This is a genomic window from Candidatus Clostridium helianthi (genome assembly GCF_045310795.1).
Classification (GTDB): Bacteria; Bacillota; Clostridia; order Clostridiales; family Clostridiaceae; genus Clostridium; species Clostridium helianthi.
On record NZ_JBJIAB010000045.1, the window covers coordinates 1 to 42,548 of the forward strand.

30 protein-coding genes and 1 pseudogene are annotated in these 42,548 nt (G+C 30.1%); 6 read left to right on the forward strand and 25 right to left on the reverse strand.

What is annotated here, in order from left to right; all coding sequences use genetic code 11:
• The 17 genes and pseudogenes from ACJDTP_RS23480 to ACJDTP_RS23560 all read right to left on the reverse strand — a co-directional run.
• A pseudogene (locus tag ACJDTP_RS23480) lies at positions 1–212 on the reverse strand (transketolase); the annotation flags it as partial.
• 718 nt (positions 213–930) lie between these two features.
• Positions 931–1,578 carry a fructose-6-phosphate aldolase gene (gene fsa / locus ACJDTP_RS23485; protein ID WP_023975892.1) on the reverse strand — a complete coding sequence of 216 codons (648 nt, stop codon included), beginning with the start codon at positions 1,576–1,578 and terminating at the stop codon, positions 931–933.
• Positions 1,579–1,617: 39 nt separating this feature from the next.
• A complete protein-coding gene (hxlB, locus tag ACJDTP_RS23490) occupies positions 1,618–2,160 on the reverse strand; it encodes a 6-phospho-3-hexuloisomerase (RefSeq protein WP_077855201.1) in 543 nt (180 codons plus the stop codon).
• Complete coding sequence (locus ACJDTP_RS23495; RefSeq protein ID WP_077855202.1) at positions 2,157–2,780, reverse strand: orotidine 5'-phosphate decarboxylase / HUMPS family protein; 624 nt, start codon at positions 2,778–2,780, stop codon at positions 2,157–2,159. Before ACJDTP_RS23495 ends, hxlB begins: the two co-directional genes overlap by 4 nt.
• An 18-nt stretch (positions 2,781–2,798) precedes the next feature.
• Positions 2,799–3,764, reverse strand: coding sequence for a sugar kinase (locus ACJDTP_RS23500; protein WP_077855203.1), 966 nt, complete (start codon positions 3,762–3,764; stop codon positions 2,799–2,801).
• A gap of 25 nt (positions 3,765–3,789) precedes the next feature.
• A complete protein-coding gene (locus ACJDTP_RS23505; RefSeq protein ID WP_023975896.1) occupies positions 3,790–4,530 on the reverse strand; it encodes a sugar phosphate isomerase/epimerase family protein in 741 nt (246 codons plus the stop codon).
• Between the two features lie 12 nt (positions 4,531–4,542).
• Positions 4,543–5,592, reverse strand: coding sequence for a LacI family DNA-binding transcriptional regulator (locus ACJDTP_RS23510; RefSeq protein ID WP_023975897.1), 1,050 nt, complete (start codon positions 5,590–5,592; stop codon positions 4,543–4,545).
• 381 nt (positions 5,593–5,973) lie between these two features.
• Positions 5,974–7,260: an MFS transporter gene (locus ACJDTP_RS23515; RefSeq protein WP_039772928.1), complete on the reverse strand. Its 1,287-nt coding sequence runs from the start codon at positions 7,258–7,260 to the stop codon at positions 5,974–5,976.
• Between the two features lie 426 nt (positions 7,261–7,686).
• Positions 7,687–8,562, reverse strand: coding sequence for a Cof-type HAD-IIB family hydrolase (locus ACJDTP_RS23520; RefSeq protein WP_023975899.1), 876 nt, complete (start codon positions 8,560–8,562; stop codon positions 7,687–7,689).
• Between the two features lie 324 nt (positions 8,563–8,886).
• The gene (locus ACJDTP_RS23525) at positions 8,887–11,376 is read right to left on the reverse strand and encodes a glycoside hydrolase family 31 protein (protein WP_406762616.1); all 2,490 of its coding nucleotides are present in this window, start codon (positions 11,374–11,376) and stop codon (positions 8,887–8,889) included.
• 97 nt (positions 11,377–11,473) lie between these two features.
• Positions 11,474–12,415 carry an alpha/beta fold hydrolase gene (locus tag ACJDTP_RS23530; RefSeq protein WP_406762617.1) on the reverse strand — a complete coding sequence of 314 codons (942 nt, stop codon included), beginning with the start codon at positions 12,413–12,415 and terminating at the stop codon, positions 11,474–11,476.
• Positions 12,416–12,744: 329 nt separating this feature from the next.
• On the reverse strand, positions 12,745–15,255 hold the full coding sequence (locus tag ACJDTP_RS23535) for a glycoside hydrolase family 31 protein (protein WP_023975902.1): 2,511 nt from the start codon (positions 15,253–15,255) through the stop codon (positions 12,745–12,747).
• Positions 15,256–15,437: 182 nt separating this feature from the next.
• Complete coding sequence (locus tag ACJDTP_RS23540; protein WP_012060810.1) at positions 15,438–16,967, reverse strand: MFS transporter; 1,530 nt, start codon at positions 16,965–16,967, stop codon at positions 15,438–15,440.
• A gap of 49 nt (positions 16,968–17,016) precedes the next feature.
• Positions 17,017–18,420: a glucuronate isomerase gene (uxaC, locus tag ACJDTP_RS23545; RefSeq protein WP_039770745.1), complete on the reverse strand. Its 1,404-nt coding sequence runs from the start codon at positions 18,418–18,420 to the stop codon at positions 17,017–17,019.
• Between the two features lie 369 nt (positions 18,421–18,789).
• Complete coding sequence (locus ACJDTP_RS23550) at positions 18,790–20,403, reverse strand: mannitol dehydrogenase family protein (protein WP_039770747.1); 1,614 nt, start codon at positions 20,401–20,403, stop codon at positions 18,790–18,792.
• Between the two features lie 122 nt (positions 20,404–20,525).
• Positions 20,526–21,587, reverse strand: a complete 1,062-nt coding sequence (gene uxuA / locus ACJDTP_RS23555) for a mannonate dehydratase (protein ID WP_023975905.1) — start codon at positions 21,585–21,587, stop codon at positions 20,526–20,528.
• Between the two features lie 177 nt (positions 21,588–21,764).
• A complete protein-coding gene (locus ACJDTP_RS23560) occupies positions 21,765–22,439 on the reverse strand; it encodes a GntR family transcriptional regulator (RefSeq protein ID WP_023975906.1) in 675 nt (224 codons plus the stop codon).
• Between the two features lie 338 nt (positions 22,440–22,777).
• On the opposite strand from ACJDTP_RS23560, the gene ACJDTP_RS23565 reads away from it, so the two are divergent.
• The 3 genes from ACJDTP_RS23565 to ACJDTP_RS23575 all read left to right on the forward strand — a co-directional run bounded on the left by ACJDTP_RS23565 (position 22,778) and on the right by ACJDTP_RS23575 (position 26,491).
• Entirely contained in the window at positions 22,778–23,653 is an 876-nt protein-coding gene (locus ACJDTP_RS23565) for an AraC family transcriptional regulator (protein WP_039770749.1), read from the forward strand.
• A gap of 367 nt (positions 23,654–24,020) precedes the next feature.
• Positions 24,021–25,625, forward strand: a complete 1,605-nt coding sequence (locus ACJDTP_RS23570) for a permease (protein WP_039770752.1) — start codon at positions 24,021–24,023, stop codon at positions 25,623–25,625.
• Between the two features lie 77 nt (positions 25,626–25,702).
• Positions 25,703–26,491, forward strand: a complete 789-nt coding sequence (locus ACJDTP_RS23575; protein WP_023975909.1) for a TIGR03943 family putative permease subunit — start codon at positions 25,703–25,705, stop codon at positions 26,489–26,491.
• Between the two features lie 201 nt (positions 26,492–26,692).
• Here the strand turns inward: ACJDTP_RS23575 and ACJDTP_RS23580 are convergent, their stop codons facing one another.
• The 8 genes from ACJDTP_RS23580 to ACJDTP_RS23615 all read right to left on the reverse strand — a co-directional run bounded on the left by ACJDTP_RS23580 (position 26,693) and on the right by ACJDTP_RS23615 (position 39,260).
• Positions 26,693–27,634 carry a polysaccharide deacetylase family protein gene (locus tag ACJDTP_RS23580; protein WP_023975910.1) on the reverse strand — a complete coding sequence of 314 codons (942 nt, stop codon included), beginning with the start codon at positions 27,632–27,634 and terminating at the stop codon, positions 26,693–26,695.
• Positions 27,635–27,808: 174 nt separating this feature from the next.
• Entirely contained in the window at positions 27,809–29,335 is a 1,527-nt protein-coding gene (locus ACJDTP_RS23585; protein ID WP_023975911.1) for a GH25 family lysozyme, read from the reverse strand.
• A gap of 66 nt (positions 29,336–29,401) precedes the next feature.
• Positions 29,402–30,724 carry a transglycosylase SLT domain-containing protein gene (locus tag ACJDTP_RS23590; RefSeq protein ID WP_039770755.1) on the reverse strand — a complete coding sequence of 441 codons (1,323 nt, stop codon included), beginning with the start codon at positions 30,722–30,724 and terminating at the stop codon, positions 29,402–29,404.
• 140 nt (positions 30,725–30,864) lie between these two features.
• On the reverse strand, positions 30,865–32,691 hold the full coding sequence (locus ACJDTP_RS23595; RefSeq protein WP_023975913.1) for an LTA synthase family protein: 1,827 nt from the start codon (positions 32,689–32,691) through the stop codon (positions 30,865–30,867).
• A gap of 488 nt (positions 32,692–33,179) precedes the next feature.
• Positions 33,180–34,226 carry a GTP-binding protein gene (locus tag ACJDTP_RS23600; protein WP_039770758.1) on the reverse strand — a complete coding sequence of 349 codons (1,047 nt, stop codon included), beginning with the start codon at positions 34,224–34,226 and terminating at the stop codon, positions 33,180–33,182.
• A 322-nt stretch (positions 34,227–34,548) separates the two neighbouring features.
• The gene (locus ACJDTP_RS23605) at positions 34,549–35,454 is read right to left on the reverse strand and encodes a metal ABC transporter solute-binding protein, Zn/Mn family (protein ID WP_023975915.1); all 906 of its coding nucleotides are present in this window, start codon (positions 35,452–35,454) and stop codon (positions 34,549–34,551) included.
• Between the two features lie 893 nt (positions 35,455–36,347).
• Positions 36,348–37,808, reverse strand: a complete 1,461-nt coding sequence (locus tag ACJDTP_RS23610) for a glycoside hydrolase family 1 protein (protein ID WP_039770761.1) — start codon at positions 37,806–37,808, stop codon at positions 36,348–36,350.
• Between the two features lie 90 nt (positions 37,809–37,898).
• Complete coding sequence (locus ACJDTP_RS23615) at positions 37,899–39,260, reverse strand: 6-phospho-beta-glucosidase (RefSeq protein WP_023975918.1); 1,362 nt, start codon at positions 39,258–39,260, stop codon at positions 37,899–37,901.
• Positions 39,261–39,736: 476 nt separating this feature from the next.
• On the opposite strand from ACJDTP_RS23615, the gene ACJDTP_RS23620 reads away from it, so the two are divergent.
• The 3 genes from ACJDTP_RS23620 to ACJDTP_RS23630 are packed head-to-tail and all read left to right on the forward strand — an operon-like array spanning position 39,737 to position 42,470.
• A complete protein-coding gene (locus ACJDTP_RS23620) occupies positions 39,737–40,651 on the forward strand; it encodes an ABC transporter ATP-binding protein (RefSeq protein ID WP_023975919.1) in 915 nt (304 codons plus the stop codon).
• Between the two features lie 13 nt (positions 40,652–40,664).
• Positions 40,665–41,669, forward strand: a complete 1,005-nt coding sequence (locus ACJDTP_RS23625; RefSeq protein WP_039770763.1) for an ABC transporter permease — start codon at positions 40,665–40,667, stop codon at positions 41,667–41,669.
• Between the two features lie 15 nt (positions 41,670–41,684).
• Positions 41,685–42,470 carry an SGNH/GDSL hydrolase family protein gene (locus tag ACJDTP_RS23630; RefSeq protein WP_023975921.1) on the forward strand — a complete coding sequence of 262 codons (786 nt, stop codon included), beginning with the start codon at positions 41,685–41,687 and terminating at the stop codon, positions 42,468–42,470.
• Positions 42,471–42,548 lie beyond the last annotated feature (78 nt).

Here is a 42,548-nt window from a genome sequence, read left to right on the forward strand (position 1 = left end):
AGCATTGAACCATGTCCTGCTGATAATACAAATCTATCTCTATTATCCCATTCAGGGTTCTTTCCATTATGATTCATCTTTGTCCATAATGTATAAGCCATTGTAGCTGATCCAAGTGGTAAACCTGGATGTCCTGATTTTGATTTTTCAATAGCATCTGCTGATAATACTCTTATTGCGTTAATAGATAATTTATCTAATTCTCTACTCATCTTTATCCTCATTTCATAGACATATTTTTTTATAAGTTCTTAGTCGTGCTAATTAAGTCCCATGCTGCGCTTCGAATTCATTTCAAACCTGAAATAATCTTAGCTATCCTTCATTATCTTTTCAAAAGGTTCCTATTTTACCACACCTTTTGAAGTTGTTTTATGTTTTCATTTATAAATTCTTAAATTCCTATATTCTTAAATTCTTTCATTCTTAACTTCTTATATTCTTATATTCTTATATTCTTAAGAATATATATTTTTATCTCTGTCATTTGGAACATGAATAAATCATAAATGATAGTCATACTTTTGCGAAAGCATTATATCAAAATATTTATCCATAAACATTTACACTTTCCTAATTTCAGAATCTAGCCATTATATCTATAAATTACTCTTGTATTTTTAAAATGTATCCCATAGATATTACTCTTTATATTATTACTATACTTTGAAAAATATCTATGCTAGAAGTAAGGAACATGTTTTGTGAAGTGTTTCATTAGAAATTTTGACGGTTGTGCTTCTTGGTTATAAGTTGTTCCAAAATGCTTGTTCAAAAAGTGAGAGTCCAAATTTTATATTTGGGTTCTCGAACTTTCTCTGTGAGCACTTGTTTTTGAGACTAGCATTTTGGGTACAACTTGTAATCTTAGAAGCACCCGTTAAAATTTCTTAGAAACCGGAACAAAAGCTTGTTCCTTATTTCGGCAATCTATTTTCCAAAGGCTGCTGCCCAGTCTGCTTTGAATCTTTCTAATCCTTGATCTGTTAATGGGTGTTTTAACATTTGCATTACTAAACTATAAGGCACTGTTGATATATCTGCGCCTGCTTTTGCTGCTTCTATTACATGAATTGGATTTCTTACGCTTGCTGCTATTATTTCTGTTTCTATTCCATGAACTGCAAATATTTCTGCTATATCTCTAACTAAATCCATACCTATCATTGAGATGTCATCTACTCTTCCAAGGAATGGGCTTACATATGTTGCTCCTGCATTTGCTGCAAGTAAGCTCTGAGTTGCTGAGAATATTAATGTTACATTTGTTTTAATTCCTTCACTTGCTAATACTTTAGTTGCCTTTAATCCTTCAGCTGTCATTGGAATCTTTACTATCATATTCTTATGAATTGCTGCAATTTCTCTTCCTTCTTTTATCATTCCTTCAGCATCTTCACTTACAACTTCTCCACTTATTGGTCCATCAACTATTTCTGTAATTTCTTTTATTACTTCATTGAAGTCTCTTCCTTCTTTTGCTATTAATGATGGATTTGTTGTTACACCACATATTACTCCCATTTCATTTGCTTCTTTAATGTGTTCTACATTTGCTGTGTCTAAAAAAAATCTCATTTTAATCTACCCCTTTATTAATTATAATTCTTAAAACTATTATTCTACATTGATATGATTTTTTGCTGCTTCACTATCTGATAAATTATCTCTTCTACTCATTAATAAGCATAAATCATCTAATACTATATGGACAGATTGATCAAATAATGAACTTAGTAGTTGAATTGACGAAACACCGGTATCATTCTTTGTTTTTCCTGGAACCTCAAGTACAAGATCTGATACTTCTGCAAGTGGAGAGTCCTTTTTACTTGTAACTCCAACTATAGTTAAGCCTAAATCCTTTGCTGCTTTTGCATTACTTAGTGTATTTTTTGTTTTTCCAGAACCTGATATTGCAACATATATATCTCCCTTTTTGAGAGCTGGTGTAATTGTCTCTCCCATAACATAAGAATTATAACCAATATGCATCAAACGCATTGCAAATCCTTTTGCTTGAAATCCGCTACGACCTTCGCCATCTACAAAAATCTTTTTTTCTTTTTGGAGTACATCCATTATTTTTTTAATCGCTTCTTCATCAACTTTGCTTATTACATCTTTAATTTCTTCTAATATTTGATCTATTACTCTCATTTATCTATTACTCCCTTAAACTCTTTTACTTTTTCCACCTTATCATCAGCACTAGTTATTGCTGATCCTACTATAACTAGCTCTATATTATATTTATTCAATTCTGGTATGGAATCTAATGTTATTCCTCCTGCAACTGCAATTCTTTTAATTGAAGGAAACTGTTCTTTAAATCGCTTCACTGTTTCACCTGGATTAGCTAGTTTTTCTTTATCAATAGAGGAATGTATGCAATAAATAGCACTGCTGAAGTGTGATATTTCCTTAATTTTCTCATCTGAACATTCTAATAAATCTATCATCATTGTCCCATTATATTGCTCAGAAACTTCGTGACATTTTTCTATAGTTCCAAGTGATGCACTCCCCATCACAGTTAGAATATCAAATCCTTGTTTGAAACCTTGTTTAAATTCATAAGCACCTTCATCACTTGTTTTTATATCTCCTAACATTTGAGATTTACTTTTTTGGCTTGTTATATCTTTTAATTTAAGAAGTCCATAGTCTTTTATTAAAGATGTTCCAATCTCAATAATATCTGCTAATCCATCAAAAGTTTTAACTAAGTTTTCTGCTTTCTCTAAAGACACCCTATCTATTGCAACTTGTAACTTCATTTTATCCTCCTTAAATTCTTATGAAACTTTTCTTTTATAATTTTTCAAAAAATTATCTAATTCATCTACTGTTGGTAATCCCTCATTATCACTTAGATGCATTACTTGAATTCCACCAATAGCGTTTCCTCTTTCTAAAATTTTATTATCTTCAAGATTTTCTAAAATTCCGCTAATAACTCCTGCTGCAAATCCATCTCCTGCTCCTACTGTATCTAAAACTGGAACTTCAAAGCTTGGACATTCAGCTTCTTTTATTTGTCCATTTTCTAATTTCTCCCTAGAATACGAACCGGTAGTTCCCATTTTTATAACTACCTTTTTTACACCTTTGTCTAAATAAAAATCAGCAATCTCTTCCTTGTAATCTTTTCCTGTAAATAATTTTCCTTCGCTGAAACCAGGTAATACAATATCTGATTTAAATGCTAACTCATTAGTCACTTGAATCATCTTTTCCTTGCTCTCCCATAATACTGGCCTTGGATTAGGGTCAAAAGTAACAAGCATACCATTTTCGTGAGCTTTTTCTATAGCTTTAAATGTTGTTTCTAAAGTTGTTTTGCTTAATGCTGGAAAAATTCCTGTGATATGAAGCACCTTTCCATCTGAAAAACTTATTTCATTTAAAATATCTTTAGTTATTCTTGATGCTGCCGCTCCTTTTCTAAAATATAGTACCTCTGGATCCCCCTCATCAGTTCTATTTTTAAATTGAAATCCTGTTGGTGCTTCTTTATATGTCTTTACAAAAGTTGTATCTATATTTTCATTTTCTAGATATTTCTTTACATATTGCCCAAATGGATCTTCTCCAACTTGGCTTATATATGTAACTGTATGTCCAAGTCTTCTTAGTCCCATAGCTACATTAAGTTCTGCTCCAGCAATTAACCTTGTAAAATGTTCTACGTTGCTAAGATGTTCTTTAGTATCTGCTAAAAACATTACCATTGGTTCACCAATTGTAATAATCTCACTCATTTTTTTCACCCTTTCCGTTGCCAATCTATAGCAAAATTTTTCTTACTTCCTCTAATTCTCCTCGTATATCTTCATTTCTAATTGGATATTCGATCATTACTGGCACATTATTAGATAACTTCTTTAACATTGCCTTCCAATTAATTTGTCCTTCTGACAGTAAAGTTGTAGTAGGCTTATTATTTAGAAACTCTACATTTTTTAAATGAAATACTGTAATAGCTGAACGTAAAATATCAAATGCATTTTCAGGATCTTCATTCTGCCAATACCAATTGCCTAAGTCGAAAGTATATCCGATTGGTAATGAATTTTTGTTTATAATATCAATAGCATCTATTACACATTTTAAATTTCCATTTTCAGGAGTTTGATCATTTTCTATTGTTACTTTAATCTCAAATTTATAAATAATATCTCTTAATTTTTTTATTTCATCTAAGCTTAACTCTACTAAGTCACCTATATTGAATTTTATGTGACTTGCCCCCATCAGTTTTGCTTCCTCAAAATAAACATTAATATCTGGATTTAATTTCTTTTCGCAAGCTACTTTCTCCGGAACTGAATAATATAATTCTATTCCAAATTCTTTAGCTAATTTATTTATAATCGGAATTTCTTCCGCTAAGTTCTTTAGACATTCTCTTCTTATTTCAGCTATATGAACACCTAATGCCTCTATTTGCTCTAATATTTGTTCTTGTTTTATCCCTTTATCTAATTCATTTTTAAATACTAATAAATTTATACCTAGTTGATTCATAACTATCCCCACTTATTTTTTTATATTTCTTGTTGAGTAATTTAGATGTATTTTAACCGGTATTTCTTCTAAGATAAAATCATCTTTTCTACTTCCATCTATTCTTTCAAATAGTAGCTTAGCTGCTCTTTCTCCCATTTCATATGGGTTCTCATCTATTGATGTAATTCCTGGGCCAATTAATCGGGCCCATTTCTCCTCAGCAAAACCAAATATACCAATATCTGCTCCAATTCTTATATTTAAATCATATAAGCATTCTATAAGAACCTTTAAAATTTCATCATTATTTGCAAAGAAACATATATTTTTATCTTTATTTTTATTTAGAATATTTTCTATTATTTCTTTTATATCATTTATATCATTTTTTTTGATAATATTAGTTTCTCCTGACGTATTTGCATTTCTAGATAGAAATTCTTCCATTGCTTTCTTTCTCTCTATTCTTGAACTTATCCCATTTATGTCTTCTGAAAAATATACATAATGATCATAATCATTCTTTAGTAACTCATCTAATATGTTTCTTGTTACCTCTGCATTATTCATTGTCACCGAATCATAAATTAATGGATTTATAAATCTATCCAATAATACTATTGGTTTAAAATTATCACTATCCTTAAACTCTTGTAAATATTTATAGTTATTACCCGTAGTATTAACTAGTAAACCATCAACTTGGCTATCTAACAGGGATTCTATGTTCTCTCTTTCTCTCTCTGCTAGATTGTCAGCATTTGTTACAAGTAGCTGATAATTATTTGCTCTACATACGTCATTTATTCCTTTAATTAGTAATGAAGAAAATGGGTTTCCTATATCTGCAATTGTTACCCCAATTATATTGGAATTTTTAGCTTTTAGTGTTTGAGCTATACGATTTGGCCTATATTTTAATACTTTAATTGCTTCATCTATTTTTTCTTGAGTTTCCTGTGACATAAATTCAAAATTTTTGTTTAGATATCTAGATATTGTTGTCTTAGAGACTCCTACATAAGCAGCAACATCTGCAATTGTTACGTTCTTTTGTTTATCTGTAGAATTTTTCAGCATAACTTATTCCTCCATTCAATACTTTTATTATCAATCTTAACTGTCAAAGATTCAATAATTTATGCTACTATTCTCTATTTTTCTTTAACATATTTATTAATCAACTCAATCAGATTAAATCGCTTTAACAATCGTATTCACTATTAGTTTATCGTTTTAGTTTACCGGTTTCTAAAGTGATAATATAATGTTAAGACTTTCACCAAAAAATGTCAAGCCATTACACGATCATTTATATATTAATCTGATTAAGTTTATTATTCTAGATATCCTTTACAAAAACTTTAAATAAAAGACTTACCTCTATCTCTTAAATATTAGGTCTAGTTTGTATAAGATTCTTTTTATAGTATAAATTCAATAACCTAATGAATTACTAATTTATGAAGCCTCTACTGCATTTTCTATTTTATTCGATGCCTTAGAAGTTTTAACCGCAATCATTAGAAATACTGATAATAAAAGTGACCCTGACATAAATATATATGATGCATCTACTGAGCCTGTTATACCATTCAAATATCCTACGACATATGAGCCTGCAAATGATCCTAGTGCACCCATACTATTGATTAAGGCACTTGCTCCTCCAGATACATTCTTAGGTAATATTTCTGTAATTATTGCAAAAAACGGACCATAAGGTGCATACATAACCCCTCCTGCAATTACAAGTAAAATATATGATAGCCAAAAGTTTGAAGCCCCAATTAAATATGAACCAAAAAATGCAAATGTACCTATTAATAAGTATGCCCAAACAAATGTCTTTCTATTTCCGGTACGATCTGAATAATAAGACGATACTAACATCAATACTACTGCTAAAGCATATGGCAATGATGATAGCCAACCGGCTGAAACAATGCTAATTTGAGGACTTGCCTTTAGAATAGATGGTAACCACATTACAAAACCGTAAACACCTATACTCCAGAAAAAATATTGAAATGATAAAATTATTACCTTAGGTGATTTAAATGCTTCTCTATAATTTTTTACTGGTTTTATGCCTTTTTGTTCTTCTTCCATCACCATATCAATATCTTTCTTTTCCTGTTCAGTTAACCATTTTGCTTCCTTTGGTTTATTATCTGAAAGTTTCAACCAGAAGAACGCCCATAAAATTGGTGGTATTCCTTCAAGTATAAACATCCATCTCCATCCTACAGAATTTACTAAATATCCTGATACAATAGACATCCATAAAACAGTAGCTGGATTACCTAAAATTAGAAATGTATTTGCTCTTGAACGTTCTTTTTTTGTAAACCAATTACTTAAAAAAATCAACATAGCTGGCATAACAGCACTTTCAATTATTCCAAGTATGAATCTAGTAACCATTAAAACTTTTACATTCGTTATCAAGCCATTTGAAGCAGCTAATATCCCCCAGAATATTAAACTCCAAAAAACTAATTTTTTAGCACTTTTCTTTTCTGCAAACCATGCTGCTGGTACTTGAAAAAAGAAATATCCTAAGAAAAATAAGGCGGATAGAAGAGATGCTATCGATGCTGTAATATGCAAAGATTCACCCATACCTCCTGCAACACCAAAACTATAATTTGCACGATCCAAGTAAGCTAGGCTATAAGTAATAAATGCTACTGGTATTAATCTTTTCCACCTTTTAGAAGTTAATTGAATACTTGATTTATCCATTTCATATCCTCCCATAATAATCATTTTAATTTCCATATAATTTAATAATTAAAAACAATTTTAGCTTTATTGTGCAATCATTTGTTCAATTTATAAAATTTATTATTCCTTCAGCGAGTTCATAATAATATCGATTATCTTCTTACATTCCCCCTATGCTTATCACGCTACTTCAAATATTTTTGATTTTTTAAACTTGAGTTTAAATTTCAATATTTTTTATACTTTAGCTTTAGTTTATCGTTTTAGTTAACCGGTTTCTAAACTTAATATAATGTTAACGCTTTCACCAAAAGATGTCAAGTAGTATTTATAAAAAGTTAAAATCAATTATCTGTATAATAAAAAAGCCACTATAGTTCTAGAAGGCTTTATTCCAGAACATAGCGGTTTAATATTCTCCATACAAATTATATAAATTTACTTTTAATATTTTTTGTTCTCTAAATTCAAAGCCTTATAAATAGCTTTAGCAACTCCAGCATTGTCATTGGTATCAGTTATATACTTGGCTATTTCTTTTATTTCTGGTACTGCATTTTCCATAGCAACAGATTGAGTAAATTCAGTAAACATTGAGTAATCATTAAAACTATCCCCAATCACCATTACTTCATCTCTTTTTATCCCCATTTTTTCCGCAACTCTTGCTAATATTAATCCCTTTTGTGCATTTTTATTATTTATTTCTATATTTTTAGTAAAAGTTGATGCTATAGCAAGTTCCCCTATTGATTCCAATTTGTTCTTTACCTTTTTAGTTGTCTCTTCATCGTTATAAAATGCAACAAATTTTCCTATCTTAACATTACTATTCAAAAAATCGTTTATATCTTTAACATATTTTAAATTAATAAAATGAGGATGATTTTTAGCCATTTCCATAGCATCTTCAAAAGTTGTTTCTGGGTCGAATACCATAATTCTGTATGCAACTTCAGTTAATGCTTCCTCTATTGTATTCACACTATATAATCCATCATTAGTATAAATTTCAGCTATAATTTTTTCCTTTAATATCATATCTATAATTTCTCTTGCTTGCTTACTATCAATGTAAATTCCTTCTAATACCTTTCCATTCTCATCTATGTATTCTCCGCCATTTAGAACGACACATTGACATTTTAAATTAGATTCATCAAGTAGGGGTTTAACATCTTCATACATTCTTCCAGTAGAAATTGCAAATTTCACTCCCATTTTCTCAGCCACTTTTATAGCTTCTATATTTTCCTTTGATATCTTATGATTGCTATTAAGCAGTGTTCCATCCATATCAGCTGCAATAAGTTTTATCATCCCTTAATCCCTCCATACTCGTTTATATATTCTACAACATGTATTTACTCAAAATTTTCTTGTAAAATATTTACCTATAATTTCTATTATATACTATAATACAAAAAAAATAAGGCTAAAGATACTTCTTCTCTAGCCTCAAATTCTAAATAGAATTAATTATTAATTTTATTCTCTTCTATTTATTTATATTATTTTTTCATTTATTTTATTATAACTAGTGCCATAATTTCTTACAACCATAAACTATCTTAAGTAAGATGAATGCATCTATATCATACTTTTTTCTCATGTATATTTACATATAACTATGCATATTGCAATTTATATAGAAATTAAATCTTTAACGCTAAAATTAACATTAAGATCATAATTTTCATTTATGTTCTTATATTTTATTTTAGTTGTTTTTTGTTCTATATCAAAATACCAACCTTCTTCGCTTAATTCCCATTCTTTTATATCTAGGAACATGGCAAGCTTTTTATCTCTTAAGTTAACTTGAACTGGAGCTATATCCTTACATATTAAATCTATATTAATTTCTTTAGGCTGCTTGTCATATCCGCCTTCTTTTTCAAATGCAATTTTAACACTATTTTCTCTCTTCACTGATATTAACGTCTTTAAGTATTCACCATTTTTGTAGTTATTAGTTACACCATCGTCTTCATATAATACAAAGCTTGATTCCTCTGATGGCTCTATTAGAAGCTTAAGTGTTTCTATTGAATCATTATGAATATTAGCTAAGCCTTCAGCAATTGGAATTATTGCTCCACTTCTAAAGAACATAGGAATTGAGTTTAATGAAACTTCAACTTCAATCGTCTGTCCACCTTCATATGTCTGTTTTGTATCCCAATCAAACCAAACAGCTCCTTCAGGTAAATATACTTTTCTTGTTTTTGCACCTTTTTCTAGGACGTTTGCAATCAAAATAGAACTTCCAAGCATAAAATCAAAGCTTTCCTCAAGTAACTTTTTATCATCTTGGAATTCATATATTAAAGGCCTCATAATTGGTGATCCTTCTTTAGATGCTTCAAATAACAATGAATATAAGTATGGTACTAATTTATATCTAAGTTTTATAGCTTCTTTTATATATTTTGTATAAGATGGATACATCCATGGTTCTGTAACAGTATTATCAGTATTGCAAGAATGAATTGAGAATCTTGGCTGGAATATTCCATTTTGAACCCATCTTACAAATAGTTCTGGTTCAGGTGCTGGTCCAAAAAATCCTCCTATGTCACATCCTTGATTTGCAACTCCTGAAAGGCCCATTCCAAGCATTACTGGAATATTGAATTTTAAACTCTTCCAGCTTGTATTATTATCTCCAGCCCATGTTTGAGCATAACGTTGAATCCCTGCAAATCCAGCCCTATTCACTATATATGGTCTTATATTTGGATAAACTTCTGCGACTGTTTCCTTTGCCATAAATGCCATTAAATTTGGCATTATTGGTCTTAAACCACTTATTTCTTTCTTCATGCCCTCGAAATGACCAATTGCTTCTGTATTATTTATTTCATACTCATTATTATCATTCCATATAGATGTAATTCCTAGCGAAACTAAAGATTCTTTTAAATGCTTTTTCCACAATTCTCTTCCCTTAGGATTTGTAAAATCTACGAAAGAAGCTTGTCCTCCCCAATATCTATCTGTTTGAGATTTTTCTCCTTCATCATCCTTTATATAAGCGCCAGCTTCATCAAATTCTTTGTATAGCGGATTAGAAATTAACATACCTGGTTTTATGTTAGGTGCCACGCAAGCCCCTTTTTCCTTCACTTGGCTTACAAAATCTTCAGGGTTTTTGAATCTATCGTAATTCCAATTGAATACATATCTTTTTCCATCTTCCCCTGTAGTATATCCTGATGACATAAAGAAACCATCACAAGGGATTCCTTCTTCTTTACATCTATCTAAAAATCGTAAGATAGCTTTATCTGAATCTTTATCTAATTCTGTGTAATACATAGTTGATCCCATATATCCTAAGGAATACTTTGTAGACATTGCAGTTTTTCCTGTTAAATCAGTATAATTTCTTACCACATCTTTGATTTTAGGTCCATAAATGAAAAATGCATCTAATTCTCCACCATCAGCACAGAAATAACTGTATTTATTCCAATATCCACTTCTTTCACATCCCATATCAAAAGTAGAATCATAAGAATTGTTATAGAATATTCCGCTAGCTATGTTATTTTTATTATTAAATTTTATATAAAAAGGTATATGCTTATATAATGGATCTGTATTTTCTGAATCATAACCTATAGTATCTACATTATGCATTCTCATTCTTCTCTTTTTCTTATTTAAATACCCAGCTTTTTCCCCAAATCCATAAAAATAATCTTCATCATCCATACATGAATAATGATAAAGTCTTCCTAAGCTATCTTTTACATATGATTTTTCTTTTAAATCTGAATGTAGTATATTACCTTGCTTATCTGTAATCTCTACTCCAAAAGGTTCTTTATAAATATTTATATTTAAACTTTTTGTAGCTAATATAATATAATTACCTAAGTCTTCATAACTACTGCTAATTGCTTCTACTTGTTTTCTTTCATCTTTTAATAACTCGTCCATTTTATCTTTCCAAGCTGTCATAACTAAAGCATATGATGCTTCTTCTTGAAACTCCTCATCAAAAGTACAGCGAACTCTTACTATATTATCATTTAAAAGTATAATTCTATATTTAGCTGCATTAGTAGTGATTTCTAAATAATTATCAATATTTTTTAGACTTATAATTTTATTACTTATCTTCATAATGCTATCTCCTAGTATATTTATTTTATAATTTTTACCCTATTTACAATATAAGCCTCGTCTTATCAACTATTTTAGCGAATTGAGAAATGCTTATCTACTTCTCAATAATACAGTTCACAAAATCTATGACTCCATCTTCAACTTGATCCCTAATATCTAAATAATATTGTATTTCATGACGATATCCTGAATAAACTTTTGTCTTTACCATGTGCCCTGTTTCTGCAAGCCAATTCGACACAGCATAAACACCTTCTCCGTACAGACCAACTGGATCTTTATCTCCTGCAATATTGTAAACTTTAATTGATGTCGGCACTTTCTCTGCCCACTTAACACCAACAATATCATTCATTAAATTTGCAAAATAATATAGTGAACGTATATTAGGCTGCATTAGAAGATCACTATATATATCTCTTGCATGGTCTGCATTTACATCAGGATCACCACATGCCCATGTATTTGAAGTAACAGGATTTTCTTCATAACGTTCTGTTTTCCACATCCATCCCATGAGCATCTCTAAGCAAGAAGGATCAACTTCTTCTCCTCTACCTTCATCTATTAAGTTTTTAAAAACAGGTATTACTGAACTTGCTGTTGGAATTACTCCTGAAGTTCCACATAAAATCAAACCATCAATTCCTTTTCCATAAATGGTAGCATAACATCTTGCAACCATCGATCCCATGCTATGCCCAAACATAAAATAAGGTAAATCTGGATATTCTTCTTGAACAATTTTACGAAGTGAATGTTCATCTTCTACCATTGTCATATAACCTTTATCTCTCCAATCACTCCAATTGTCCGAAACATAAGCGGTTTTTCCATGTCCTACATGATCATCCGCAGCAACTATAAACCCTGCGTCATTCAATTTTAATATCATGTGCATATATCTACGTGAATGTTCATGATACCCATGCACAAGCTGAATGATTCCCCTTGGTTTACGAAAAGGAGTATAAATCCAAGCTTGTACCATGTCCCTTTTATTAAATGATTCAAAACTTTTTTCTTGAAAAGCCATAACAATTCTCCTTTGCTTAGATAAATTTTAATACTATTTTTTCTATTATTAGATAAATACCTTATAACTTGGACTTATGCCTTTAAGAATATGCTTTACCAGAAAGGGCAGGTACTCTTTTGTGCAGTGTTACATTAGAGAATAAGTTTCAGGCATTTCTTCATCAGAAGTTGTTCCATATTTGCTTGTCACCAGCTTGTCTGGGGAACATGCAGAAATGGTGCAACTTCTGATGGTAGAAATCCTAAACTTATTCTCAGTAACCGAAACAACAGAGTACCTGTCCTTTCGGTGAGTCATGGTATAAGTCTAGGTTTAAGCATTCAGTACTATTCGTCTCCCATACCAATTAAATCAAATCTTTCACAAGAAATTATAATTTCAAATTCTTTCTTTGCTGGTTTCTTGCATTTTACTAACACTGTTCTATCTGATAATTCATAGTACCATCCTTGTTCTGCTTTTTCCCAAGATGATTTGTTTAAGAAACGAGGTATTTGTTCATTGTCTACAGAAACCCAATATGCACCTTTCTCTTTACTTACTAATTTAATCGTAAGATCAGATATTCCAGCTTCATAACTTCCTATTGTCTTAAAAGAAATTTTCTTACGTGCTCCTCCGCTTACATTGATTTCTGTATTTTCATATATACCTTTTTCAAAATCATTAGTTACACCATCATCATTGTAGAAATTGAAGCTTCTTTCTGCTTCTCCACCGATTAAAATGTCTAATGTCTTCATTTTATCCGTAGTAATATGCTTTACTTCTTCGTTTGTTATGAAAATTCCGTCGCCTCTTAGAAACATAGGAATACTGTTAAGGGTAACTGGAATTTCTATTACTTGTCCGCCTTTATATTCAGCCATATTATTATTCATATCATACCAAGTACAGCCTTCTGGCAAGTAAAGTTTTCTTGACTTCGCTCCCTTTTCCAATACATTTGCAACTAAAACAGATGGTCCAAACATAAATGTCATATATTGATCATCATAACAATTAACATCATCTTGGAATTCCATGAGTAATGGACGCATTATTGATTTACCAGTAGTATGAGCTTCATACATTAAAGAATATAGATATGGTAACATTCTATAACGCTGACTATATGCATTACGTACAAATTCATTATTTTCTTCATACATCCATGGCTGAGTAACAGTATTATCATTATTGGCTGAATTAATGCAGAATCTTGGCTGGAATATACCATTTTGAATCCATCTTAGTAATAGTTCTCCTTCTGGAGCACCTCCTGCAAAGCCCCCGATATCACAACCTGTATTTGCTACTCCTGATAACCCCATTCCAACAATAGTTGCTATATTAAATTTTAATGTACGCCAGTCTGTCAAATTATCTCCTGCCCATGTTTGTGCATACCTTTGAATACCTGCAAATCCAGCACGGTTTATAATATATGGACGGCGGTTTGGATAAAGTTCAGCTACAGCTTGCTTTCCAACATAAGCCATTAAATTAGAATGCATTATTTTAAGTTCCGCCATAGTGCCTGGTTTTCCATCAAAATCACATACAGCATTACGATCCTCTATTCCATCATATTCACAGTTGTCATTCCAAACGGTTATAGTTCCTTTGCTTAAAATATTTTCTTTAAGTAGCTTCTTCCACGTTTCTCTACCTGATGGCTTAGTAAAATCTACAAATCTTCCAACACCACCCCACCAACGGCCATTATAATCTCCTTTTCCATCTGGATTTTTAATAAATACATCATTTTCTTCAAATTCTTTTTTATAAGGATGCTTAGCTAAAATCCCTGGTTTTAAATTTGGTATAACATTAAGACCCATTTCATTCATTTTTTCCATAAATTCATCTGAATTCGGAAATCTATTTTTGTTCCAATTGAAAATATATCTTAAATTATCTTCTTCTCCAGAAGAATACCCAGATGCTAATTTAAAGTTGTCTATATACATTTTTTCATCAAAATGCTTTTTAATTACTTCATATATTTCCTTATCGCAATCTTTTTCAAGTTCAGCATAATACATTGTAGAAGCTGTATAACCTAAGCTTTGTTTAGGAGGCATTGCCTGCTTTCCTGTAAGTTTTGTGTAATTATCTAAGACTTGTTCAACTTTTGGTCCATTGATAAAGAATAGATCAATGTCTCCTCCATCAGCTTGATAATAACTATAACGAGGCCAATATCCACTAATTTCATTACCCATATCAAATACTGAATCATAGGAATTATGATAGAAAAGTCCAATGGCATGATGATTATTGTTATTTAACTTAATATAAAATGGGATATGTTTATATAAAGGATCTCCAAATTCAGGATCATGCCCAATTGCATCTTTAGGCGACATACGCATTCTTCTACCCATTTTATCTAACTTTCCAGTCTTTTCACCAAATCCGTAGAAATGATCATTTTGTAAATCAACCTCATTATAATGAGAAATTCTTCCTAGTTGATCACATTCAAAAGCTCTATCTACAAGATCACTGTATAACTTTTCTCCATTTAATTTATATATAGAAAAATGTAATGGTGATTTAGCTAGTACTAATTTTAATGTTTTTGTATAAAATATAATTTCTTTTTCATTTTCTTCAAAAGGAATATCTAATGCTTCTATTCTTTCACGTTCTTCTGCAAGTAAAGAATCAAAACGATCCTCCCATGCAGTCGTAACCAATGTATAAGATGCTTCCTCAAACTTTCTATCAAAAGAAGCTCTAACACGTATAATATCATCTGACATAAAAATTATTTTTATATCTGCGGTATCCCCCTTCACTAAATAACCATTCTGTATTCTATTTATAGACATAAATTCCTTTAATAACATGTAACTTCCTCCTAAACTACTAATTTATACTTATTAATCTATCAACAACCTATTAAGGCGTAGATTGTCAGTTTATAAACTTGTTATATAGGTTGTTCAATTATGATTTTTTTCAACAACTGTCAAAACTCAATTATTTAACAACCTATATCTATATAACATTATAAGAGTAGCAAAATAACTTAACTGATACTATTCATTAAATTATCTTGTGTAAAATTCTGTTTCCAAACATCCTCATATTTATATCCAGTAAGACTTTCAACAACTTCTTTTGTGTTTGAGTCAACATCATCTTTTAAACCACCATTTTTCAAACGTTCAACTTCATCTATTAATATCTGATGAGTTTCTTTATTAAGCTTAAAAGTAAATGCAAGTATTAATGATAATGCAAACAAACCAACACATCCAATAAGTAAAACATATCCAATAATCTGTACTGTTTGAGGAGATTGAACCTCTTGACCTTTAACAAATCCTCCTTCTTGCAACACAACGCCGATTAAAAATGTAGCAATGGCTACAGTGCTCTTTCTAGTAAAAGTCATAACTGCTGCAAAAAGTCCCTCTCTTCTTTTCATCGAAACAATTTCATCAACATCAGGAATAAATGGGAACACTGTCCAAGGAGTTAGAACCGCCAAGGATCTAAATGCAAAGTAAACTATAGATATTCCAAGTAAAATAGCAGTCTTAGCTTCAGGATCAGCTAAATAAACTCCATAATATGCTAGTACACTTAATATCATAAATGTATACGTAATCTTATATAATTTAGTAGGTCCAAGTTTTAAAAATAAAATTCCACCTATAATTGTTCCTGGTATACCAATAATGCTAAATGAAAGCAAATATGCACCAAAAGATGATGAAACCTTTAAATTATAAACACAGAAAAATAAAAATACAGCATTAAATATATCCCCAGCAGTAAACGATAATAAATACAGTCCCAAATGTTTCCTGAAACTTTTTAGCTTAAATGTAGATGCATATTCCCCAAGCACTTTTAAGTAATCACTAAAATTCCTATTCCCTTTAGATTGAGATGCAGCCAATAATTCTTGCTCCATCGCTGGTGTAATTTCTCTTTCCCAAGTCGCTTTATATGTTATAAATATACAAATCGCATACAATATTGCAAAAAATAATCCATTATAGAAATATGCATAAGGATTCTTTTGGCCAAAATGTCCAATCAATTGTGCAGGAACAAAAGTCCCTAAGAACTGACCTAAAGAAGAAATAACTAATCTGCAAGTAGAAATTTTAGTTCTATCAGAGTAGTTAGTTGTCATTTCAGTCGGTAGTGTTTCCCATGGAATTAATACCATGGCTGCAACTATTTCAAATAATAAATAGCAACTTAAATAAAACCAGTAATTCATTCCTATTGTCCATATTAATACATAGATTGCCATTAATGGCGCTCCAATTAATAAAAAGAAACGACGTCTTCCAAATATCTTTCCAAGCTTAGTTTTATAAAAATTATCAGATATACTCCCTATAAAAAGACTGGCAATTGCATCTACAAAACGAGCAACTGCAACAATAGATGCCCCTTGTATAGGTGTAAGTCCACAATAAGTTGTATAGAAAAACAATAAGAAAGCTCCAATTATTGTAAAGGCTCCGCCGCCCATTATATCAACTAATCCATATCCAATACATCTAGGTAAAGTAATCTTTTTATCTTTTATAGACATATAATCTACCTCTTTCTTTAATTAATATTTTTAATTAGCAATCTTATATCTAAATATTGAAGTATTCCTTTGCATTGTTGTAGCATATACCTTCAACAACTGTTTTTAGCAATTTAATATTTCCTGGTACTTCACCATTTTCTACCCATTCTCCGATTAAATTGCAGGCAATTCTTCTAAAATACTCATGTCTTGTATATGATAAGAAGCTTCTAGAATCCGTTAACATTCCAACAAAACGACCTAATAATCCAAGATTTGCTAACACTTTCATTTGTTCAATCATTCCATCTTTATTATCGTTAAACCACCAAGCTGCACCAAATTGCATTTTTCCTGGAATCCCCTCTCCCTGAAAATTTCCTATCATAGCTCCAAGAACATAATTATCCTTTGGATTCAACGTATATAAAATTGTTTTAGGAAGTGAATTTTCCTTATCTACAGAATCTAAAATTCTAGATAATGGGTACGCTATACTCTCATCATTAATTGAATCAAATCCTGTATTAGGGCCTATTTTTTCGAACATTCTGTTATTATTATTCCTTAGCGCAGCTATATGAAGCTGCATAGCCCATCCAAGTTCATGATAAAGTTTAAATACATGTGTTAATGTATAAGTTTTATACTTCTTTTCTTCATCAATGCTTACTACTTCTCCATTTAAGGCTTTAGCAAATATAGCTGCTGCATCTTCTTTTGATGCATCTGCATAAACTACTGTCCCATCTATACCATGGTCTGCTATCCTACATCCAACCGAATGGAAATACCTTACTCTTGAGTCAAATGCATTTAGAAATTCATCATAATTACTTATAGTGATCTCCGATATTCCTTCTAATTTTTTTACCCATAAAACAAAACCATCTAAGTTTATTTCTATTCCTTTATCTGGCCTGAAAGTTGGTAAAACATTTACATTAAAACTCTCGTCTTCTTTAAGCTTAATGTGATATTCTAAAGTATCAGTAGGATCATCAGTTGTACATATAGTTTCAACCTTTGATTTTGTAATTAAATCTCTTGCTCTAAATCCTTCTCCACTCAATAATTCGTTTGCTTTTTTCCAAATTGCTGGAGCAGTGTCTTCATCAAGCGGTTCATATATTTTAAAGAACCTTTGAAGCTCTAAGTGAGTCCAATGATAAAGAGGATTTCCTATAGACATAGGTATGGTTTTTGCCCAAGCTAAAAATTTATCATAATCACTGCCATCACCTGTAATATATTTTTCATCTATACCATTACATCTCATTACTCTCCATTTGTAGTGATCCCCGTACAACCATGCTTCAGTTATGTTATTAAATTTTTTATTTTCATATATCTCCTTAGGATCAATATGACAATGATAATCGATAATAGGCATATTCTTTGCATAATTATGATATAACTCTATAGCTGTTTTATTAGATAATAAGAAATTTTCATCCATAAATTTCTTCAAATTCATCATCCTACTTTCAAATAAAAGTTTAATATTTGTAAAGTATTGAATGGATTTTATTTAACGGTACACACTCTGCTAATTAGAGTACATTATCGTAATCTTTATATATCCAACACCCTACTATAACGTTTTCTTTTACACTAATCTTTGTAAATTTTCATTACTTAGATTATGTTCCCAACTCTAATATTTCTTTAAATCTTCATAATCTAAGCAAGATTGTTAGTTAGTACAATTTGTGTTATAATGTATTTCTTAATAATTTTCTTAGCATTTTTATCATTCTTTGTTTATATTATTTGCCAGAATATAATAAACTGGAATGATAAAAATGTTATTTTTTACAGATCTTAATTTCACCATAAACTATCTGCATTCTAAGTACTTTTCTAAAGTAGACCTAACAGCACCAGTTCCAGAAATCATTTCGGTGAAATAACCTTCAATTTTTTCTCCTAATCCTATAACATAAAGATCTACGCCAAAAATTTCTTCATTCATTAGTATCGGTTTTAGAGTATCTCCTAATTGTTCTATAGTTCCTAATTTTATATTAGCTACATATTTCTTTAGTTCATCTAATAATGGATCTGGACTTAATTCCATTGCATTACCATCATCAGCTATTCCCATTAAATATCTGCACCAACCTGCAATAACAAGCGGAATGTATTTAAGGTTTTTAGTATCTAAATCTACTCTATCTCTGTAAGCCTTGATTGTCTCCCCAAATCTTATACCAACCTTTTGAGATGTATCTGATGCAATCCTTTGAGGAGTATCTGGTATATATGGGTTCGGAAGTCTAACTTCAAGTACTTCTTTAATAAAATCTTCAGGTTTTAATATTCCAGGATCAACAACAACTGGCATTCCTTCGTCGTACCCAATCTTTTCTACTAGTTTCTTTAGAGTTTGGTCTTTCATTTCGTCTGCAATTAAATTATATCCAAGTAAACATCCAAAGACTGCTAAAGAAGTGTGTAGCGGATTTAAACAAGTACAAACCTTCATTTTTTCAACTCTCTCGACTGTTTCTCTGTTTGTTAAAAATACTCCAGCCTCTTCTAATGCCATTCGTCCATTTGGGAAATCATCTTCTATAACAAGATACTGAGGTCCTTCTGCATTTACAAAAGGTGCAATATAAGTATTCTTGCTAGTACATATAATCTCAGTACTGTAAAAACCGTTTTCTCCTAGAGTATCTTTAACACTTTGAGATGGTCTAGGCGTAATTTTATCTATCATACTCCAAGGGAACGATACCTTTTTATCATCATTGATATATTGTAGAAATCCTTTATCAACTAATCCATTTTCAGTCCATTTCTTTGCTATTGTTTCCATTGCATCATGAAGCTTTTCACCATTTTTCGAACAATTGTCCATACTCACAAAAGCTATTGGAAGTTGTCCATTCTTATATCTCACATATACTAAAGAAGTAACTTTAGCAATAATACTTACAGGATGTTCTAATCCATCTGTTATATCTTCTTTAAATAGATTTTTTACACTATAACCTTTTTCAGTTATCGTAAAACTTGCTATTTGTAATGCTGGATTTGAAAATATATCTTTCAATCTATTCCAATCTTGTCCCCTTGAATAGTCACAAGCTAGGCTTTCTCCTATGCTTCCTACAACTTTTTTCTCCAAGCTTCCATCTGGTTTCATAATTACTAACAAACTTAAATCATCATGAGGCGCATAAATTTTATCTATTATTTCATAGTCATATCCTTCTACAGCAACAATACCTCCAGTTACTCTTTTATTGTTTAAAAGTTCTTGTTGCAACATCGCTATAAAGCCTCTAAATATATTTCCTGCTCCAAAGTGCACCCAAGTAGGATTTTCCTTAGTTAAAGTTGACATCTTATCATGATCAAACTTTGGAAGTTCTATTCCAGCATTTTCCCATAACTCGCTGTTTTTAATACTTTCTTTGCTTAGTATTAATTTGGCATTACTCATTCCTATTTTCACCTCTTTAAAACTACTATTAATAGCATTACCAATTTTAATTATCTTTTATATCTTAGGATTAATAAATCCAAGATTTTATTGCAATCTCTAATTTTATTTATTCTTAAGCCTTATTTAGTTCTTTGTAGTGTATCCCATATCCCCCAGATATACATAATTCCAAGAGCTCTATCATAAAGTCCATAACCTGGTCTACACTGCTCATTCCATATATGTCTTCCATGATCTGGTCTCGCATATCCAGTAAATCCAAATTCATGGTAAGCTTTTACTATGTCACATATATCTAATGAGCCATCACAAGTTCTATGAGATGTTTCAATAAAATCACCATTTTCATAAATCTTTACATTTCTAATATGAGCAAAGGCAATTCTGTTTCCAAATTCTCTTATCATTGCTGGCACATCGTTATTAGGATTTGAGCCTATAGCACCGCTACAAAGAGTAAGGCAGTTATATGGACTATCAACAAGCTTTAATAATCTTGCTAAGTCGTTTCTACTTTTAACTATCCTTGGTAAACCAAATATTGACCAAGGTGGATCATCCGGATGAACTGCCATCTTAATATCATTGATTTCAGCTACAGGAATAATTTGCTCCAAGAAATATTTCAAGTTATTCCATAAATCTTCTTCTGTAACATTTTTATATGCTTCAAAAAGTTGTGTCAGATTCTTTAATCTTTCTGGCTCCCAACCTGGCATTGTGAGATCTGGATTTGATGCTATCTTGTTAACCAACTCCATTGGATCTATATCTGTAATCCTTGCTTTTTCATAGAAAAGAGCTGTTGAACCATCTTCTGTTTTTTTGTACAAGTCAGTTCTCAACCAATCGAATACCGGCATAAAGTTATAGCAAATTACTTTTACGCCAACCTTGGCTAGTTTCTCTATTGTCTTTTTGTAATTTTCAATATATTTATCTCTAGTTGGAAGTCCTAATTTAATGTCCTCATGAACATTAACACTTTCAACAACATCTAAATTAAATCCATATTTATCAGCTGATTTCTTTACTTCAAGAATTTTTTCCATAGGCCATTCATCACCAGCTGCCATATCATGAAGAGCCCAAACAATCGTTTCTACACCGGGAATCTGTTTAATTTGCTCAAGTGTTACGGTATCGTTACCTTCACCATACCATCTGAAACCCATTTTCATAATAATATACCTCCTGTCATTTTATCTAATTTGGTTTTACCGTATAGTTTTTTGCCAGCATATAAAGAGTTTAAATTGAATGCTCTATATAGGCCTCACCTCCCTAAATTGAAAATTTTTTTAATATCAGATGATTTAAATATCATGGCATCTAATATTTAAATATGTTATATACCCCTAATCTTTGAAATAATTAGGATAACTTTCTCTTACTTGTGTTTTATCAAAGATGACCATATTTAAATGCTTCTTCATGAATTCTTCTGCCATCTCTGGATTTTTATTTTTTATAGCATTAAATATTTCTTTGTGCTGCAGATAGATATTATCCCAACTAGAATTAACTGTTAATCTTAATACACGAATTCTTTGAAATTCGGTACTTCCATCATTAATACTATTCCATATCCTCTTCTTGCTGCATCCTTCAAAAATTATCTTGTGAAATTCTTCATCTGTATTAAATAATTTTTTATAATCTTTATTTTCTATATACATTTTTTGAAACTTTAAATTCATTTCCAAAGCCAATATATTTTCCTTTGGAAATTCCATGCAGGCTTCTTTTACTACAGCTCTTTCTAAATGCTCACGTAAAAATCTTTCTTCTTCAACAGCAGATAAGTCAATTAATGAAACAACTGTGCCTTTCTGAGGATAAATTTGTACTAAGCCTTCTTGAGCTAATCGAACAAGAGCCTCTCTAACTGGAGTTCTGCTTACATTATATTTTTCAGAAAGTTCTTTTTCAGAAATGCTTGTACCAGGCTCAAGATATAGATTAATAATTTCTTCTCTGAGATTATGATATATAACCTTACTCGTAGAATTCTTACTTATTTTAAAAGTCATACTTATATTCTCCCCCATTGGCGTGTTTTACCATACTTGTATGGTAACTATGAGTATAGTCTTGCTGTCTAAGAATCGTTTACAAAGACTTGTATAGTAAATCTTTTCACTTGCTTTTCCCTAATTGCTATGATTAAATTATAGCTATACAACTATATAAAAAATATGTTTTAATTGCTTCAAAACTTGCAAAAATTGCTATAGTAAAATATAATGTATCTCAGTTTTATTAAAAATCACTTATACAAATAATCTCTTTCACAATTTAAAACGTTTAATTGTTTAATAATTCAGTAATTTTATCGCAATTTATACAATTCGTCGAAGAGGTGATATCAATGAAGAGAAAAATACATGAGTTTTTTACACGAAAACATATGCTTTCCAGTGACTACGAAATCTTTCACTTCTTAAATACTGATGTACCATTTCAATACCTACACAATCATGACTTTTATGAGTTTTATCTATACCTTTCTGGAGATGTTACATATTTGATAGAAGGTAAGTCATATAATCTAAAATCAGGTGACATAGTATTAATTAATACAAGAGAACTACACCGCGCTGTTATTAATAGCATGAAAATGCCTTATGAGCGTATTGTACTCTGGATCAACAAATCTTTTCTAAATGAATTGTCAACGCCAGAAACGGATCTTACCCAGTGCTTTGAAAACGTAGAGAAAGCAAATGTTATAAGAGCTGATTTTCAAATTCAGCAGAATGTAAGAGCACAACTTAGCAAGCTACTTGAACTTGAAAACTACAAAGGCTTAGGTAAAGATTTGCTATATAAAGCCTATATTATAGAACTTATAATACAGTTAAATAATCTTGTTTTAAGTCATAAATCTGATTTTGACATTGATGTGACGAAGAGCAGCTTAATTGATGGAATAGTTGAATATATTAATAATCATATTAATGAAGAACTTACAATTGATGAGCTTTCTAAAGAATTTTATCTTAGTAAATTCCATTTATCTAGAGAATTCAAAAAGTATACTGGTACTACAATCCATAGGTATATCGTACAAAAAAAATTAATACAATCTAAAGAATTAATTCTTAAAAATTATCCGATAAATAGCGTTTACAAACAATCTGGATTTGGTGATTACTCAAATTTTTTTAGAGCCTTTAAGAATGAATACAGCATTTCCCCTAAACAATTCTATGAACTTATGGTTGAATCTAATTTGAAGAAATAATAAACATTAGAAATTTTATGATATATAGTTTTATAATAAATATTTCAATATCTTTTTCAATAACAAAACCGTGCTAAAATCTATATGATTAGAGAATAACTGGACAAGGCATATAATGTAGAGAACTAATTGCAACATATGTACATCAACGGAATACTTTAAGGATTTTACTTAATTTTTTAATTAATAAATTTTAAATGAACAAGATACAAACTCATTATTAATAATTTATTACAAGAATAGCATATGTAAGTACTATTCTTGTAATTTTTTGTGTAGATATATATAATTTATTTAAATGTACACCAAAACTTGTTGAAATAAAAAATTCGTAAATAATTTGAATAGGCTTTTTTGAGGTGAAAATATGAAAGCAAATGTAGAAATAGTTCTTGGATTTCTTGGCTCTGGAAAAACGAGGTTTATAAATTCTATGCTAAAAAGAAAAGAATTACAAGATGAAGTTATCGTTGTTATACAAGATGAATTTGGAGACTGTCAAATACAGGATGACTTTAATAATAAAAATCCAATAGTAGTAATTAATGTTGATAAGAATAAAGAAATTGATGAAAGTTATATAACCGAAATCGTAAGTAAACATGCTCCTAATAGGATTTTTATCGAAATAAATGGTATGAAAGATTCTACTAAAGTAATTAATATATTTAATACAAAAAAGATAAAGAGTATATGTAGAATTGATAACATAATAAATACTATTGATACAACAAGCTTTAATATGTATTTCAGAAATATGAAAAGTATTATTAACACTCATATTTTTAATAGTGAGACTATAATTTTGAACAATGTAGTCGAGTTAGATAAAAAAGAACTTTTAAACATACAAAAAGAAATTGAAAATATTAATGAGACTGCTGATATACTAATGCATTTATACATAACAGATAATAAAATATCAACTAAAAAAGAATATGTAAAAACTACAAGGCACGGTTTTTCATTCTTTAATACTTTTTTATATTCAGGTTTTGTACTATTTTTATTCATTTTTTTGATTACGATGTCAACATTAAATATTAAGATATCCAGTGCGTATTTAGATAGATTCAAAAAATTTTATGATGTATTTATAAGCATATTAATTCAAGGTTTTCCCTTCATTCTTATCGGTAGCTTTGTATCTTCAATAATTCAAATTTGTATATCAAGAGATACATTTATTAAACTATTTTCAAAAAATAGTTTTTTATCTTGTGTAATTGCAGCTTTTGCAGGCTTATTATTTCCAATATGTGATTGTGGGACAATCCCTGTGGTTAAAGGGCTTATGAAAAAGAATGTTCCTATAGCAGCAGGAATTACATTTATGCTTGCAGCGCCAATTGTAAATCCAATAGCAATTATTGCAACTCTCTATGCTTTTCCAGGTATGGTATCTGTCTTAATTTACAGGTTAGCTACTGGAATATTAATCTCTGTTTTAGTAGGTTTAATTATGCAGTTTACTACTAAGAAGGATGAAGAAATTTTAAAAAATAATTCTGATATAGATACATGTGATTGCGGTTTTTGTGATGGTAAACAGGATTATTCAGAAAGTAAGCTACAAAAAGTCAAGGCAATATTCGTTCATGCAGGAGATGAATTTTTTAATATAGGTAAATATATGATTATTGGAACTTTTCTATCTAGTATTTTTCAAAGTATGACATTTATAAGTAGCAATACTTACATTTCTAATGATAGTAGAGTTTCTCTTCTTGTAATGATTTTATTATCTTTCTTACTTTCAGTTTGTTCAACTTCAGATGCATTTGTTGCCAAAGGTTTTTTAAGAGCCTTTCCAATAAGCTCTATACTTGGATTTTTAGTAGTTGGACCCATGTTAGATGTAAAAAATACAATGATGCTTTTTGGAAGCTTTAAAAAGAAATTTGTATTAAAATTAATATTTACTATTATTTTAGTATCATTTAGCATTTTGATTAACTGCAAATTAACTTGATAATATTGAAAAATAGCTCAATATATTATCATATATTCCATGGCTATTATAGATAAATTAATTGAAAGGGGTAGCATATGAAAAGAATTAGTTCAGATATAGTTATTAAAATACTGATATTGCTATGTTTCGGGATATTTTACTTTAAGATAATTAAGAATAATGAAATAATAATGTATGTCCATCCAAGAATTATTCCATTTGCTATTTTAGGAATGCTAGCAATGTTTGCAATTGCGTTATTTCTAATTACAGACAGTCGTCGAACCAAAAAGAAGAATACCAAGTTAAGGAATTATGTAGTCTTCATCATTCCCTTAGTTATGGTATTTTTCATGCAAAGTACCAGTGCAAATTCTTCAATAAAAACTGATGATATAGGCGCAAATTTTAGCGGATCATTAAGCTCCAATTTAACTTATGACAATTCTAAGCCTAATCCCTCAGACCAAAAGATCAACAATGTTGAGCAGGGTAAATATGATGATGATTTATATATTAAAGATAATGTTATAGAAGTAGATGTCAACAATTTTCTGCACTCCTTTGATGAACTTACAGAGAATGCAAATAACTATGATGGACAAGAAATAGAAATAACAGGATTTGTTTATAAAGACACAACCCTTAACGATAATGAATTCATAATAGGTAGATTTGTAATGGCGTGTTGTGCAGCTGATTTACAAGTTGTAGGAATTAAATGTGATAGTAATAATCAAGAAATCTACAGTAAGGATACATGGGTAAAAATAAGGGGCAAACTTAAAACTGAAACAGTCAAGTATGCAGTGAACCCAGTTATAGTAGTCGAACATATAGAAAAAGATCCTAATCCCAAAACTGAATACTTATATCCATTTTAAAAATCCTTAACTATCTAGATTGAATATGTCATAAACTGTGCCAAATATAACTATTAAAAAATTATCTTTATATAAAAAAATAAACTATGCCACTTTCATTTAGTGTTTTATTAGCATAAAGAGCTATATAAACATTAAATGAAAATTAGCATAGTCATATAAGGCATAATCCCCAAAACAACAAGTCCAGTTGCCTAATAATTATTTTATAATTTTAAATTCATATCCTTGTCCCTTTAAATATTCTATAACTTCTGGCAATGCTTTTGCTGTTTCTTCTTTTCCGTACGTATCATGCATTAATATTATTGCTTTTTCCCTGTTTGCCACAGTTTTTATAACTTCTTGTTTTAACTGTTCTGCTTTTTTAGGAGCACCTTCTGCATCTCCAGATAACGAATTCCAATCAATTTGATGATAGTCCTTGTCATGCAACGCTTTGTCCATAGCTTCTGCTCCTGACGGATCTTTCTTGTCCCAAGTCATTTGCCCTCCTGGAAATCTAACAGCTCTTGTTGAAAAATCTTGTCCTAAAATATTTTTCAAAGATTGATTTGTTTTCTCAAAATCGGACATACAATTCTCCAAATTTATTTTTCCATTTGGATATAAGTAGTTATAATCATGCGAATAAGTATGATTACCTATTGCATTACCTTCATCAAACTCCCTTTTTACTAAATCTTTGCTTGCCTGATCTTTATCTATATATTTTCCTATAAGGAAGAAAGTTGCATGTACATCTTCTTTCTTAAGAATATCTAATATCTGAGGGGTAACTGTTTCTGATGGCCCATCATCAAAAGTCAAATAAACAACTTTCTTACCATCAGCTCCATCAGGCCTTTGTCCTTTCATTTGCTGATTTAAATATTTTTCTACAAATGCTGAGTTTTCTACTTCTGAATTACTTTCTGATTTAAGTTCGTCACTATCCGTTTCACTTTTACTCTGATTATCACTTGATTCAGATTTTGCATTCTGGTTACCATCAAGTGCTTGTACAGTTTTTGTATTATTTGAAAATCTTTGCATTACTATGTTACCTACTGTTATAACCAATATGGAAATAATAATAAATAGAATTGTGATCTTTGCTACTTTAATGTTTTTATTTGGGTTATTCCTATTGTTATACTTCATTTTTCATCCCTCTTATGTCTTATCTATGTGTGTCTTAATAGTTTTTTATTAGATAGCAGCATAGTATATGTTGCTATTGAATTCTATAATTTACCTTAATTAAATATTCGTCTTATTAGAACTTTTAAGGTTAAGTATACTATTGCAACATATATACTGAGTATTTATAGCTAATTATTTAAAAACTCCTTGTGTAAATTCATCTAAATCAACATCATGGTTTATTCCATTAACAAATCCTGTCTCACTGTATTGATGTCCAACTCTTGAAAACCATATTTTATTTGTTGGCAGGTTTTGAAATGGAGTATTATTATAATTTGCTTCCCATAAAGGATAGTTAGATAATCTGCCGTCTAGATTGCTAATAAAGCTACTATATGTGTATATACCTATATCCATATTACTTACTTTCTTGAATTCGGCTATAAATCTTAAAGCATAATCCATAATATCAAATCCTGTAGCTTCTATATCTAACATTGGCTTCAAATCGTTTCTTTTATCCTTTATGCTATTATAAAAATTATCGGCTTGAGTTTCTGGAGCACTTGTCCCAACTAAGAAGTGATAGAAGCCAACCTTTAATCCAGCTGATGAAGCCCCATTATAATTAGCCTGTAAATACGGATCTATAAAAGTTGTTCCTTCAGTTGCTTTTATATACACTAATTGAACTCCACTTGATTTTACTGAATTAAAATCTATGTACCCATCATAATTACTAATATCTATACCATAATATTTGCTTAAAGTGTTCCCACTACTACTTGAACCAGAAGAACTTTGACCTGGAGTGCTTCCGCTACTACTTGATCCAGAAGGACTCTGACCTGAAGTGCTTCCACTACTACTACTTGATCCAGTAGAACTTTGATTTGACGCACTTCCGCTGCCACTTGGTCCAGAAGTATTCTGACTTGAATCTTCATACCTCTTACCATCAGATCCAATCTTATATCCATCTTTAGTAGTGTTAGTAAGCATTTTTCCTGTATCTTTATCTAAGTAATACCACGCTCCATTAAGATAAGCCCATCCTGTTGCCATACTTCCATCATTATTAAAGTAATACCAATTATTGTTTATAGTAATCCATCCAGTTTCCATATCTCCGCTATCAGTAAATTTGTATGTTGTACCGTCTATCTTATTAATACCAGTTACCATACTTCCATCAGTCTTTAAATAGTACCATTTATTATTATTCTTGATCCATCCAATATGGATTTTTCCACCTTTATCGAAGTAATACCATTTATCATTTATTTTATTCCATCCACTATTGGTTGCCATTACTCCTGAATCTTTGAAATAGTACAAATTTGAACCATCATTCTGAATTCCAGTTGCCATAGCTCCTGAATCAGTTAAGAAATACCAATCACCATCTAACTGTTTCCATCCTTTTACCATAGCTCCACTTTCATCCATGTAATACCAGTTACCTTTGTCTTTTACCCATCCGGTTTTCATTTTACCGTCATCTTCATTTAAATAGTACCAATTATTATCTGGTCTAATCCATCCAATCGCTTTTGTATTATCTGACTTATAATAATACCAAACTCCACTCTCATTCTTCCAACCAATATTTGATGTCATATTAGTATCACTAGTTGCAGCTTGTACATTTAATCCTGGAATTAAAATTAGTACCATTAATACAGATAATACTGTGAGTCTCTTTTTAATATTCAAAACAACCTGTCACTCCCTTTTTTATTTTTTAGCTAAAATATAATTAAATTGAATACGAAGTTAATTTTATGCTTCTATAAGATTCTTTCCATCTATAGCAATGCTTCCATCCTTGTAATATTGCATTACTCTCTTAACATAATCCTGAACCCCTTGTGACATCTTACATAAATCATCATCTGATAAGACCCCATCTTTTTTTACATTTTGTGGTCCAGCATTATAAGCTGCTATTGCTATTTTTACATCACCATTAAATTGGTTTAGATATTCTTTTAGTAATTTTGACCCTCCATCGATATTTTGCTCTATATCATATCCGTCTGTCATTCCAAGATATGTATAATTCTGAGGCATAATCTGCATCAATCCAGTGGCGCCTGAGCTTGACGTTGCTTTTGGATCAAAATCTGACTCTGCTTTAATTATAGCTAGTATCAATTTTGAATCTAGTTCATATTTATTTGCCGAATCATTTACTGAGTTATATATTTTTTTCATAGTATCACCTGACCCCTTCGAGCTAGTGCTTAAAGGAATTGTATTAAGTGGCTTATATCTTTTTCCATCCGATCCAATCTTATATCCATCTATGGTAGTATCCGTTAGCATTTTTCCTGAAGTAGGATCTAAATAGTAATAGTCGCTTCCATTTGATGTAACCCATCCTGTTGCCATTGATCCATTATCATTTAGGTAATACCATACTCCATCAAGATTTATCCACCCTGTCGCAACACTTCTATCAGTATTGAAATAATACCAGTTATTGTTCACATTAACCCATCCAGTTTCCATCTCACCAGTATCACTAAACACATATGTTGTATTTCCTATTTTATCAGTACCAGTTACCATACTTCCATCATCGTTTGAGTAATACCACTTATCATTATTCTCAACCCATCCAGTATGTATCTTTCCATCTTTATCAAAATAGTACCATTTATCATTTATCTTAGTCCATCCAGTATTTGTAGCCATAACCCCTGAATCTTTGAAATAATATAAATTAGAATTATCCTGCTGAATTCCAGTTGCTCTAGCACCCGAATCAGTTAAAAGATACCAGTCACCATCTAACTGTTTCCATCCTTTTACCATAACCCCATTATCATCCATATAGTACCAGTTTCCTTTATCCTCTAACCATCCAGTTGTCATTTTACCACTATCTTCATCTAAATGATACCAATTATTATCCGGTTTAATCCATCCAATTGCTTTTGTGTTGTCAGACTTATAATAATACCAAGATCCATTTTCGTTTTTCCAACCAATGCTTGATGTTATATTTGTATCAGTAACATCTGCTTGTACATTTAATGTTGGAATGAAGCTTAGTGCAATTAATGCTGACAAAACTGTAAGTATCTTTTTAATATTCAAAGTAATCCATCACTTCCTTTTAACTGATTCTTAATAAAAAATGTTATTAGACTAAATAACTAATACTGATTTTAAAAAGTTAAATCTCATATTAAAATTTATCATTAAAAATCAGTATTAATTATGTATTTTATAATTTATTAATGTTCCTTATTATTTTTAAAATAATTTTTTTCAATGATGGCTTCCGAAACTTTGAATTCATCTTTTAGATGCTTTACTTCTTTTTCATCTTTTGGGTTTCCTACAATTTGACCTTCATTTAAGATTGTAGCATCTCTATTCGTATTCACTAATACTCTTCCTATTGAATTATTCTCAAATTCACTTCTATCCTCGCCAAGCAAGTATAATATTGTCGGTTTAAAATCTGTTTGACCACCAGCTGTTGATATAACTTCTGATTTTAAGTTCTTTGAATAAATCATATAAGGAATCTTTCTTTGATTATCCTTCCACCAATCTCCTTCTAAAGGCGCATTTTCTATATCTTGTTCGTAAAATTTATGAACACCACAATGATCACCGTAAATCATAACTACCGTATTATCCAATAAACCTTCCTTATCTAATTCTGCTATAAACTTTCCGATAGCTTCATCGGTATATCTTACAGATTGAAAATACTTTCCTAGCATATTATCATCAAGTTCTTTAGGTAGGTTTAAATATTTTTTATTTTCTGGCATCTCAAAAGGACCGTGACTTGTCAACGTAGTCATAAATGCATAATAAGGTTGTTTTTCATCTTTTAACTTTTGAGCTACTTGCTTTAAATATGATTCATCTGAAAGTCCCAAACCTATAATTTCATCCTGATTAAACTTTCCTACATCTAATATTTTATCAGCCCCATAGCTTTTATGCATTTCTGTCCAATTCCAATTTCCAGGTGGTTCTGCATGAGTAGAAACTGTAGAATATCCTTTACCTTCTAAAATATTTTGAAGTGTATTATATTGACTCCAAGGATAAGAATATACTGTAGTACCTTCTCTTATAGGAAGTACTGATGCATTAACCATCAAATCACAATCTGAACTTGTTCCAGAATTATTTTGTTCACGTATATTATTAAAATACAAGCTATTTGACAATAACTTATTTAAATTTGGTGTTATTTCTTGTCCATACACTTTTTGATTAATGACAAAGTTCTCCAAAGACTCTACTTGTAGTGCAATTACATTTTTTCCTTTAAACATTCCCTTGTAACTATTGTCAGGTAAATCTTCTTTATTATCGTTAAACCAACTTTCTATTTCTTTTTTCTCTTCATCTGTTAAAGTTTTATTTTTATTTTTATAGAACTCAATATCAAAACCATGATATCCAAGTGGGCTCATATCTCCAAAAGTCTGAAATGGCGCCCAAGACAATCTAAATACATTTTTCCCTTGATCCATTTGCTTGACATCTACTGTATAATAACCAAGCCATATAACAAGTGCACTTGCGATAAATACATACAAGGTCTTTGCTATCCTAAAATATGCTTGACTTTCATTCGCTTCTTTAACTTTAATAAACTTATGTATTAAGAAGAGCATTACAAAGTCAATGATAAATACTAAATCCACTATTCTAAAATTAAATAAACTTTTGCCTTCCGGATTAAATATCTCAGTATGCATTAAATGTCTTATAGATAAAAAGGTTTCATTTGAACGATAATACCAGATATCTGCAACAAAAAGAATTGTCACTAAAATATCTATTATTAAGGCAGCACCAAGCCTCCCCCTTTCTTTAAAAAGAAATATTGGACTGCATACTAATACTATTATTGCTATATGCACCCAAAGTACTGGACTATCAAAATAAGCACTTCCTAAACTTATGCTTGATGAATCTTGTGTCCTTAGCATAGATAATAGCAATGTTGATTTAGCTTGTAACATTGCTACCATAAATATAAATAACCAATTTCTTCGAACTAAATTTTTCATTCTTTCTTTTGTTTCCATTTTCATTCTCCATTAATATCCATTTTTCTTCCTACATTATAACTCAAACTTTATCTTTTACCAATATAATTTTATTAAAAGATAATTACAATATTTTAATGTCAATATGAATCTTACTTAAATTATAAATCATTACTACTAATTATCATAAGTTTAAAATTACTTATTATTATCAAATATTTTATAATTTCCTTAATTTATCGACGCTTAAGAGCTTAATTAATCAAAGTTTATCTTAAGATATCAAGTAATGCGATTAAATAGCTTTATAATTAATAAATTACACTAGAACCTATATAATATCAACCCGGAATCATTTACATGTTAAGATAAAAAAAGGATAAAAGCTACTTGTGCAAATTCCTGATCTACATCAAAATTGCATACTTTTATCCAAAATAAAACTTATAATTTAAATAAACTATATTAGTATATCTAACGTCTTCATTCTTTTCTTAAATACTTAATACCCAATTATTAAAATATCTTTAGCAAAATAGTCTTTCTAATTTATTATTATTTAAGTTGACTCCTATAACACATATTCTACCTGTGTAATCAACATTTCCATAACGAATTTCATATTCCTCTGGAACCAAGTCAAAATCAATCCATTTTCCATCAACATCTTGAACAATGCCTTTAGCACGTAAAATCTCCCCATACTCTTTTGATTGTATCAATTTTCTTAATTTATTATCTAATTCACTGTACTTATATTTTTTAGGAGTCTCTATTCCCCAGGTTGCAAATACCTCATCTGCATGATGATGTTCATGATGATGACAATGACATCCATGAGTCTCATTATTATCTTTTTCATGATTATGACAATGGCATTTATGAACTTTATCACTGTGCTCTTGCTTCTCCATATGATTACAATTGCAACTATGTTTCTCTACATTTTCATTATTCATTACCTCTTTTTCAAGAGAATTGCTGCCTTCAATTGCGCTTAATATTTGTTTTCCACTTAATTCATCCCACGGAGTAGTGATAATACTAGCTTTATTATTATACTTTTTTATCTCTTTAACACATATATCTAATTTTTCATCTGATAATTTTTGTGAACGGCTCAAAATAATGGCACTTGCATTTTCAATTTGATTCTTGAAAAATTCTCCAAAATTATCCATATAAGTTTTATACTTAATCGAATCCACTACTGTTGCAAAACTATTTAATGAGATATTGTCATATTCCTTTATATTTGCAACTGCTTCTATTACATCAGATAACTTGCCTACCCCAGATGGTTCAATTATGATACGATCTGGTTTATATTTTTCTAAAGCATCTTTCAACACACTTTTAAAATCTCCAACTAAAGAGCAACATATGCATCCTGAATTCATTTCCTTAATTTCAATCCCTGCATTTTTAAGAAAACCACCGTCTATTCCTATTTCTCCAAACTCATTTTCAATTAATAGAACTTTCTCCTTTTTTAATTCTTCTTTTATAAGCTTCTTGATAAGTGTTGTTTTTCCTGCTCCAAGGAAACCTGAAATTATATCCACTTTTGTCATATAAAACTCATCTCCATATAATTATTTTCTTTACTATAAACAAAGTCACCTAAACTTTTCTTCATTTGTTCTTGTTTATTTTTATCAGCGACTTCTTTACATACTTCTATAAGTCTTCATAGCAATATAGGTTGTACCAGTTCTGCATTAATGTGAAAACCTCTCTCTTGAAATAAATTTAATTTCATAAGTCTTAATAAACTATCCACGTTATAAAAATAGACTTTAAACATTAATAATTTCAATGCTAAGTCTATTTTTATGATAATATTTTAATTAATTGAAAAAGCTAATTTTTCAATAATCTTAACAAATAATTCTTCTATTCATCTTTTAAGCATCCATAAATCTCATCTAAATTGTATCTCATGGATTCCAAATAGCTCTTATCATCTTCTTTAGATTCTAATGTTAATATTGGTACTACTTTTGCACCTACTTCTTTTGCTAAAGTTTCTGAAATCTTAGGGCTTGCAAGTGATTCTGAAAAAACAGTTTTTATATTACTTTCTTTACAAAAGCTAACCAAATCTTCCAATTGTTTTGGTGTTGGTTCACCTTCAGCAAATAGATTTTCTACTGATTTTTGTGTCAACCCAAAATCTCTACATAAGTATCCAAAAGCAGCATGTCCTGTTATAAAGTTCTTTTTATTTAATGCTTCAAATTTAGGTTTGTATTCACCATATAGACTTTCTAATTCACCTTTGAATTTGCTGTAGTTTCCCTCGTAATAATCCTTATTCTTCTCATCTAATTTCACAAGAGTATTTTTTATATTTTCAGATTGTATTTCTGCATTTTTTAAGCTTAACCAGCTATGAGGATCAATAGCATCCTCTTCTTTTCTAGATTCTACACCTGTGCTCGAATCTACAACAGGTATATTTTTATCTTTAATTACATCATTAACCTTATCTATCCAACTTTCCATTCCAAGTCCATTATAGATAAACGCATCACTTTTAGTTAATCCTTCAAGGTCTTGAGCCTTCGGATCATATTCATGGGGTTCCACGTTATTTGGAACTAAGCAAGTAACATCTGCCTTATCTCCAGCTATTTCTTCTGTAAACTCTTTTAATGGATAAATTGAAACTGTAATTTTTAATTTATCATCTTTTGTGCCTTTCGTATTTTCAGTCGTAGTTTTTGTATTAGCTCCGCAACCTATTAGCATAACACCAGTTAGTAAAGCTAAAATTCCTGAAATAATTTTCTTTTTCATATCTGCACCTCCACATGCATACGATTTGCATTTGCATTTAATAATATTACTCTTAACATTTAAATATGTCAATAATATCTAAAACCTAATATAAATTATTATTATTCATAAATGTTTATATATTAAAAACTTAATACCATACACTACATTTTCTAGCACAAAGCTATTCATACATATAATCTCATTACATCTTAGTTTTAAGGATACTATGTAGTAAATTAAAACTAAATTCTATATATAATAATTTGCATCTTACTATTCACAATTCTTGAAATTTTCTACATTGAGGAATATAATTTTTATAAATGCAAATCTATTGCAACAAGGAGCCTTCATATGAAAAATAAAATATCTATACTATCTGAATCCCTGAACCTAAACAATCATATTATGGAAGAACACTTTAAAATCAAGAAACGATATGAAAGTGGATCTCTCACTAATGTAAAGCATAGTTATAAAATAACTAGAAGTATATGGAATATGTCAAAAAATAAGCATATAAAAAATCATAATCTAATCTATAAACATATTTTTATTAAAAATATATAACTAAAATTTATATAATTCTTACCCTATATAAATTTTAGTTGTTAATATAAGAATTTATTGATTATATATTTGATTAACCAATCAATTTAGATAATAATTCAAATTTACAGCCCGATATAAATGTTTCTTAATATATCTCTTCGAAATATCTTTTGCCTTGCATAAAAAAATGTATGACTTTCAAATCAACATTAGATAAATTTCATACTTTTCTTTCTAATTACCGTAATATCCTTTATATAAAAAATTGAGCATAATACTCTTATTAAATGTTTCATTAGAAAACATAATAAAAGTATTATACTCATTTCAGTAAGTTCTATATTTAAATATAGTTTATATTAAAGTTCTTCTCCATTGCTTTCTATTACTTTCTTATACCAATAAAAACTCTTTTTTCTTGATCTACTTAAGTCTCCATTTCCATCATTATCTTTATTAACATAAATAAATCCATATCTTTTTTTCATTTCTCCAGTTGATGCACTAACTAAATCAATACATCCCCAAGGAGTATATCCTATTAATTCAACTCCATCATTAACAGCTTCCTTCATCTCTTCAATATGTGCCTTTAAATAGTCAATTCTATATCCATCATTAATTGATCCATCTTCTTCAACTTTATCCACAGCACCTAAACCATTTTCCACAACCATTAAAGGAATTTGATATCTATTATAAATATTATTTAATGTCCATCTTAATCCTTTAGGGTCAATTTGCCATCCCCAATCACTTGCTTTAAGATATGGATTCTTTACACCTCCAAGTATATTTCCAGATGTTCTTTCTAATTCTGGATCTGTGCTTGAACAGTTTGACATATAATAACTAAATGTATAGAAATCTACACAACCTTCCTTTAGAATTTGCTCATCATTTTCTTCCATCTTTATTTCTATATTATTCTCTCTAAAAAATCTCTTTGCAAAACCAGGATAAGCTCCTCTTACTTGAACATCAGAACATAAAAAATTATTCAAATTATCTCTTTCCTGAGCTAAAAGTACATCTTCCGGATTACATGTATAAGGATATGTTGTCATATATGCAATCATACATCCTACCTTGAAATCTTTATTAATTTGGTGCGCCAGTTTAACAGCTTTTGCGCTTGCAATGAATTGGTGATGAAGAGCTTGAAATCTTATTTGTCTACTATCATCAATCTCTTTATTAAATTCAAGTTCACCACCTTTATCCAATAAAATTCCGCCACCCATAAATGTACCAAATGGCATTGTTAAACAATTTATTTCGTTGAATGTGAGCCAATATTTTACAACGTCCTTATATCTGTTAAATATTGTGTTGCAATATCTAACATAACAATCAATAACTTCTCTACTTGCCCACCCGTTATACTTTTTAGTTAAACCAAAAGGTGTTTCATAGTGAGATATTGTAACTAATGGCTCAATGTTGTGTTTTGTTAATTCTGCAAAAACATCATCATAGAATTTTAGTCCTTCTTCATTTGGTTCTAACTCATCACCATTTGGAAAAATTCTAGTCCAATTTATTGACATTCTAAAGGTCTTAAACCCCATCTCAGCAAACAATTTAATGTCTTCTTTATAGTGATGATAAAAATCTATAGCTTCATGACTTGGATAATACGTTCCTTCTTCTAATTCTGGAGTTATTCTTCTTGGCATAGTATGCGTACCACCTGTCATAACGTCTGATGTGCTAAGACCTTTTCCACCTTCTCTATATCCACCTTCAAATTGGTTTGCAGCGGTTGCTCCCCCCCATAAAAAATCCTTTGGTAATCCTTGAAATTTATTATTTAACATTTTTATCCCCACTTTCTTCAAAGAAATCATTTAGCAATCCTTGAAATTTATTATTAAACATTCTTTGTTCTTCTGATTTTGCAAAGTTTACTACTTATTTTTCTCTAGTTTTTCTATTCTTTCAGCAAATTGTGGTAAGTGTTTTTTATGTGCAAGTAACATTTCATCTAATAAATTTTTAGCAATTTGTCCACTTGGAACTAATGGATTTATTGTAAATGCATGAAGAGCTTTGTTGTAGTTTCCTGTAACTGCTGCTGAAATTGTTGTTTCTTCCATTCCCTTCATTATTTGAACCATACCTCTTGGCGCTGGGTCAAACTTTCCAAAATTAATCGGTTCTGGTCCATGAGACGTGATTGTACTTGAAACTTCTACTATAGAGTCATATGGAAGATCCTCTAATGCGCCATTATTCTTTGTGCTAACTACCATAGTTGTTCTCTTGTCATTGTAGATTGAAGCAATTAATTCACAGGCAGCATCGCTGTAGTGAGTTCCACCTCTCTTAGTCAATTGTTCTGGTTTATAGTCAAGCTTTGGATCTTTATATAATTCAAACAATTCTGCCTCTGTCCTTTTTACAACCTCTGCTCTAGTTTCACCTTTTGAGTAACTTTCAAGTTCTTCCATCAACATATCATCTGTAATATAGTAATATCTATGATACGGACAAGGTAATATTCCCAAGTCTTTAATCTGCTCATAGTTAAACTTGATATCTTTAATGTTGGCAACTCCTGCATCTTTCTTTTCTTCTGCTAATAATGGATTGTACAATTTTTCAATTACTTCTGCAGTTTTTTCATTACCTTCCTTATCCCATACTCTATGCCAATGGAAATGATTTAATCCAGCAAACTTAAAGAATAATTCACTTGAAGGAACTCCAAGCATCTTTGCATCATCTTCTATACAGTTGATTGGAACATTACATAGTCCAACAGTTCTGTCCCATCCGCCATATTTTATAGCTGCTTCAGTCACCATTCCTGATGGATTTGTGAAGTTAACAAGCCATGCATTAGGGCATAACTCTCTCATGTCATCTATTATGTCTAATATTACTGGAATTGTTCTAAATGCTTTAAACATACCACCAGCACCGTTAGTCTCTTGTCCAATTATTCCATGGCTTAAAGGAATTCTTTCATCCTTTATTCTTGCATCTAAAAGTCCTACTCTAAATTGAGTTGACACAAAATCCGCATCCTTAAGGGCCTCTCTCCTATCTAAAGTTAAATTAACTTTCCAATCCAGCCCTGCTGCCTTAACCATTCTTTGAGCCATTGCTCCAACTATTTCTAACTTCTCTTTTCCATCTTCAATATCTACAAGCCATATTTCTTTAATAGGCAATTCATCTTTCCTTTTTATAAAACCTTCAATTAATTCAGGAGTGTAACTTGATCCTCCACCAATAGTAACTATTTTGATTTTTTCTTTTTTCATTACTTATTTCCTCCCTTAATCTCGCCTCAGGCAAATTTTTAATTTAAGATATTTTCCTAATCTGAAAATTACTTGGATATAAAATACAAGAGCTACTTTTTTATAAAATACATATAAGTAATCCTTTACCCAAAAGATATCACACCCCAAAATAAAATACCTTATTTTTTCGGATTTAGTGACACATGCTACTATTTAGTTATTTGTTTTTTTATAAAACAGTTTGTTTCATAATATAGCTAGTCTAACTACTTACTAGGAATCAATAAGCAAAATAATGGGAATATTATACCTAAACAAATTTCAGTAATACTTAGTATAAAACATAAAATTAATAGATAATAAGAGTTATAATGAATTTATTCTCACCATGAATTCTTTTCCAAAAGAAACTCATTTGAATCAAATTTTTAATAGATTACTATATCCTCCATACTTTAATCAATCTTAAAATAATTATAAAAAGAAGGTGTACTATGTCAAAGCAAATATTGTTATTAGATAATGTTCATAAATCTATAAAAAATAAAGAAATTGTTAAAGGCATTACCTTTTCAATTAATGAAGGTGAAGTTTTGGGTTTTCTTGGGCCAAATGGTGCTGGAAAGTCGACCACTTTAAGAATGATTGTCGGCCTTTCTTCCCCTACTAGTGGAAAAATTTTAATCGATGGCTATTCAATTACTAAAGATTATGTTAAGGCTATGTCTAAAGTTGGATGTATTATAGAGGGTCCCGATATGTATAATTATTTAAGTGGCTTAGAAAATTTGAAGATGCTTGCTTCTATGAATAAAAACGTTACTAATGAAGATATAACGAGAGTAATTGAACTTGTAGGAATGCAGAATAGAATAAATGAGAAAGTGTCTACTTATTCTTTGGGAATGAAGCAAAGGTTAGGACTTGCGCAAGCTCTTATTCATAAGCCAAAGCTTCTTATATTAGATGAGCCTACAAATGGACTTGATCCTTCAGGAATAAATGAGTTTAGACATATTATTAAAGATCTTGCTAAAAAAGAAAATATTGCTGTTCTCGTTTCTAGCCATTTGATATCTGAGGTTGAATTAATGTGTGATACTGTTGCAATAATAAAAAGTGGTACTTTACTAAAATACGCTTCAGTCTCTGAACTTATAAGTGATAAAGAAGTTTCCTTTGTTCTAAGTGATAATTCAAAGGGAATTAAAATATTAAAAGATAAGTGGAATACTGATAGTTCACTAATAAACAATAATATAATAGCAAAAGTTGATGTATCAAAAATTGAAAAAATTAATTCTTCGTTTATCGAAGAAGGAATAGCCATAAAGTTCGTAAGTATAAATCAGAAAACTTTGGAGGATCTGTTTTTATCACTTACAGAAAGTAACTCTATTGTTAGTTAAGGAGGTGTATATATTGCTAGTATTAGTTAAAAATGAAGTTAATAAAATATTATATAAGCGTAAACTTCTACTTATTAGTGCTATAATACTAATTTTAGTTTCACTTTTTGCATATGGCCAAAATTATCAATATCAAAACACTTTGAATAAGTATTTAAAGACAACTACTCAAAGTGGCGATATCCCTTGGCAGTCATTACAAAAGCAACAAATCCAGGACCTAAAAAATAGGCTTAATAGACCTGATACCCCTGACGAAAGTAAGCCCTCAATTAATATTCAAATTCATCAAAACCAGTATTATTTAGATAACAACATAAATCCAATTACTCCAAGTGCTGCAAAATTTTCAGTTAAGCTAATGGAACAGTCTATATCTGTATTACTACCTTTACTAATAATTCTATTGGCTGGAGATAGCGTATGTGGAGAATTTTCTGCTAAAACTATAAAAGTACTGCTAACAAGAGCTGTTCCTCGATGGAAGATATTACTTAGTAAATATATAGCACTTCTAATCATGTTTTCTATAGTAATTCTAGAGATGGCTCTATTTTCAATTTTAATTTCAGGTTTATTTTTTAATAATTGGGGGTTTAATGAGCCTGTCGCTACAGGTTTTAGCTCTGCTTCCGGAACATTAGATGTTTCAAATGTAATCAAAGTAACCGAATTGCAATATTTAATCCTCGTATACTCTCTTGGATGGTTTGTATCAATTGTTATCGGTACAATTTCATTTATGATTTCAGTTTTAGTAAGAAATACAGCTACTTCCATAGGTATAATGATGGCTACATTGGTTGGAGGAGGCTTTCTTAGGTTATTTCTAAATGATTGGCCTTCAATAAAGTACTTTTTTGCCATCAATCTAAACTTACCTCAGTATCTTACAGGATCATATACTCCAATAAGTGGAATGTCGTTAAGTTTTAGCACTTTAGTACTTCTAGCTTGGGCCATAGGTGCCTTTATTGTTAGTCTTGTTGTATTTTTAAAACAAGATGTATTAGTTTAAAAGGAGGGATTTAAAATGTTTAAAAATATAAAATGGAAATTTATTTTATTGCTATCCATAGTTTCTACCATAACCTTAGTTATGGGATTTATATCAGCATTATCAATAAGTTCTCGCCCTCCTAAAGAGATATCAGATAAGGAGTCTGAACAATCTAAAAGTGAAGAATTAGATCAAAATTATTACAACATACTAGTTCTTGGTGACTCCCTTGCTAAAGGAACTGGAGATGAAAAAGGACTTGGCTTTTCAGGCTATTTTTCAGAATACTGGAAAACTAAAGTTTCAAAGGAGATTAAAATAAATAATCTTGCCATAAACGGAGATGTATCTAATGGGCTTTTAAATGTAGTTCAAGAGTCACAGACCTTAGCTGACATTAAAGGATCAAACATGATATTTATATCTATAGGTGGCAATGAAATAAGTAAACTTAAAAATACAGATATAAGCTCATCCACTACTAAGATAAAAGATATTCAAGATACCTATTTAGCTAATCTAAAATCTATTTTTAATATAATAAGAGCCAATAATCAATCATCTATGGTAGTTTTCATTGGCTTGTATAACCCATTCGGAAAAGATCTTACATCTGATAAGGTAAGCATATTAAATGAATGGAATTATCAAAGTCAGCAGCTTTTATCATTAGATTCAAATGCGATTTTTATTCCAACATATGATCTTTTTAAATACAACTTACAAGATTATCTAGCTGCTGATAATTTTCATCCAAATAGCACCGGTTATCAAGCTATTTCTGGCAGAATAATTGAATCTTTAAAAAATTATAAATAATATATATATGTTGCAAAATGAAATTCCCAAAATAATTTATTGTGAAAAATATCCATTAATATAAAATGAACAAAACAA

Bases quoted from the DNA above. Each gene is read 5' to 3' on its own strand.
- ACJDTP_RS23535 (WP_023975902.1), bottom strand. From the start codon at position 15,255: ATGTTATTAAAGGAATTTATGTCTATAAATAGAATACAGAATGGTTAT.
- fsa (WP_023975892.1), bottom strand. From the start codon at position 1,578: ATGAGATTTTTTTTAGACACAGCAAATGTAGAACACATTAAAGAAGCA.
- ACJDTP_RS23525 (WP_406762616.1), bottom strand. From the start codon at position 11,376: ATGAAGATAAGTAATAAAATTATAAGTCTAAAAAATATTGATAATTAT.
- ACJDTP_RS23515 (WP_039772928.1), bottom strand. From the start codon at position 7,260: ATGGATAAATCAAGTATTCAATTAACTTCTAAAAGGTGGAAAAGATTA.
- uxuA (WP_023975905.1), bottom strand. From the start codon at position 21,587: ATGAAAATGGGTTTCAGATGGTATGGTGAAGGTAACGATACCGTAACA.
- ACJDTP_RS23630 (WP_023975921.1), top strand. From the start codon at position 41,685: ATGTTTAAAAATATAAAATGGAAATTTATTTTATTGCTATCCATAGTT.
- ACJDTP_RS23595 (WP_023975913.1), bottom strand. From the start codon at position 32,691: ATGGAAACAAAAGAAAGAATGAAAAATTTAGTTCGAAGAAATTGGTTA.
- ACJDTP_RS23575 (WP_023975909.1), top strand. From the start codon at position 25,703: ATGAAAAGAATTAGTTCAGATATAGTTATTAAAATACTGATATTGCTA.
- ACJDTP_RS23540 (WP_012060810.1), bottom strand. From the start codon at position 16,967: ATGTCTATAAAAGATAAAAAGATTACTTTACCTAGATGTATTGGATAT.
- ACJDTP_RS23550 (WP_039770747.1), bottom strand. From the start codon at position 20,403: ATGAGTAATGCCAAATTAATACTAAGCAAAGAAAGTATTAAAAACAGC.
- hxlB (WP_077855201.1), bottom strand. From the start codon at position 2,160: ATGAGAGTAATAGATCAAATATTAGAAGAAATTAAAGATGTAATAAGC.
- ACJDTP_RS23495 (WP_077855202.1), bottom strand. From the start codon at position 2,780: ATGAAGTTACAAGTTGCAATAGATAGGGTGTCTTTAGAGAAAGCAGAA.
- ACJDTP_RS23510 (WP_023975897.1), bottom strand. From the start codon at position 5,592: ATGCTGAAAAATTCTACAGATAAACAAAAGAACGTAACAATTGCAGAT.
- ACJDTP_RS23570 (WP_039770752.1), top strand. From the start codon at position 24,021: ATGAAAGCAAATGTAGAAATAGTTCTTGGATTTCTTGGCTCTGGAAAA.
- ACJDTP_RS23615 (WP_023975918.1), bottom strand. From the start codon at position 39,260: ATGAAAAAAGAAAAAATCAAAATAGTTACTATTGGTGGAGGATCAAGT.
- ACJDTP_RS23500 (WP_077855203.1), bottom strand. From the start codon at position 3,764: ATGAGTGAGATTATTACAATTGGTGAACCAATGGTAATGTTTTTAGCA.
- ACJDTP_RS23580 (WP_023975910.1), bottom strand. From the start codon at position 27,634: ATGAAGTATAACAATAGGAATAACCCAAATAAAAACATTAAAGTAGCA.
- ACJDTP_RS23605 (WP_023975915.1), bottom strand. From the start codon at position 35,454: ATGAAAAAGAAAATTATTTCAGGAATTTTAGCTTTACTAACTGGTGTT.
- ACJDTP_RS23610 (WP_039770761.1), bottom strand. From the start codon at position 37,808: ATGTTAAATAATAAATTTCAAGGATTACCAAAGGATTTTTTATGGGGG.
- ACJDTP_RS23620 (WP_023975919.1), top strand. From the start codon at position 39,737: ATGTCAAAGCAAATATTGTTATTAGATAATGTTCATAAATCTATAAAA.
- ACJDTP_RS23505 (WP_023975896.1), bottom strand. From the start codon at position 4,530: ATGAATCAACTAGGTATAAATTTATTAGTATTTAAAAATGAATTAGAT.
- ACJDTP_RS23565 (WP_039770749.1), top strand. From the start codon at position 22,778: ATGAAGAGAAAAATACATGAGTTTTTTACACGAAAACATATGCTTTCC.
- ACJDTP_RS23530 (WP_406762617.1), bottom strand. From the start codon at position 12,415: ATGGCTTTTCAAGAAAAAAGTTTTGAATCATTTAATAAAAGGGACATG.
- ACJDTP_RS23560 (WP_023975906.1), bottom strand. From the start codon at position 22,439: ATGACTTTTAAAATAAGTAAGAATTCTACGAGTAAGGTTATATATCAT.
- ACJDTP_RS23520 (WP_023975899.1), bottom strand. From the start codon at position 8,562: ATGATAAAACTTATTGCAGCTGATATGGATGGAACACTGCTTAATAGC.
- ACJDTP_RS23600 (WP_039770758.1), bottom strand. From the start codon at position 34,226: ATGACAAAAGTGGATATAATTTCAGGTTTCCTTGGAGCAGGAAAAACA.